This is a genomic window from Streptomyces sp. NBC_01261, from assembly GCF_036226385.1.
Taxonomy (GTDB): domain Bacteria; phylum Actinomycetota; class Actinomycetes; order Streptomycetales; family Streptomycetaceae; genus Streptomyces.
Window position 1 is genome coordinate 4809219 of sequence record NZ_CP108463.1, and the last position, 57671, is coordinate 4866889.

Consider the following 57671-nt stretch of genomic DNA (forward strand, 5'->3'; position numbering starts at 1 on the left):
CGTCGCCGGGATCGCCGCCGCCTCCGTGGGCACGCTGACCGGCGGCAGCGACACGACGGCCTCCGCCTCGGACGCGACCTCGGTCAAGCCGTCCGTCGCGAACAACAAGCTGGACGCCCAGATCAAGAGCCTGTCGGCCGGTGCCGACGACTTCGCCGACCGGGCCAGCCGTACGCAGGAACGCATCGATCTCAAGGCCCAGCAGGAGGCCGACAAGAAGAAGGCGGCGGCGGAGGCGGCCCGCAAGGAGCGGCTGCGCCCCAAGTACGTGCTGCCGGTCACGCAGCGGGGCCTCAGCGCCTACTTCGGCCAGGCCGGCGTCAACTGGATGTCCGTGCACACGGGCATCGACTTCCCGGTCTCGTACGGCACGACGGTGATGGCCGCGACCGACGGCGTCGTCTCCACGAAGTGGAACAGCGCCTACGGCAACATGCTGATCCTCACCGAGAAGGACGGCACGCAGACCTGGTACTGCCACCTCTCCAGCTACCGGGTCGCCTCCGGTACGACGGTGAAGGCCGGCGACCCGATCGCGTACTCCGGGAACTCGGGCAACTCCACCGGCCCGCACCTGCACTTCGAGGTGCGCCCGGCGGGCGGGGCGGCGATCGACCCGCTCCCGTGGCTCCGCAGCCACGGGCTCGACCCGACGTAAGCCGCCCCGGCGGCCCCAACTCCCTTACGGGCAGCCCCTTTAGGGGCAGCCTGGGGCAACTCCCTTACGGGCTACAGCTTTTCCACCGGCGCGTACCGCAGCAGCAGCCGCTTCGGCTTCGGTTCCCCGAAGTCGACCGTCGCCTCGGCGTTCGCCCCCGTGCCCTGCACGCCGACCACCGTGCCGAGCCCGAACTGGTCGTGCGTGACCCGGTCTCCGACGGCCAGCGCCACGACCGGCTTCTCCGAGGTCCTGCGGGTGGCGAAGCCCGAGGCACCCGACGCCGACGAGCGCGAGCGGGACGAGGACAGCGAGGCCGCGATGCCCGAGGCGGGACCCGTCGACGGCGGGGCCGCCAGCGCGCCGGTCCGCTTCCACTCCATGTGCGCCGCCGGGATCTCCTCCAGGAAACGGGAGGGCGGGTTGTACGACGGCTGCCCCCAGGCGCTGCGCAGCGACGACCGGGTCAGGTACAGGCGTTCACGCGCGCGCGTGATGCCCACGTACGCGAGGCGCCGCTCCTCCTCCAGCTCCTTGGCCTGGCCGAGGGCGCGCATGTGCGGGAAGACGCCGTCCTCCATGCCGGTGAGGAAGACGACCGGGAATTCGAGGCCCTTGGCGGTGTGGAGGGTCATCAGCGTGATGACTCCGGAGCCGTCCTCGTCCTCGTCGGGGATCTGGTCGGAGTCGGCGACGAGCGCCACCCGCTCCAGGAAGGCGGCGAGCCCGACCGGAGTCTCGCTCTCCCCCTCGCCCGAACTGTTCTCCTGCTCGAACTCCAGGGCTACGGCGGCGAGTTCCTGGAGGTTCTCGATGCGGGTCTCGTCCTGCGGGTCGGTGGAGGCCTGCAACTCGGCGAGGTAGCCGGTGCGTTCGAAGATCGCCTCCAGGACCGTCGCCGGGCCCGCGCCGGAGTCGACGATCGTACGGAGGTCCTCCATCAGCGTGTTGAACTTCTTGACCGCGTTCGTCGACCGGGCGGCCATGCCGTAGGCCTCGTCGACGCGCTGCAACGCCTGCGGGAAGCTGATCTTCTCGCGCTGCGAGAGGGCGTCGATCATGGCCTCGGCGCGCTCGCCGATGCCGCGCTTGGGGACGTTGAGGATGCGGCGCAGCGGGACCGCGTCCTCCGGGTTGGCCAGGACGCGGAGGTAGGCCAGGACGTCCCGGACCTCCTTGCGCTCGTAGAAGCGGACACCGCCGACGACCTTGTAGGGCAGGCCGACGCGGATGAAGATCTCCTCGAAGACACGGGACTGGGCGTTCGTCCGGTAGAAGACGGCGACGTCTCCGGCCTTCGCGTCACCCGCGTCGGTGAGACGGTCTATCTCCTCGGCGACGAACTGCGCCTCGTCGTGCTCCGTGTCCGCGACATAGCCGGTGATCTGCGCGCCCGCGCCCGCGTTGGTCCACAGGTTCTTGGGGCGGCGGGACTCGTTGCGCTCGATGACCGCGTTGGCCGCGCTCAGGATCGTCTGCGTGGAGCGGTAGTTCTGCTCCAGGAGGATCGTCGTCGCGTTCGGGTAGTCCTCCTCGAACTGGAGGATGTTGCGGATCGTCGCGCCCCGGAAGGCGTAGATCGACTGGTCGGCGTCACCCACGACGCACAACTCGGCGGGCGGCAGGTCGTGTTCGCCGGGCGGGACGTCGACCGGGTGCTCGGAGGTGCCGACCAGTTCGCGCACAAGGGCGTACTGGGCGTGGTTGGTGTCCTGGTACTCGTCGACCATGACGTGCCGGAAGCGGCGGCGGTAGTGCTCGGCGACGTCCGGGAAGGCGCGCAGCAGGTTGACCGTCGTCATGATCAGGTCGTCGAAGTCGAGGGCGTTGGCCTCGCGCAGCCGCGACTGGTACATCGCGTAGGCCTGGGCGACGGTCTTCTCGAAGCCGTCGGCGGCCTGGGCGGCGAAGTCCTCCTCGTCGATCAGCTCGTTCTTCAGGTTCGAGATCTTGGCGCTGAAGGACTTCGGGGGGAAGCGCTTCGGGTCGAGGTCCAGGTCGCGGCAGACCAGGGCCATGAGGCGCTTGGAGTCGGCGGCGTCGTAGATCGAGAACGAGGACGTGAAGCCGAGCTTCTTCGACTCGCGGCGCAGGATGCGGACGCACGCGCTGTGGAAGGTCATCACCCACATCGCGTTGGCGCGCGGGCCGACGAGTTGCTCGACGCGCTCCTTCATCTCGCCCGCGGCCTTGTTGGTGAAGGTGATCGCGAGGATCTGCCCGGGGTGCACGTTGCGCTCGCCGAGGAGGTAGGCGATGCGGTGGGTGAGCACGCGGGTCTTGCCTGAGCCGGCACCGGCCACGATGAGCAGCGGGGTGTCGGAGTGGACGACGGCCGCGCGCTGGTTCTCGTTCAGCCCGTCCAGGAGTGCGGCCGGGTCGACCACGGGGCGTGGGGCGCCGTCCCGGTAGTGGGCGTCTCTGCTCGCGGGCACGTCGAACCTCCCGCCGAACAGGTCGTCCGGAATCGGCTCCGGTCCGTGCTCGTCCTCGGGCGGGGGCGGGGGCTCTCCCTCGTGGGCCCGGGGGCCCTGGAGATCCGCCAGGAAGCTGTCGTCAAAGAGGCTGCTCATCGCCTTCCGAGTTTAGGGCGCCCCACTGACAACCGACTGCCACCCCGGGAACTCGGGGAAATTCACGGACCAGAACCGGTCCGTCACGATCAGCGATGACCGGCCTCGCGCATGGCCAAGGTCACGGCCGCATATCAGGCATATCGAACATCAACCTTCACACAAACCACACGAGTTGGTTAACGTTCGATCAGGCCGTACGACCCCACGGACCTGGGGCGCGTCGGTCCAACTCCCTTTCCGGGCACGGACCGTAGGCAACAACGGCCCGCAGGACAGCAACGGCCCCGTGGGGCACCCTCTGGAAGGAGTCGCCTCCCTTGGCGTCGTCGCACCGCAAGCCGCGTTCCGCGGGCTCGCGCATCGCAGGCATATGGGGCCCCGCCGACGACGGCGACCGGAGTCCCGGCGAGGTCGAGCGGAAGGTCGACGACCTCTACCGGCAGGCGGAGTCGGGGACCGAGACGTACAACGCCACCCGGGAGAGGGCGGCCAGGCAGCGCGGACGCGTCGACACCGGCCCGGAGGACGTGCCCAAGCTCGCGCGGAAGCTCAACTCCGCGCGGGAGCGGTTGGGTTCGTTCACCGCAGCGCAGTACCGCACCGGGGCCTCCGCCCCCGACGCCTCGGCGTTCCTGCTCCCGGACACCCCGCAGGACTACTTCGAGCAGGCCCAGCTGATGAGCCGGCTGACCAGCCGCCAGAAGAACGCGGTCCGGCACGAGACGACCGAGAACCTCCGGACCCCCGACGACACGCAGAGCGACCTCAGGACGGCCAAGGCCACCGTCCAGAAGAAGCTCTCCACCGCGCGCGAGTTGCTTGCGCGGCCGACCGCGCCGAACCAGCGGACCGAGGCGACGCGGAGCGCCTCTTCCGGCTCCTCGCCCGTCGACTCCTTCTACGCCACCAAGGCCGCCAAGGCCGTCGCCTTCGCCCGCGCCCAGGTCGGCAAGCCGTACGTCTGGGGCGCCGCCGGCCCCGGCTCGTACGACTGCTCGGGCCTCACCCAGGCCGCCTGGAAGGCCGCCGAAGTGACCCTCCCGCGTGTCATCACCGACCAGGCGAACGCCGGCACCACGGTCTCCCTGGCCGACGCGCAACCCGGTGACCTGGTCTTCTTCCACGACGACAGCAGCCACGTCGGTCTCTACGTAGGCGACGGCACGATGATCCACGCCCCGAAGCCCGGCGCCTACGTGCGCGAGGAATCGATCCACCACGATGACACGGCGCCCGTCCACAGCGTGGTGCGACCGGCGTGAGCGGAGTCCGTACGCGCGCGTGAGCGTGTTTTCGAGCGCCACGCACGCGTGCAGGTGTTTTTGACGTCCCCGCGCGCGTGGCCCGTCGTCGGCACCGGGGCCGCTCCCTAGCATCGGGCCATGCCCGATACAGCTGTCTCCCGCTTCCGCGCCTGGTGGGCCCAGCGTCCGCCGGCGGCCGGGGCCGTCGTGATGGCGACCGCGATCATGTCGGTCGGCCTGCATGTCACGGGGTACGAGGTGCTGTCCCGTATCGCCTTCGCGGTGGCCTGCGCCTTCTGGCTGGGGCTGGCCGCGGACTTCGCCGTACGACTGCTGTGGGACCGGCGGCGGTGGCTCACGGAGGCGGGGACGCCCGGCGCGCTGACCGCCACGGCCGCGACCGCCGTCCTGGGGACGCGGTTCTCGGCGGCGGGCTGGCAGACGGTGGCCGAGGCGCTGCTGGCGCCGGCCGCGGTGCTGTGGCCCTGGCTGCTCGTGCGGGTCGTCCGGAACTGGCAGGGGCGGATGCCCGGGACCGTGTTCCTCGGGTGTGTGGCCACGCAGTCGCTGGCCGTGCTGGGGGCGACGATCGCCGGGGCCGAGTCGGTGGCCTGGCTCGCGCACACGGCGCTGGTGCTGTTCTGGCTCGGGCTGATCCTGTACGGGTTCGCGCTGGCCCGTTTCGAGTGGCGGCAGGTGATCATCGGGGTCGGGGACCACTGGATCGTCGGCGGCGCGCTGGCCGTCTCGGCGCTGGCCGGGTCGAAGCTGATCGCCGCCGACAGCGCGCGCCTGTACCTGTGGAACTCCGACGACCGGGGCGTCCTGCGGGCCGTGACGGTGACGTTGCTGGTGCTCGACGTGGCCTGGTGTGTCGTCCTGCTGGGCGCCGAGATCGCCTGGCCGCGACCGCGCTTCGACGTACGGCGCTGGTCGACGGTGTTCCCGTTGGGGATGACGGCGGCGACCATGTTGTCCGTGGGGACCGCCGTGGGCGTCTCGTGGCTGCGGACGCCCGGTGAGGTGGTGCTGTGGATCGCGGTGGCGGCCTGGCTGGTGGTCGCCGCGGGGACGGTCCGGTTCTACCTCGCCGCCACGTCCGGGGTCACGTCCACAGGACCGCGATGAAGATGTTCGCCATGGTCAGCCCGCCCACCAGCGCGAACTGACTCTTGTCGACCGTCTCCTCGTCCCGCTTCACATAGACGAGGCCGAGGATCACGATCAGCAGCGCGAGCTTGATGCCGATCTTGATGTTGTTGACGTGCTGATCGTCGGCCTGGTTGAGGCCGACCAGGATCGCGCCGGTGACCAGCATGGTCAGCGCGCCGTGCAGCATGCCGGGGACGAAGCGGGCCGTGCCCTGGCCCATCGCCTTCATCTGGGTGAGGAAACCGCCGAGCAGCGCGGCGATGCCGATGATGTGCAGGCCGACGAAGAGATGGATGAGTACGTCCATGGGGCCGGAGCCTAATCAGGGGCTCCGGGACCGACCGACACCGCCCCTCTGTAGCGGCCTGCATGACCTTGCATATATGCGGCCCATAGCACCGCACCGTCCCGCCCCGCGTCGGAACCGCCGCTTCGGTCAGCGCTCCGCGTGAAGGCGGCGGCCCCGGACCGCGATCAACGTCACTTGCGGTCAATTGCCGATCACCTCATGTCAGTTGTGCACATGCGTTACCGGGCCGTCACCATCAGGTTTAGCGTCCTCCACCAGGTGACCGGCTCCCCAACGCCGCCCGGACCAGGGGCGGCAGTCGGCCACCACCGCCGAAGAATGTCCGGCGGCGGCCCGCTCCCCCTGTGCGGGCCGCCGCCGGACGCGCAATCGCCCGCTCCCCCGGCGGTCGTACGAAAGGACGTGCAGTCCACGTGGCAGCGCACCGCAAGCCCCGACAGCGCTCGCTCAGCGGCAACACAGCCCGGACGGCGGCGACGATCGCCCTCGCGGGCGCGGCGACGGCGACCGGCTTCGACGGGACCTCGCACGCCGAGCCACAGCTGACACCGACCCAGGTCAAGACCAAGGTGGACAAGCTGTACCAGGAGGCGGAGGTCGCGACCGAGAAGTACGACGGCGCGAAGGAGAAGGCGGACGCGGCCGAGAAGCAGCTGAACACCCTGCGGGACGAGGCGGCCCGCAGGACGGAGAAGCTCAACTCGGCCCGGGACTCGCTGGGTTACGTCGCCGCCGCCCAGTACCGCAGTGGGGGGATCGACCCCGCGGTGCAGCTCATGCTCTCCAGCAACCCCGAACGGTATCTAGCCGGCGCCGAGTTCGCCGACCGGGTGGGCCACCGGCAGACGACGGCCGTCGAACTCGTACGGCAACAGCTGCGGGAGATCGAGCAGTTGCGCGGCGCCGCGCACATCGAACTGACCTCGCTGAAGTCGCGGCAGGCGGAGCTGGGTAAGCAGAAGAAGACCATCAACGGCAAGCTGGACCAGGCACGCCGGCTGCTGTCCGGCCTGACCCCGCAGCAGCGGGCCCAGGTCGGGGACGGCACGACCGGCGGCACGGGCCGCGCGTCACGCTCCTCCACGACGGCCCGGGGCGCCCTGGCCGCGCCCCGCTCCTCCGCCGCTACGGCCGACGCCCCCAACTCCCGTGCCGCGGCGGCCGTTTCCTACGCCTACCAGAAGCTCGGCAGCCCCTACGTCTGGGGCGCGACCGGCCCCAACGCCTTCGACTGCTCGGGTCTCGTGCAGGCCGCGTACAGCTCCGCCGGGGTCTCCCTGCCCCGCACGACCTACGCCCAGATCAACGCCGGCCAGCGGGTCTCCCGGTCCGAACTGCGCCCCGGCGACCTGGTGTTCTTCTACTCGGGCATCAGTCACGTCGGCATCTACGTCGGCGACGGCCAGATGATCCACGCCCCGAACCCGACGGCTCCGGTGCGACTGGCGCCGATCGACGAGATGCCGTTCGCGGGGGCGACCCGGGTGGTGTGAAGCTCCCGGGGAATCCCCCAAAGGCCCGGGTGAACTCCCTTACGGGTCAGACCAGTCGGCGTGCCGTCGCCCACCGCGTCAGCTCGTGCCGGTTCGACAGCTGGAGCTTCCTCAGCACCGCCGAGACATGGGACTCGACCGTCTTCACCGAGATGAACAGCTGCTTGGCGATCTCCTTGTAGGCGTAGCCGCGCCCGATGAGGCGGAGCACCTCGCGCTCGCGCTGGGTGAGGCGGTCGAGGTCCTCGTCGACCGGCGGGGCGTCGGTCGACGCGAAGGCGTCGAGGACGAAGCCGGCCAGGCGGGGCGAGAAGACCGCGTCGCCCTCCTGGACCCGGAAGATGGAGTTGACGAGATCCGTGCCGGTGATCGTCTTGGTGACGTAGCCGCGCGCACCGCCGCGGATCACCCCGATCACGTCCTCCGCCGCGTCCGACACGGACAGGGCGAGGAAGCGGACGGGCTGCTCGGCGTCACTCATCAACGGGGCGCAGCGGCGCAGGACTTCGACCCCGCCGCCGCCCGGGAGGTGGACGTCGAGAAGGACCACCTCGGGGCGGGTCGCGGTGATGACCGTGACCGCCTGGTCGACGTCAGCGGCCTCGCCGACCACCTCGACTCCGGTCTCCTCGGTGCGGCCGATCTCGGCCTGTACCCCCGTACGGAACATGCGGTGGTCGTCGACGAGGACCACGCGCACGTGACGCCCGCCCGCGCTCCCGCCGGTCGGCTCCGCCGGTTCGTTCGTCTCGGTCGCGTCGCTCATGACGTCTTCTCCACCCTCTCCATCTCCAGCTCGACCTCGGTGCCGCCGTCCGGCACCGCGCGCAGTCGTGCCGTACCGCCGTGGCGCTCCATACGGCCGATGATCGATTCTCTGACACCCATGCGGTCGGCGGGTATCGAGTCCAGGTCGAAGCCCGGTCCGCGGTCACGGACGGACACGAAGACCGTCTTCCCCTCCACCTCGGCGTAGACCTGTACGGCGCCGCCCTCGCCACCGTACTTGGCCGCGTTCACCATCGCTTCGCGCGCGGCCTGCATCTGGGCGCCGATTCTCTCGTCGAGGGGGCAGTCGCCGACGATGACGACCTCGATGGGGACGCCGTGCTTGTCCTCGACCTCGGCCGCGCTGCGGCGCACCGCCTCGGCGAGGGTGTCGGGTTCGTCGGCCTCGTCCTTGCCGGTGCCCTCCGGTTTGTAGAGCCAGGCGCGCAGGTCGCGCTCCTGGGCGCGGGCCAGGCGGCGCACTTCGTTCGGGCTCTCCGCGTTGCGCTGGATCAGGGTCAGGGTGTGCAGCACGGAGTCGTGGACATGGGCGGCGACCTCGGCGCGCTCCTGGGCGCGGATGCGCATCAGGCGCTCCTCGGAGAGGTCCTGGGTCATCCGCACGAGGTACGGGCCGGCGAGCAGAGTGATGCCGACGAGGACCGCGAGGGCGGCCTGGAGGACCGAGCCGAGGTGGTCGGCGGAGCCCTGGAGCACGAAGATCGCGGTGGCACCGGCGGTGACGAGCAGGACGCCGCCGCCCGCGCGCAGCAGGCTGAGCGTACGGCGGCGGCTGCCGACCTCGGCCCAGCGGGCGCGGCGGGCGTTGTCCGCCTGGCGCCAGACGAGGGCGACGCCCGCGCCGACGAGGACGGTCGGGAAGAGATAGGCCTTGGCGCCGTTGCCCAGGTTCACATTGCCGACGAAGACCAGCGCGACGACGACCATGAGGAGGAGCGCGACGATCTGGCCCTTGTCCGGCTTGCGGGCGACGAGTCTGCGGCGGCCGTCCGGCGAGGTCTCGGTGGAGACGAGCGACGGGGGCCGCTGACCGGCGACGCCGCCGACGCCGAGCGGCACGAAGAACCAGAACGAGGCATACAGCAACGCGCCGAGTCCGTCCGCGAGGAACAGTCCCACGAACACCAGCCGCACCCAGATCACCGGCAGCCCGAGATGCCCGGCGAGCCCCCGCGCCACACCACCGAGCCAGCGTCCGTCGCTGCTGCGGTAGAGCTTGCGCGGCGGCCGCGGGTCCTCGGCGGGCAGTGCTGCGGCTTCCGGCATGCCACCGATGTTCACACGCCCCGCCGCCCGGGGCATCAGGGTCGACCCCCGAGACTCCCCTGATCTTCGAATCCAGCGCGCTCGGCCCGCGAAAACGGCGTGCGGCGGGGGTTCTGACGGGTCGCCGGGCCGGAGGGTGAGGCGAGCGTCCGTGATCGACGGGTCGACTGCGGCTGCGGCTGCGGCTGCGGCTGCGGGGGATCTGAGCGCAACTGGCACACGAGCCGGCCGCGATACCGGCCGCCGTCGCCCGGCAGCCCGACAGCCCGGCAGGCAACCGGCCGCCGCGGTCCGTGGTGTCGCTGGCGGTTGCGGAAGATCCGAGCGCCACCGGCACACGACCCGGCCGCGATGCCGGCCGCCATGGCACGTAAGCCCGGCAGACAACCCGCCGCCGCGATCCGTGGGCCGCTGACGGCTGCGGAAGATCCGAGCGCCACCGGCACACGACCCGGCCGCGATGCCGGCCGCCATGGCACGTAAGCCCGGCAGACAACCCGCCGCCGCGATCCGTGGGCCGCTGACGGCTGCGGAAGATCCGAGCGCCACCGGCACACGACCCGGCCGCGGAGCCGGCCGCCATGGCACGTAAACCCGGCAGACAACCCACCGCCGCAGTCCGTGAGCCGCTGGCTTCTCCGGGAGATCCGACCGGCACCGCCGCACGAGCCGGTCGCGGTGCCGGTCTCGATGTCAGTCGCCGTGGCGCGGGAAGCCCGGCGGGCGACCGGCCGCCCGCGACGACCGCGTCCGCCCGGCGAACAGCTCGCGGCACCGCCCACCCCCGCGCACCGCAGCCCCTCGAACACTCCCCCGGTCCGGGTCAGGGCGGATTTCAGGGTTCGGCCAGGGTCGTCCCGACTGCCATCGGCGGCTCGCGGCGGGCAGCATGGACGCATGACAGATCACGAGCGCGCCGCGACGGGTCAGGGACCCGGCTCCGGCCCACGTCCGCAAGCGGGCGGCGGGCCGCAGGACGCCGTGCCCGGCGCGGGTGCCGCCTCTGCGCCGGGTGCCGTGCCCGGCGGCGGCATCGCGGCCGCGGCTCCGCACCGGTTCCGGCGGGACCGGCGGTCCAAGGTGCTCGCGGGGGTGTGCGCGGGGCTCGGGCGGCAGTGCGACATGGACCCGGTGATCTTCCGGATCACGCTCGCCGTGCTCTCGGCGACGGGCGGCATCGGCCTCATCTTCTACGGCTTCGCATGGCTCTTCGTCCCGTACGACGACGAGGAGGAGAACGAGGTCCGCAAGCTCTTCACCGGCCGCGTGGACGGCCAGGCCCTGGCCGCCGTGCTGTTCGCGCTGGTCGGCTGCGGCGTGTTCCTGTCGATGCTGAACAACGCCAGTGTGTTGACCTTCGCCGTCGTCCTCTCCCTCCTGCTGGCGGGTGCGGGGTACTGGTCGCAGCAGCGCGGCGCCCCCGACCCCGACCCGCTCGCCGCTCAGGCCGTAGCCGACGCCCCGCCGGAGGCCCAGGCGCCGCCGGTGGCCACCGCCTACCCCTCCTGGTGGCGTGATCCGATCGTCAAGGACGGCACACACGTCGGTGGCACGGGTTATCTGTGGGGCCCCGGCGACTCCCGCGACCGCGACATCGCGGACGTGATCGACGTCAGGCTCGCCCCCTCCTACCCGCACTGGCCCGCGGATCAGCGGGCCCCGCGCCCACTGCCCCCGAAAACGCGCGGGCCGCGCTGGATCGGCGGCTGGGTGTTCCTCCTCGCCCTGCTCGCGGGGGGCCTCGGCACCGCCGCGAAATGGGACGACCAGGCGCTCGGCACCAGCCTCCAGGCGGGCCTGGCCTGTGCGCTCGTCGTCTTCGGGCTGGGGATCGCGATCAGCGCGTTCCTCGGGCGTACGGGGGCGGGCTCGGTGTTCCTCGCGATCGTCACGGCCGGCCTGCTCGCCGCCTCGGCGGCCCTGCCCAAGGACCTCACCACGCACTGGGAGCACCTCACCTGGCAGCCCGCGGCGGTGGCGGACGTACGGCAGAAGTACGACCTGGGGAACGGGGTGGGCACACTCGACCTGACCCGGCTGCGGCTGGCCAACGGGCAGACGGTCGCGACGGACGCCGAAGTGGGCGTCGGGCAGCTGAAGGTGATCGTGCCGCCGAACGTGACGGTGCGGCTGAGTGTGCACGTACGCGTCGGGGACATCCAGTTGCCCGGTGACGACAAGAAGGACGTGGACGTGGAGCCGGGCAAGCACAAGCAGGTCACCCTGACCCCGGCGACGGGCGTCAAGAGCATCGGCACGCTGGACCTGGACCTCCAGGTCGGCGTCGGACAGGCGGAGGTCAGCCGTGCTGCGTCATGAGTTCCAGCCCGGGAAGCTGGTCGCCGGTCTCTTCCTCGCCGCCGCGGGCGTGGTCTACGCCGGGGACGCGGGCGGGCTGTGGGTGACCGAGTGGTTCGCGGTGATCCCGCTGGTCACGGTCGGCCTGGTCCTGGCCGGTCTGGTGGCGGGCGTCAACGGCGCGGTCCGCAGACGCCAAGGGGCCGGCCGCGGGAACACGGCCGACCCCGGTCCGGACATATCCGGCTGAAGATCGTCTACGAACGGGACGGACAGCCCGCCCGGAAGGAGCCCGGCGGCTTCACCGCCGGCGGCTCCCTCCTCGGGAACTACCGGTAGCCGCCCGCCCGTTGCCTTCGCCTTCCGCGGATCACCGCGTCGAAGGAGAACATCGAAGCGCCGGCGAGGACGAGGGGCAGCCAGGCCATCAGGTAGGCGAGGTCGTTGCCGTAGTAGTACGGGTCGTTGGCCCAGCTGATGGTCAGCCACAGGCTGAGCGAGATCAGCGCGCCGCCGAGTGCGGCGAGGCGGGCCAGCAGGCCGATCAACGTGCCGATGCCGACGGCTAGTTCACCGAAGGCGATGGCGTAGCCGAAGCCGACGGGGTTCTTCAGGGCCAGGTCCACCAAGGCCGGGATCGCCGCCGAGTCGCGGACCGCGCGCATCGTCTCGCCGATCGAGCCGGCGCCGGAGGACTTCATGAAGGCACTGTCGGTGAGTTTGTCCAGGCCGGCGTAGATGAAGGTGACGCCGAGGAAGACGCGCAATGGCAGCAGGGCGTATCGGGTGGCGGTGTCCCGCCAGCCCCGGTCGCCGTCTAGGTATGGGGTTTGCGTATCCATTCGAGTGCCGTGAGTCATCGCCCGTGGCCGCCTCTCGCCTGCTGTGCCGTGACCCCTCAACAGACCATACGTACGAATAGGGGGACCCGCTCAATCATGCTTCAACGAATTTTCGCGACCTTGGCACGACGCCTGCGGTGGTCGGTCCGTCGAGGGGGTCAGTCCGTGACGTCGACGACGCAGGCGTTCGTCTCCACGCCCGCCGCGGTGACGACCTGTACCTCCACGCGTCCGGGCTCGACGTCGACCGGGACGGGGACGGTCAGGAGGGTGTCCGTCGGGTTGGAGAAGCCGCCGGTGACGGGGACCAGGGGGACATGGACGTTGACCGGGCCGATGCGGACGACCATCCGGGAGAGCCGGTCGGCGGTCTGGGCACCCGGGGGGACGAAGCCCGCGCCCCGGATCTCGATGTCGTCGCCCGTGCGGATGGGCGCGTCGAGGTCGCCCGCCTCGCGGGAGCGCACCACCGAGAGGATGACCGGGCGACCGCCCTCCGCGTACTTGCCGGCCAGGTATGTCGCGGCCGAGATCAGCACGACCACCGCCAACCCCCAGGGCAGGTCGGGCAGTTGGTCGGGGCGGCGGGCCAGGCGTACGGCGACGAAGACGAGGGCGACGGCACTGATCGCGACGTACTGGATGTCGGCGAAGGTGCCGCGGCCGGCGTCGTCGGTGAGGAGGTCGGCGGCGCGGGGGCGGTCGGCGGGGAGTTTCTGGAGGCGCTGGCCCAGCACGCGCAGGCCGACGACGCGGCGGACGAGGACGGCGATCGCGCAGACCACGGCGAGGACGGTCACCACCCCGGCGCCGCGGGCGAGTTCGAGGCCGGAGATGAGGGTGTCGCGTTCGGCGTGGTCGGAGGCGGCGGCGAGGCGGCCGGCCAGGACCAGCACCGCGTACGCCACGAACAGCACCCAGGACACGGCCACGGCACGGGAGGTCGACAGCCTGTTGTCCTCACCGATGACCGGGGCCAGCGCCCCACCGCGCGCCCGGTGGAACCAGGAGGCAGCCGTCAGCGCACCGGCGACCAAGAGCGCGGCCAGCAGTCCGGCCGTGCGGGCCGCCGTCCAGCCCGCGCCGATCGCGGTGAGCGCCTGCACCAGGAGCAGCACGACGAAGGCGCTCCACACCGCGAAGGCCGTGCGGTGCCAGAGGCGGGCCAGCCAGGCGCCGCCCTCGGCGCGTCCGCGTTCGGCGACGACGTCGGCGGACTGGGTCAGTTCGTCCGAGACCCATTGTCGGGAGGCGGACACCGAGTGCGCCACCGCCGCGGGCAAGCCCTCGCCAGCCGCGAAGCCGTCCCGCTTGACGAGGAACGCGGCGACCGCGCGCCGATGCCCCTCACGTGCTCCGTGCGGGCAGTCCCCGCAGGTGCAGCCGCCTCCGTGGACACCGACGTGCTCGCCGCCCTGTCTCGCCTCCTGCACCGCCACGCCCGACGCCTGCCTTCCCCATGCCCCTCGGCCCGCGACCCCGGACCCTCACGTTCGGCGGCCGGCTCCGAAGCCTTTGGCCACCGCCTTGCAACTCCCGTACGACAACAGCGGATTGTGCCCTACGGGACACGGCCCGCGTCCGGCAGGTCTGGTCAGCGCGGGTGAAGTGACGGCCGCCGTGTTGACCCGGCTGCGAGAATTTCCCTATGGCCGAGATCATCCAGCGCGACGGGACCTGGGCCTTCGACGGCACAACGGTCCGTATCACGCCGGGACTTCACCGCTCCGTGCCACTGTTCCGGCAGACGTACGGGGAGATCGCCGTGCCCCTCGAAGCCGTCGCGGGCGTGGTCTACGAACCCGAACGCAAGCGTGGCCGACTGCGGCTGAGGCTGCGCGAGGGTGCGGACCCGCTGCTCCAGGCGACCGGCGGCCGGTTGCCGGACGCGGCGGATCCGTACCGGCTGATCGTGGACATCGACCGGTCCGGGGTGGCCGAGTACGTGGCGGAGGAGATCCGGCACGGGCTGCTCCTCGACCAGATCCCCAAGGACCCCACCAAGGCGTATCTCCTGCCGGGCCCGCCGGTGCCGGTCTCGGTGCGTTCGTCCGACGGCACGGTGTCGTTCGACGGCGCCCAGGTGCGCATCGACTGGTCCGACACCTCGGAGCGCGTCAAGCGGGCCACCGGGCCGCGCATAGTCGCCGTGGGCGACCTGGTCCAGGTGGAGTGGCTGCCCAACTCCGGTTACGAGGACGGGTTCATGCGGTTCGTTACCCGCGAGACGGTGTTCTCCAAACTGCCGCCGGAGAAGGACCCGTACGCCCTCGATCTGTGGGGCAGCACCCGCCGGGACCTGCTCACGGCGCTGGTCGCGACGGCGGTGACCGCGCGGCTGCCGCATCCGTCGGCCCGCGAACACGAAGGCGACAACGGCGAGTTCGCGGACCGGCCCCGACGGGCGGCGGTCGTCCCGCCTCCGGCCGACCATCACGACGTACTCCTGCGCAGGCTGCGGGAGTTGGGCGAGCTGCACCGGGAAGGAGTGCTCACCGACGAGGAGTTCACGATGACCAAGGCGGCGGTGCTGCGGGGTTTCCGGTAGGGGCCTCAGCTGAGGAGGTCCGGTTCGCTGCGGCTGATGTCCTGCCACAGGGGCTGGTAGTTGATCCACGCGACGAGGTCGCCGCCGGTCTGTTCGCGGGTGGCGACGGCGAGTTTGTGGTCGATGAGGAGAGGGCGGCCGGCTGCTTTCGCGAGAAGCTGGACCTGGCAGGAGCGTTCCATGGACAGGAACCACCAGGCCGCCGCGTCCACCGAGTCGCCCACGGTCAGCAGTCCGTGGTTGCGCAGGACGAGCGCCTTGCGCGAGCCGAGGGCGGTGGCGATCCGCTTGCCCTCCTCGGCGTCGACGGAGACACCGCTGTAGGCGTCGTAGAGCGCGTGGTCCTCGTAGAACGCGCAGCTCTCCTGGCTGATCGGGTCGAGGAAGTCGCCGAGGGCGGAGAGCGCGCGGCCGTGCACGGAATGGCAGTGGGCGACCGCGACGACGTCCGGGCGGGCGGCGTGGACCTGCGAGTGCACGGTGAAGGCGGCCTGGTTGACGTGGTGGCGGCCCTGGAGCACCTGGCCGTCCGAGTTGGCCAGCACCAGATCGGTCACGGTGACGTGCCGGAAGGGCATCCCGAAGGGGTTGACCCAGAAGCAGTCGCTGAACTCGGGGTCGCGGGCGGTGATGTGCCCGGAGACCCCGTCCTCGAAGCCGTACCGGCCGAACAGGCGCAGGGCGCCCGCGAGCCGTTCCTTGCGGTGCCGGCGTTCGTCCTCGACCGACTCGTGCATCGGCGGCATGGCGAACCGCAGCCGGTCGGTGGGCAGGGGGGAGGGCGGTGTCGGCCCGTGCATCGGTCCTCCAGCACTGGGTTCCTGTTACCGGCGGAAGTTACCGTCGGTGAGGCGAAAAGGGCAGTGGTGTTCTGTAAAGATGCGGCACCAAGCGTGCCCGGGTGCCTTCCGAGTGCCTTCTGGGGCCGTGCCGAGTCCCGACCGAGTCCCTCCCGAGTCCGTCCTGAGTCCTTCGCGAATCCGGACAGTGGGTGTCGGGTATCGGCGGGACAGTGGTCGTATGACTGCGAACTGGGCGGTATTCGTCGCCGCGGAACCCGAACTCGCCGCGACCGTGGAGAAGCGCTTCGGGGTCTTCACCCATCACGTCCTCGCGACACTGCGCAAGGACGGGTCGCCTCGGACGAGCGGGATCGAAGTGCGGTTCCTGGACGGGGAGTTGTGGCTCGGGATGATGCCCGACTCGCTCAAGGCGCTGGATCTGCGGCGCGATCCGCGGTTCGCGCTCCAGGCCAATCCGGGGGCGGGTACGGAGATGGGCGGCGGGGACGTACGGGTCGGCGGGCGGGCGGTGGAGGTGACGGATGCCGGGGTGAAGGGGGCGTACAGGGAAGAGGTGGAACCGCCGGAGCCGTTCCACCTCTTCCGCACCGAGGTGACGGAGGTCGTGCGGACCTTCGTCGAGGACGAGACGTATCTCGTCACTCAGGTCTGGCACCCCGGCGAGCCGGTGCGCACGCTCAAGCGGACCTGAGCCTCAAGAAGGGCCTACTCCCACTCGATGGTGCCCGGCGGCTTCGACGTGATGTCGAGGACGACCCGGTTGACGTCGGCGACCTCGTTCGTGATGCGGGTGGAGATCTTCGCGAGGACGTCGTACGGCAGGCGGGACCAGTCGGCGGTCATCGCGTCCTCGGAGGAGACCGGGCGCAGGACGATCGGGTGGCCGTAGGTGCGGCCGTCGCCCTGGACGCCGACGCTGCGGACGTCCGCGAGGAGGACCACCGGGCACTGCCAGATGTCGCGGTCGAGGCCGGCCGCGGTCAGTTCCTCGCGGGCGATCGCGTCGGCCTCGCGGAGCAGGTCGAGACGGTCCTTGGTGACCTCGCCGACGATGCGGATGCCGAGGCCGGGGCCCGGGAAGGGCTGGCGCTGGACGATCTCGTCCGGCAGGCCCAGCTCCTGGCCGACCATCCGGACCTCGTCCTTGAACAGCTTGCGGAGCGGTTCGATGAGCTGGAATTCGAGGTCTTCGGGGAGGCCGCCCACGTTGTGGTGGGACTTGATGTTGGCCGTGCCGGTGCCGCCGCCGGACTCGACGACGTCCGGGTAGAGCGTGCCCTGCACCAGGAACGCGACCTCGGGGCCCTCGTCCGCGATGATCTCGGCCTGCGCCTGCTCGAAGACGCGGATGAACTCGCGGCCGATGATCTTCCGCTTCTGCTCCGGGTCGGAGACCCCGGCGAGCGCGGTGAGGAAGCGCTCCTCCGCGTCCACGACCTTCAGCTGTACGCCGGTCGCGGCCACGAAGTCCTTCTCGACCTGCTCGGTCTCGCCCTTGCGCATCAGACCGTGGTCGACGTAGACGCAGGTCAGCTGGGAGCCGATCGCCTTCTGGACGAGGGCGGCGGCCACGGCGGAGTCGACACCGCCGGACAGGCCGCAGATGGCGCGCTTGTCGCCGACCTGCTCGCGGATCGCGGCGACCTGCTCGTCGATGACGTTGCCGGTGGTCCAGTTCGGGGTGAGGCCCGCGCCGCGGTACAGGAAGTGCTCCAGGACCTGCTGGCCGTGCGTGGAGTGCATGACCTCGGGGTGGTACTGGACGCCGTAGAGCTTCTTCTCGTCGTTCTCGAAGGCGGCGACCGGGACGACGTCCGTGGACGCGCTGACCGTGAAGCCCTCGGGGGCGGCGGAGCAGGCGTCGCCGTGCGACATCCACACCGACTGCTCGTCCGGGGTGCCCTCGAAGAGGGTGGAGGACGACTTGGAGACGTGCAGTTCCGTACGGCCGTACTCGCGGGCGCCCGTGTTGTCGACGGTGCCGCCGAGGGTGGTGGCCATCAGCTGGAAGCCGTAGCACATGCCGAAGACGGGGACGCCGGCGTCGAAGAGCTCGCGGTCCAGGCGGGGGGCGCCCTCCGCGTACACCGACGAGGGGCCGCCGGAGAGGATGATCGCCGCCGGGTTCTTGGCGAGCATCTCGGCGACCGGCATGGTGCTCGGCACGATCTCGCTGTAGACCCGGGCCTCGCGGACGCGGCGGGCGATGAGCTGGGCGTACTGCGCGCCGAAGTCGACGACCAGGACGGTGTCGGGGGCGGGGGTCGCTGCTGACACGGGGGCCTTCCGGCGGTTGGGCGGGGTTCTGGTCATCGATTCTAACGGGGCTCGGGTGGGACACCTGGTCGTGCCTGTGTGACGGGGCTCGGGTGGGGCATCTGGTCGTCCCCGAGGGCTCCGCCCCCAGACTCCCGGGCCTGTGCCATACTCCCCCCATGCTCACGCACCCGACCTCCCTCTTTACCTATGGCAACCGGTCCGCCGGCTGCCATGGTCGAGCTGCTTGAGTTACTGACGAGCGACTTTCCAGGCGCCCCGGGCCGACAAGGCCCGGGGCGCCTGTCGTTTTCCGGGGGTTGTCGGTCGGGGGTGGCCGTTCCGCGACGAGGAGATCCTCATGACCACCAGCACGCCCGAGCAGACCATCGCCGATGCCCGGGAGCGCATCGACGCCCTGGACGACCGGATCATCGGTCTGATCCAGGAACGGGTCGCCGTGTCCGCCGTAGTCCAGGAGGCGCGGATCGCGTCGGGTGGGCGGCGGGTGAGCCTTACCCGGGAGAACGAGATCCTCAGCCACTACAGTGCCGCGCTCGGCAAGCCCGGCACCTCGCTGGCCATGACACTGCTCGAACTGTCCCGGGGTCGTATCTGAGTTCGGTGCCGCTCTCACCCGTACGGCGCGTGACCGCCTCGCGAACCGCTTCGTTGGGGGTGGTGTCCGCGCCAGCCAGGGGCGGGCCCGAAAGAACCACGCGTGGCTCGGCTGGGGCGATGAGACGTACGGATCGTGCCGTGCGTCGTGGGACCTCGCTCCAGGGTCGTGACCGGACGGCAGGGGACAGCAGCCCGGTCACCCAAGAGAACGGTCGGCTCCGGGGACGCCCGGGGCCGCCCGGCGGAAACTGCAAAAATGCACAAAACCGGATCGAACGGTTGCGAAGGCCGCGTCCATCCAGCACGATACGTAGAGGGCCCTGAGGCTTCCCCGAACCCCAAGTCCCCATGCAGACAACCGCATTGCAGTGCACTGTCCCTCTGCCGGACCCCCGCCAAAGGTCGAGACCAAGCGCGCGCCCCGTGTGCGCCGGGGCGCCGACCCAGGGCACTTGAGACAAGCGGCGCAACCCCCCGGCGCCGCTCCCAGGCACCGGCGCTGCCCTGACGTCGGTGCTGACGGAGAAGGGCCCCGCGGCTCCGTCCCGCGGGGCCCTTCGCTCGTCCTCAACGGCCCGTCAGCACACGGCCGTTCACCACACGGCCGATCAGCACACGGCCGTTCACCACACGGCCGGTCAGCTCACGGCCGTCAGGTGCGTGACACCGTCCCGCACGTCTCGTTCTCGCCCTCACCCTCACCGATCCCCTTGCTCCGGTCGTACGGGTCCGTCGTCGGGCCGGACGGCGCGGCTCCCGTGGGCTCCGACGAGGAGACCGACGAGAAGGCCGGGTGGAAGTAGCCGTCGTAGACGTCGCAGGCACTGTTGCCGAAGTCCGCGTTGTAGCTGACGACGCTGAGCCGGCCGGAGGTGACCTGGTAGCGGGTGGGGTCGAGGAGTTGGAGGTCGAGCACGCGGCGGACGATGGTGCGGGTGACCTCGGTGGAGCCGTCGGCGCGGACGACCGGGTAGACGAAGGTGTAGTCGGCGTGGATCGCGACGCCGGAGTGCTCGCCCTTCTTGAAGCTGATCCGGCCTCGGGTCTTCACGACGTCACCGACGAGCCGTACGTCCTTCGGGGCGAAGCGGCTGAACATCATCAGGGGGTCGTGGGCCCTGGTCGGGGTACTCAGGGACGTGTTCAACTCGGCGATCATGCCGGGTTGTTTCGGGTCCAGCACCGAGAGCGCGGCGGTCGGGCGGGCGCCGACGATCGTCTTCGGACTGAGGTTGGCGTCGACGAGGAACTTCTCGGCCTGCTTCAGGGCGAGTTGGACCTGCCCCTTCGAGAAGACACCCACCGCCTTCGCCGGCGGCAGGACGATGCCGGCCGCGCCGTCCGCCCAGTTCAGCGCGGGTGAACCGGCGAACGGCCGGTCCAGCGTGGGGGTTTCGGGGTCCACGGCGGAGGGCGCGGCGGTCGGGGCGGCGGTCTCCGGCGCGAGCGGGGAGGCGACCGCGTCCGGGCTGTCCTTGCCGCCCTCGCCGCCCTTGTGGAAGGGGTCGCCCGGGATGAGCGACGGCTTCATCGCGACCAGCGCGACGGCCAGGGCGAGCGGGATGCCGAGGACGGCCCACGCGCGGCGCTTGCGCCGGGCCCGCCCGTTCATCTCCTGCCAGGCGGGACCGGTCCGCCAGCCCTCGGGCTCCTGGCGCTCGGCCTTCCCCTTGCCCTTCCCCTTGCCCTTCCCTTTGCCCTTCCCCTTGCTCTCGGCCTTCTTCAGCCGCTCGGTCACCTCACGGGCGCGGGCGGACGGTTCCTTCGGGGCGGAGGCACGGATGTCGCGCTCCGTGTCGCGGGCGAACTGTTCCCAGACATCGTCGGGGATCTCCGGGGTCGAGGACGGTTCCTCGGCAGGCTTGTCAGACACGTCCCCAAGTTCTAGACGTTCCGAAAGCCTGTTCACAAGGAGAACTTGGGTGTGACACAGCCCACATAAGAATCCGGTGAGAGTGGGCACAACCGTTCACTGGTTTCCCGGGTCTCACCTGCATAACCAAGGGCCACACCCGCGCCCCACACGCGGAGCCCTCCGCCCAGCGTGCTGCGCTGCCGCAGTACACCGGACTTCCCGAGGACTTCATGAAGCTGCGCCGTGCCATGGCCGCGGCGGCCGCGACGGCCGTCATCGCTCCCCTCGCCCTGCTCTCCGCGCCCGCCGCGTTCGCGGAGGAGTCGACGTCGCCGACCCCGAGCGACAGTGCGAGCGAGTCCGTCTCCGCTTCGCCGTCCGACTCGGCCTCCCCGACGCCGTCCGACTCCAACTCCGCGTCGCCGTCCGGCAGCACCCTCCCGAGCGACTCGACCTCGCCCACGGCGAGCGACAGCGCCTCCACGTCGGCCACGCCCTCCACCTCGGCCGAGCCGAGCGAGGAGCCGACCGACCCGGACGTGCCGTTCTGCGAGGACCTGGACGAGGACTTCTCCGACGCCAAGGTGTCCGCGGACATCAAGGGCCTGCCGGGCAAGATCGTCGCGGGCGACGGCTTCCACGGCTTCAAGCTGACCGTCACCAACAAGTCGAAGACCACGGTCGACGGCGTCGCCTTCTACGCCGAGGTCGAGAACTACGAGCTCGACGAGTCGAAGTTCCTGAGCCCCTACGTGGACCTGGAGTTCAAGAACCCCGAGTCCGGCAAGTGGGACCGGATCGGCAACGACGAGTGGGCCGGCGACTACTTCTTCTACATCAACGCCCTGAAGTCCGGTAAGAGCGAGACCGTCGACCTGCGCGTCAGCATCAGCGCGAAGGCCCCGGCCGGCGACGCCTACTCCTTCGGCTCCGGCGCCTACCTCGACAACATCAAGGGCCAGGACTGCATCGCCGAGGGCTGGGCCCAGTACGACTTCGAGGTCCTGAAGGCCGGCTCCACCAACACCGACCCGGGCACCGCCACCCCGAGCACCGGTGACAAGGACACCTCGGTGAAGAAGCCGCAGGGCGAGGTCTCCGACCTCCCGACCGGCAACCTCGCCGAGACCGGCTCCAGTTCCGCGCTCCCGGTGATCGGCCTCGTCGGCGGCGCCGCCGTCGTCGCGGGTGCCGCCGCGGTGGTCATGGTGCGCCGGCGCAAGAGCGGGGCGAGCGCGTAACACGCGGCTCGCCGCACAAGGAAGGACCTGCGCTCGGAGGGGGGCGCAGGTCCTTCTGCTTGTGCCGACCGTTCGAGTACCCCTGATCGGCTACGACTTGGGCGGCACCGTCGGTATCCCGAGGAACGGCAGCCTCAGCGCGCCGAACGCGCCCTCGGGGACCACGGGTTGGTTCGGCTCCACCGGCGTCAGGCGTTCGTACGACAGCCCTTGCTCCGGGCGCGGGTCCGGCTCGCCCTTGTTGGGCCAGTACGACATCGCGCGCTCGGCCTGTGCCGTGATGGTGAGGGACGGGTTGACGCCGAGGTTCGCGGAGACCGCCGAGCCGTCGACGACCGAGATGCCGGCGTGGCCGTAGAGGCGGTGGTACGGGTCGATCACACCGGTCTCGCGGGAGGCGCCGATGGGGCAGCCGCCGAGGAAGTGGGCGGTGAGCGGGGTGCCCATCAACTCGCCGACGTTCGAGCCCGCGAAGCCGTTGATCTCGGCGGCGATCGCCGCCGCGCCCTCCGAAGCCGCCCTGATCTGCTTGGGGTTGGGGGCGCCGTGTCCCTGACGGGCCGTCAACAACCCTTTGCCCACACCGTCCGGTTTCAGGTACGTCGTCAGGGAGTTGTCCAGCGACTGCATCACCAGGCCGATGATGGTCCGCTCCGACCAACGCCGGTTGGAGAGCGAACGCAGGACCAGGAGAGGGTGCTTCGCCGCGTTCGCCAGCCAGCCCAGTGCCCTCGACGAGCCCTCCGCGTAAGGGACTTGGAGGATGGAGAGGCCGCCCATCGAGTTGGAGCCCCTGCCGTAGCGGACCGGTTCGATGTGGGTGTTCTCGTCGGGGTGGATCGAGGACGTGATCGCGACCCCGCGCGTGAAGTCGACCTGCCGGGTGCCGGTCGCCTTGCGGTAACGGCGGTTGTTCGTCTGGGCGCCGACCAGCGCCTCCGAGTTGGTGCGGGTCAGTTCGCCCAACTTCTCGGAGAGGTACGGCAGTTGCCCGCCCGCCTTCATGCGGTGCAGGAGGGTCTGGGTGCCGTAGGTGCCGGCGGCGAGGACGACTTGACGGGCCTTGAAGGTGCGGCCCTCCGATGTGCGGCGCGCGTCGGTCGGCAGGGTGGCGATCGCGTAGCCGCCCTGCGAGTCGTCCGTCACCGACACGACCGTGGTCATCGGGTGGACCTTCGCGCCCGCCTTCTCGGCGAGGTAGAGGTAGTTCTCGTTCAGGGTGTTCTTGGCGCCGTGCCGGCAGCCCGTCATGCACTCGCCGCACTCGGTGCAGGCCTTGCGGTCCGGGCCGGCGCCGCCGAAGTACGGGTCGGCGGCCCGTTCGCCGGGGCGTGCCTTCGCCGTTCCCTCGGCGTCCTTGCCGTCGCCGAAGAAGACGCCGACGGGGGCCATGTGGAAGGTGTCGCCCACGCCCATCCGCTGGGCCGCCGCCTTCAGGTGCACGTCCGACGGAGTCATCGTCGGGTTGAGGCGTACGCCGAGCATGCGGCGGGCCTGGTCGTAGTACGGGGTCAACTCCTCCTCCCAGTCGGTGATGTCGCGCCACTGGGGGTCCTCGAAGAACGGCTTCGGGGGGACGTAGAGGGTGTTGGCGTAGTTGAGGGAGCCGCCGCCCACGCCTGCGCCGGCCAGGACCATGACGTTGCCGAGCAGGTGGATGCGCTGGATGCCGTACATGTTGAGCTTGGGGGCCCAGAGGTAGTTCTTGAGGTCCCAGGAGTTCTTGGGGAGCGTGGTGGGGGTGAAGCGGCGGCCTGCCTCCAACACCCCCACCTTGTAGCCCTTTTCCGTGAGGCGCAGGGCGGTGACCGAGCCGCCGAAGCCTGATCCGACGACTATGACGTCGTAGTCGTAGGTGTCCTGGGGCACGGGGTCTCCTCTTTGAGTTTCGCGTGCGGGCCGTCTGTGGCTGGGCGCGCCCACGCGGCGGAGCCGCATATCGATACAGTCCCGCGCCCCTGAAAGCAAAGGCGCCTTACCTGAGCCGGAATGCCTTCATCGCCCGGAGACTGCGGCTCATGAACTGGGCGTAGCCCTCATCCGTCATTCCCAGCGAAGGCGCCATCGGCAACAACCGCTGCTGGGCGATGGTTTGGGCCTCTGTGTACTTGAGGATGCCCTCAGAGCCGTGGCGGCGGCCCAGGCCGGAGTCCTTCATGCCGCCCATCGGGGACTGGACGCTGCCGTAGGCGGAGGCGTAGCCCTCGTTGACGTTGACCGTGCCGGTGCTGAGGCGGGCGGCGATGGCGCGTCCGCGGCTGCCGCTCTTCGTCCAGACCGAGGAATTGAGGCCGTACGGCGTGGAGTTGGCCTCCGCCACCACCTCGTCCTCCGTCGAGAAGCGGTAGACGGAGACGACCGGGCCGAAGGTCTCCTCGGCGCAGACCGCCATGGGGGCCTCGACGCCGTCGAGGATGGTGGGCTCGAAGAAGTACGGGCCGATGTCCGGGCGGGCGACACCGCCGGCCAGCACCTTCGCGCCCTTGGCGACCGCCTCGTCCACGTGCCGGGTCACCGACTCCAACTGCCGTTCGCCCGCCAGCGATCCCATGTCCGCGCCGTACGCGAGGGACGTGCCGAGGCGCATCGCCTTCGTGCGGGCGGCGAAGCGCTCCAGGAAGGTGTCGGCGATCGACTCGTGGACGTACAACCGCTCGATGGAGACGCAGAGTTGGCCCGCGGAGGAGAAGCAGGCGCGGACCGCGCCCGCCGCCGCCTTCTCGATGTCGGCGTCCTCCAGGACCAACATGGCGTTCTTTCCGCCGAGTTCGAGGGAGACGCCGATCAGGCGGGCGGCGGCGGCCTGCGCGACCTCGCGGCCGGTGCGGGTGGAGCCGGTGAAGGAGACGTAGTCGGCGTGCTTGACGACCTCGGGGCCGACGACCGGGCCCTCGCCGAGGACGACCTGGAAGACGTCGGCGGGCAGGCCGGCCTCGATGAGGAGGTCACGGGCCCACAGCGCGGTCAGGCAGGTCTCGGTGTCCGGCTTCATCACGACCGCGTTGCCCGCGGCGAAGGCCGGGAGCGCGTCGCCGACGGAGAGTTCGAACGGGTAGTTCCAGGGGGCGATCTGCCCAACTACCCCGCGCGGGTGGCGGAGTTCGGTGACCTTGGTGAGGGTCGGGACGGCGCCGGTGTGCCGCTTCGGCTTGAGGTAGGCGGGGGCCCTGCGGCCGTAGTGGCGGGCCGCGACGGCGACGGCCTGCACCTCCTCGTGCGCGTGCAGCCGTGCTTTGCCGGTCTCCAGCTGGATCAGGTCGAGGACCTCGGCCTGGCGGGCGAGGACGAGATCGTGGAAGCGGAGCAGCACGGCCGCGCGCTGCCGTACCGGCGTCCGCGCCCACAGGGCCTGCGCGGCGCGGGCCGCGTCGTAGGCCTTCGCCACGTCCTCGGGGGTGGACTCGGGAAGATCGGCGAGCTTCTCACCGGTGAACGGCGAGTGGTTGGCGGTCCGGCCGGAGCCGACCACACCCTTCGTGAGCTGGGCGACCAGCTCCGGGGTCACCACGTCGGCGGCGGTACGGGCGCCTGTGGGGGCCGGCGCGAGGGGGTTCGTGCCGGTCGTCGTTTCCGTACCGGTCTTTTCCGGGGCCTGCGAGTCCGTCATGTGCGGCAGGGTATGCCGCGAGGGGAGGTTTGGGTACCCGTCGGTAATCGGGATTCACCTAGTACTCACATCACGCCAGCGATCACTGGCAACGAATGCCCTGATCAGGGCGTTGTGCGGGGATGATCACCTCCGCATCGCCACCGGCCCGCCGCCGGATCACTTTTCCGTGAGTGTGAGCCGGGCGCGGGCGCCCTTGAAGAGCGCGGTGCCCTTCTTCTCGTCCGGGGTGCCCTTGGGCATGTCCACGCGAAGTTCGTACATACGGCCGTCCGCGGTGCGGATGATCAGGGCCATGATGCGGGTGGGGATGCCGGACTGTTGGTAGGTGGTGTCGAGGAGGACGGCGTCCTTGTTCCCGCGGAAGCTGGTCCGGGTGTACTGGGGGCGGGACGTACCGACGCTCAGGGTCTTGGCCTCGTCGAGGGGTGAACCGGTGGCCCTGTCCCGTTCGGTGAGGCGGACACGAAGGGTGCCGGTGCCGTAGACGACGATCCGGCTGCCGGCCGCCGTCCGCGCGTCGAGCCGCTTGTAGTGCGGCGGGAGGGAGAGGACGGCGGACAACGCCGTCTCCCGGTGCGCGGTCCAGGAGCTGCCGGTGTCCATGAGGTTGTCGACGACCGTGCCGAAGACCAGGCCCGCCGCCAGGAGCACCCCGACGGCGATCAGAAGCGCCCGGCGAGGCCTGCGGCGCCGGGGGCGGGACGTGGGCTCCGGTTCCGGTACGGCGTCGGGAACGGACGCGGCACCCTCAGACACCTCTTCAGGCACATCCTCAGGCACCTCCTTGGGTACCGCCTCGGACTCGGCCTCGGGCACCGCGTCGCGCGGGACCGTGATGACCGTTGGCTCCGGTACGTCCTTCCCCTCGGCCACCGCGTCCAGTACCGCGCCGACCTCCTCCGCCCCCGGCCGTTCCTCCGGGTCCCGCGCCAACATCCGTACGACCAGCGGCCCGAGAGGTCCCGCGCGGGTCGGCTCGGGTGGTTCGCCGGCGAGGATCGCGCCGAGGGTGGACTCAACGGTCGTACGGCGGAAGGGAGATGCCCCTTCGACGGCCGCGTACAGCAGGACGCCCAGGGACCACAGGTCGGAGGCCGGTCCCGCACCGGTGCCCGACATGCGCTCGGGGGCGATGAATTCGAGCGAGCCCACGAACTCCCCGCTGGCGGTGAGGGATTCCTCGCCCTGGATGTGGGCGATGCCGAAGTCGGTGAGGACGACGCGGCCGTGCGGGCCGAGCAGGACGTTGGCGGGTTTCACGTCCCGGTGCACGATCCCCACGGCGTGCGCGGCGCACAGGGCGCCGAGGACGGCGCGGCCGATGCGGGCGGCGTCGGCGGGGGCGAGGGGGCCGCGGTTGAGCAGTTCGTGCAGGGACTCGCCGCGCACCAACTCCATGACGATCCAAGGGAGTTCGTCCTCGATGACGACATCGTGGATGGCGACGGCGGAGGGATGGTCGACCCGGGCGGCGGCGCGGGCCTCGCGGTAGAGCCGGTGGGCGGCGCGCTGGAACTCCTCGTCCTCCGGGTCACCGGGCAACCGCGGCTGTTTCACGGCGACTTCGCGGTCCACGAGTTCGTCGAAGGCCCGCCATACGGTGCCCATGCCGCCGGAGCCGATCCGTTCGAGCAGCCGGTAGCGACCGCCGACCAGACGTCCGTCGCGCACCTGTTCGCCGACTTCGCTCATGCCCCATCAGTACCGCGCCCGGTACGGCCTTGTCGACGCGCGTCCTACTTCCCGAGCACCAGCGTGTCGCCCACCCGCCGCACCTCCGCGACACCGGTACCGCCGAAGTGCGCCGGAATCACCAACTCCCGCTCATCCGCAGCCCGTTCGAGCACACGCCGACGGCTGTCCGCGGCCTGCCGGGGATCGAGGCAGAAGCAGCTGCTGCACTCCGGATGCGGAATCTGGACGGGACTGTGCAGCAAGTCCCCGACGAACACGGCCCGTTCACCGCCGGAGGCGACCCGGAGCACGGACGACCCGGGTGTGTGTCCCGGCGCGGACTCCAACGTCAGCTGCTCGTCGACGCGGTGCGTGCCCTCCCACAGGGTCGCCAGCCCGGCGCGGTGCACGGGCGCGACGCTGTCCTCGTAGGTCAGGCGGTCGTCGGGCCGTACCGCACCGCCGTAGTTGTTCTCGGGCCCGAAGTGGAAGTCGTCGGCGGCAGGGAGGAGATATCGCGCGTTGGGGAACAGCGGCTCCCAACTCCCCTCCACGTCATGGGTGTTCCAGCCGACGTGGTCCCCGTGGATGTGTGTGTTGACGACGACGTCGACGTCCTCCGGCCGTACGCCGGCCCGCGCCAGCCGCCCCGGCAGGTCGCCCTGGCTCATGTGGAACAGCGGATTGCCGGGCCGTTCCCGCCCGTTGCCGACCCCGGTGTCCACGAGCACGGTCCGCCCGGCGCTGCGCACCACCCAGGTCTGGAGCGCCACGACGGCACGGTCGGTCTCCGGGTCCCAGTGATCGGGGGCGAGCGTCTCGCGGTGCTCCTGCCAGACGCCGGGCGGCAGGTCGGGGACGAGGGTGCGGGCGGGGGCGTAGGGCCGCGCCCACTCGACGACTCGGACGACTTCGACGTCGCCGATGGTGAAGGTCTGTGCGGTGTTCATCTGGGTCTGCGCGTTGTCCTCGGTCATGGAAATGAGCTTAGGGAGGTGGCATGAGTGTCTCAATGCGTGAATGACTCACTCTGATACGCATATACCTCACCACTGCTATCCCTGGCGTAACCTGGCCGCATGGACGTGGTGAGCGACGCGATCTCCGCCGTACGGACCGGGCGGCCCTCCTCCAACCGCCTTCGTGTGGGCGGCAGTTGGTGCACGCGGCTCGCGCCGTACGAGGGTGCCGGGTTCCATGTCGTGCTGGCGGGCGGCTGTTGGCTGGTGCCCGACACGGGCGGTGAGCCGGTGACGCTGGGCGCGGGGGACGTCGTACTGCTGCCGCACGGTGCGGGCCACGTACTGGCGGACTCGCCCGGGGACACGGCGCGCGCGGTGCCGTTCGAGGAGATGCGGCGGCCGGACGGTGGCGGCGGGGACGGGCGTGAGGTCGAGTTGCTGTGCGGGAAGTACCGGCTGGACCGGAGCCGGACACATCCGCTGATGGCGGAGCTGCCGGAGGTGGTCCACCTGCCGAACCGGGTCGGCCGTCACCCCGAGCTCCGGTCCGCGGTGGACCTGTTGGCGAACGAACTGGACGAACGGCGGCCGGGGGCCTGCCTGGCGCTGCCCAGTCTGCTCGACCTGCTGCTCATCTACATGGTGCGGGCGTGGATGTCCCAGGCGGAGACGGGCAGTTGGCCGTCCGTGCTGAACGACCCGGTCACCACGGCCGCGCTACGGGCCCTGCACTCCGACCCCGCCGCCCTCTGGACCAACGACCGCCTGGCCGCCGCGGCGGGGGTGTCCCGGGCGACGCTGGCCCGCCGGTTCACCGCGCTGGTGGGGCGGGCGCCGATGGCGTATCTGACGTGGTGGCGGCTGACGTTGGCGGCGACCCGACTGCGCGACACGGACGCCTCGTTGGCGGCGGTGGCGCGGGAGGCGGGGTACGGCAGCCCGTACGCCCTGTCGCACGCGTTCAGCCGGGAGTTCGGGGTGACGCCGGGCAGGTACCGGGTATCGGCGGGGGGTTCGGAGGGACGACGCCCCTAGTTAGTCGCCCTCGCGATCCGGATCGAGGTCAGGATCGTCGTCGTACTCCTCCGCGAGCCGCAGCCCGAGATCGGACTCCCACTCCAGGGCCCACCGCCGCAGTTCCGCGATCTCCACCGCGTCGAGCCCGTGCGCAGCGAACTCCTCGTCGCTCACCCAGACGACGCTCTCCAGGCGGTCGCGCAGACCGAAGAGGTCGAAGTCCGTGCCGTCGGCCCGGAGGCCCAACTGCTCCAGTTCGACGGCGGAGTAGTGGCGACGGGCCGCGTACACGTCGACCACATCGGCCGGCAGACCGCGGTCGCCCAGCGCGCGCACGCTCAGGACCGCGAGGTCGGCATCCGCATCACCGCTCACAGCGTGTCGACGTCCAGGTTCGCGATCGCCGCCTTCGCCACCTCGCGGCCACGGGCCGTGAAGTCGCCGTCGCCCGGGTAGCCGATCGTGAGGCGGTACATGTTGCCGGAGGTGGTCTTGTAGTAGAAGATCTGGACCTCGCGGGGCCGGGAGTCCAGGCTGTCGTCGGTGTCGTAGACGATCGTGTTCATGGCGGCGGCCTTACCGTGGTAGGAGTCGGTCGGCTTCGTGGCCGTCTTCGGGTTCTCCGGCATGTCGAGGCTGGAGCTGCCGCTCTGCTTGAAGTCGCCGTTGTCGTCGTACATTTGGGCCGCGGCGGAGTCCTTGATCTCGCCGAGGGTGTCCTCGGACTTCTTGACGAGGGCCAGGCCGATCGAGATGCTCCCGCTCGGGTCGGTGTACGTGATCCAGTGCCCCTTGTCCGTCTTGCGGTCGGGGGCGCCGCGCTTGTATTTGGCGGGGGTCGCGAGCGTCGCCGCCACGTCCTGCACGTGGTGCTTCTTCCAGCCCTGCGGGAGTGTCCGCGATCCGGCGAACGGGTTCGCGATCAGCAGGTACGCCGTCACCGCCGCCGCGACGACCACCGCGCCGAGGCCGGACCACGTCTTGCGGCCGGGGCGGAATCCTCTTCCGGTTCCGGGGCGTTCGACGTACCGCACCTCCTGGGTGGGCACCGGTGCCGGCGGGTTGGCCACCGATTCCAGTGCGGCGCGTACCCGGGCCGCGTTCGGGCGGTTCGCCGCGTCCTTGGCGAGGAGGGCGGTGATGAGGTCGGCGAGCGGGCCCGGGGCCGAAGTCGGGGGCGCGGGGGCGGAGTTGAGGACCGACTGGAGGGTGGCGGGGGTGTTGCTGCGGCGGAACGGGGAGACGCCCTCCGTCGCCGCGTACAGGACCACGCCGAGGGACCACAGGTCGGAGGCGGGACCGGGGCGCTGGCCCAACACCCGTTCCGGCGCGATGTATTCGGGTGAGCCGACGAAACCGCCGGTGTCGGTCAGGTTCGTCTCGCCCTCGATCTGCGCGATGCCGAAGTCGGTCAGGACGACCCGGTCGTGGCGGCCCAGCAGGACGTTGTCCGGCTTGACGTCGCGGTGCAGGATGCCCGCCGCGTGTGCCGCCTCCAGCGCGCCCAGGACCTGGAGGCCGATCCGGGCCGCGTCCCGCGCGTCGAGGGTGCCCTCCTGCAACGCGTCGCCCAGCGAGCGGCCGGTGACCAGCTCCATCACGATCCACGGCTGACCGTCGACCACGGCCACGTCATGCACGTTCACGACAGCCGGGTGGTCGAGCCGTGCCGCCGCGCGGGCCTCGCGGCGCATCCGCTCGAAGGCGTTGGCACGTTCGCGTTCGGGAAGGTGGTCCGGGACACGTGGTTCTTTTACGGCCACCTCGCGGTCCACCGTCTCGTCCTTGGCCCGCCACACCGTGCCCATACCGCCGTGCCCGAGCTTGCCGAGCAGCCGGTACCGCCCCGCTATGAGCCGTCCGGTGCCGGGGTCCGGCGCCGGCTCGGGCGATGAACTCGGCGTCGCGTACGGGTTGTTCGGGTGCGGCACCTGCGCCGGCACGGCCATACGCGGGTTCGGCGGTTGCAGGGCGAAACTCGTCGGCTCGTCGGCTCCGTGTCTGGCTCCCCCGTTGCTGCTCATGCGTCCATCCATATCGCGCCAACCGCCGCCGTATCCACCTCTGGTGCTTTCCGGTCACAGACCCGTGACCGAGGGCGCGGCTTATCTCCCGTTACGTGCCTACGGGTTCACGCGCGGGTGAAGGTGTCCAGCGCGACGTCGAAGTACTCCTTCGCCTCCCGCACCTTCCCGACCGGCGCCGACACCCAGACGTCGTACATCCGGCCGTTCTCCTCCCAGCACATGTCGTACGTGTGCCGGGGTCCCTCCGCCGTGCTGAAGCCGTTCCAGCTGAACTCCCAGAGTGCGGCGGGGTGTCCGTAGTGCGTGGTGTCGGTGACCTTGCCGTCGTGGTAACCGGGGTTCGTGGCCGCCCCGTTGGCCGCCGCGCCCTTCATCACCGCGAGCGGGCCGCCCTGTTCGGGGTCGGACATCCTGATGCCGAGCCGAAAGGTCTCCCCCGGCGACATGTAGAAGATGCGCTCACCCTGCGGCACCCGCACGAAGTCCTCCGGTACGGCGAGGGAGAAGCCGTCGGGGTCATGAGCGATGCGGTAACCGGACGGCGCGGTAGGGGTGTTGGGCGTCTCGGCACTTGCCGAGGGGGTGGGCGACGGTGACCGCGTACCGGCACTCGTGGAGGTCAACGGCGCCGAGGTGGCCGGCAGGGCACCCCCCGCACCCCCGTCCCCGTCGTCCCCCCGTATCAACAGCGCCGCCCCCGACACCCCGGCCCCCGCCATCGCCGCGACCAGCAGCGCGGTGACGAGCACACCGCGTGTGGTGCGCCGGGGCGACTGCTCCGCCCTGGCGGAAGGCGCGGGGGCGGAGGGCGCGGGGGCGGGCGGCGGGATGCTCAACCGCCCTCTCGGAACGTCACGTTGGGTCGGTGTGTAGCCCGGCGTCGGATGTGCCGTACGGCCGGGCGGCGCGGCGCGCGGTGTCCGCCCGGTGTCCAGAAAGGCTCGCAGCATCCGCTCGGCCTCCGCCGCCTCCAGCCGCCGTTCCGGATCACGTTCGAGCAGTCCCCGTACGACGGGCAGCAGCGGCCGGGCCTGCTCCGGCGGGCGGATCTCGTCGATGACGACCGCGTGCAGGATGCCGCCCAACGAGTCGCGGCGGAACGGCGATTCACCGCTCAGCACCGTGCACAGCAGCGCGCCGAGCGACCACAGGTCGGACGCGGGACCGGTCCGCACGCCCGACATCCGTTCCGGCGCGGTGTACTCGGGCGAGCCGACGAACGCGCCGCTCTCGGTGAGGGTCGTAGCGCCCGCGACCTGCGCGATACCGAAGTCGGTGAGCACGACCCGCTCGGAGTCGTCCTCGTCGGCGGCGGTCTGCAGCAGGACGTTGGCCGGTTTGATGTCCCGGTGCAGGACACCCGCCGCGTGAGCCGTGCGCAGCGCGCCGAGGAGGGCGATCCCGATCCGCGCGGCCTCGGCGGCGTCGACCGGGCCGTGGCCGGAGATCCGCTCGGCGAGCGAGCCGCCGTCGATCAACTCCATGACGATGTACGGGCGTTCGTCCTGCTCGACGACGTCGTGCACGACGATGATGTGGGGGTGGCGCAGTTGCGCGACCGCCCGTGCCTCGCGCAGGGTGCGGTCGCGCTGCTGGCGGGCCTCCTCCTCGGAGAGGGAGTCGTCCTGGGCGATCTCCTTCACCGCGACCTGGCGGCCCAGGAGTTGGTCGGTCGCCCGCCACACGACGCCCATGCCACCGCGTCCGAGCCGCTTCTCCAGTCGGTAACGCCCGGCGATCACCCGGGCGTTGTCCCCCTCGGTCCCCATGCGCACCATCATGACGCAACCGGAAGCGGTCAGCCCGAGTCGGGACTCCAGCTCTGCAGGACCGACTTGAACTGGGCGCTGGTCGTCGCCCAGTCCGCGGCCGGCGCGGACATGTAGATCGCGTACTCGACGCCGTCGCGGGACATGTACGTCTCCTCGATGGCGCGCCGCGGCCCCGGGTAGGGCGTGTCCTTCGCCTGCGCGGTCCAGGTGTAGTCCCACAGGGAGCCCGGACGGTCCCGGTAGGTGTTCGCCTCCAGGGTCACCCGGTTGTAGTCGACCAGCCGCTGGAGCTGCACTTCCAGGTCGAGTTGGTGGGCGTTCGCGGTGGGGAAGTCCGGGGAGGTGTCGATGGCTATGCGGACGAAGTGCTTGCCGTTGTCGGGCGTGTAGTCGACCTGCTTGATGCCGCCGGAGTCGCCGTAGACCTTCCGCGCCCAGCCCTTGGGGAGGGATATGTCGAAGCCCCAAGCATCGTGGTAGACCTGCCAGTTGGCGGGACCCGAACTGTGCGGGGTCGGCGTGGCGCTCTGTGAGGCCGATGCGCCCGGAGTGCCGCCCTGGTCCTGGTCCCGGTCCTGATGCCACTTCTGCAGCCCCAGTGCCGTACCGCCGCCGACGAGCGCGGCGACGACGACCACGAGGACCACCGAGCGCAGCCGGCGGCGCTTCGGCGGAGCGACCGCCACGGGGGGCGCGAGGGAGACGGGCGGTGTGTGCTGGTAGGTGGCCCCGGTCGCCGACGCGTACGGCGCCGCACCCCCGGTCGCCGACGGATACGGCGTCGCGCCCGAGCCCGAACCGAAGTTCTCCGCCAACCCGCCCTGCCGGGAGCCCACTTGCTGGGTCGGCAGCCACTCCTCCGCCGCCCGCGGGCGGCGCCCCTCGGCCGCCTCCGCGAGCATCTGCTCGGTCTGGTCCGCGTCGGGCCGTAGCGCGGGGTCCTTGTTCAGCAGCGCGGCGATGACGGGCGCGAGCGCGCCGGCGTACCGCGGTTCGCCGGCGTCCTCCTCGACGACGGCCTGCATGGTGGACAGCGGCGACGTGCGGCGGAACGGCGAACGGCCCTCGACCGCCGTGAAGAGCGTGGCGCCCAGCGCCCACAGGTCGGAGGACGGCCCGGGGTCGGCGCCGCGGACGCGCTCGGGGGCGAGGTAGTCGACGGAGCCAACGACCTCTCCCGTGCGCGTGATGGTGCTGTCGCCCTCGATCTGCGCGATGCCGAAGTCGGTGAGCAGCACCCGCCCGTCCTGCCCGAGCAGCACGTTGCCGGGCTTGACGTCACGGTGCAGGACGCCGGCGGCGTGCGCGGCACGCAGCGCGCGCAGCACCCATATGCCGATGCGCGCGGCCTCGGCCGGCTCGATCCGGCCCTGCTCCTTGACCTCGTCGGCAAGGGAGTTGCCCTCGACCAGCTCCATGACGATCCATGGGCGGCCGTCGTGTTCGAGGACGTCGTGCACCGTGACGACGGCGGAGTGGTTGATCCGCGCGGCGGCGCGCGCCTCGGCGCGGGTGCGCGCCAGCAGCCTCGGCTGGTCGCTCTCGGACACATAGAGCGCGGCCGTCAACTCCTTGATGGCGACAGTCCGGTGCAACACCTCGTCGTGCGCCCGCCACACCCGGCCCATACCGCCGCTGCCGATCGATTCGGCCAGCCGATAGCGCCCCGCGAGGAGCAGGCCCTGCATCTGATTCACGTTTCCCCGCAATGCTCTTGACAGGCTCAGCGTAAGGACAGGGCCTCGTCCAGGGAACCGGCGGGGTACCACGGAGACCGCACTGTGACGGTTGTCGCTTCTGCGCCCGAACGGGAACCGCGGGACCTCGGCGCGCCGCCTCCGCAGGTCACCCGGTGTACTGATAGGTGGACGACGCCTGCTCGTACAGCCGTGTCACTTCGTCCCGTTGAGCCTCCGGGCCGCGCACCTGCACGATGTGGTACCGCCCGTTGATGAGGTACGCCATGTTGCGGACGAACAGGGCGCCCCCCTGACTGTCCGTCCAGGTGAACTGCCCCTCGGCCATGGTCTTTCCGCCCACCGTGATGGTCCGCAGCCCGGTCGCGGTGGCCCAGCTGGACGCACGGTAGGGCGCCAACTCGGCCTCCTTGTCCCGCTGGTAGACCATCGGGTCGCTGCCGTCCGCCGTGGCACTGTCCCGCCCCGCCACGACGATCAGCTCGAAGTCGCCGTGGGAGTAGACGATTTGACCGCTCCCGTTCTTCGGCGTGCGGGTCCACCCCTTGGCCACGGCGATCTTGAACCCGGCGGGGTCCTTGCGCAGTACGAACCCGTCGGCGACGTTCGGGTCCGTCTGCGTCTCGGTCGAACTGGCGGAGTTCGAGGGGCTGTTGTGGGCACTGGGCGAGGTCTGATCGGGCTGCGGCTGACTGCTGGCCCCGGCCGAGGACTCAGTGGGCGCGGTGCTGACTTCCCCCGCGGCCCCGGTCCGATCCCCTTGCCCCGCCCCGGTGTTCTCCCCGGACCTGGGCATGAAGAGCATGGCGTACGCGACCGCGCCGGCCAGCAGCAGGAAGATGAGGATCAACAGGGTCCGGCCAAGTCGGCGCGGCGACCCGCCGACCTCCTCCTTGGCCCGCTTGTGCCGCCCGTGCGGACTGGTCGCGGGCAGCCCGGCCCGCCGCCTGCGCACCAACTCGCCGCGCCGGCGCACGATCGGCAGCCGCCGGGGGTCGGTCGGCGGGGTGGCGACGACATACGTACCGGCCTCGGGCTCGGGCGCCGAACGCACCAACGACCGCAGCCAGCCCCGCAGTTCCTCGAAGTCGAGCCGCTCGGTGGGGTCCTGCCGCAACAGCGACTCCACGACCGGCCTGAGCGGCCCGCACTCCTCGGCGAAGGCGGGCGGCTCCGCGCACACCAGCTGCACCAGCTCGGCGGTCGCCTCTTCGGGATACGGCGCATGCCCCTGCACGGCCCGGAAGAGCAACGCCCCGAGCGCCCACAGGTCGGTGGCGGGCCCGATCGGCGCGGCCAACTGCCAGTTCTCATGCACCGGTACGGCCTGCTCGGGCGCCCACCGCTCGGTGACCGGCCCCACCACCGTCATCCGCACCTGCCGCGCGCGCTCGGCGGCGAGCGCGGTGGCGGGGCCACGGTGGGTGGGTGCTCCCGCGGAGGCCAGCTCGTCCCAACGGGCGGGAGAGCGAGGGGAGTTGCCGGGAGCGGCTGCGACGGCCTGCCCTGGTGGGACGGGGCGGTCCAGGCCGGGGGTGCGGGGAGTTCCGGTGGAGGGCGCGGTGGGGTGACCGGTGGCGGGGGTTAGGGCGCCGTAGGTGGAGGGGTCGGCGCTCTGGGCCCCGGTGTTCGCGTTGTAGGGACGGGGGTCGCCGCCACGGGCCGGGGCGTTCGCACCGTAGGAACGGGTGTCCCCGCCGTAGGGCGGGGCCTCCGGCCCGTAGGCCGACGCGTCCGCACCGTAGGGACGAGCGTCGCGGCCGTGGGCCGAAGGGTCCGCACCGTAAGGGCGAGTGCCGGAGGCCGGGACGTCCGGGCCGTACGCCGAGGCGCCCTGGCCATAGGGGCGGGCCTCTCCGTCGCGGGCCGGGGCATCCGCGCCGGGGAACGTGCCTGTTCCGCCCGGGGACGGTGCACCGGCGCCGCCCTGCTGCGGAGGAGACTGCCGGTCGCCCTGCGCGGCCGGGACCGTACCGCTGGCGCCGGGGCGCGGTGTCGCGCCGTGCCAGGCGGTGTTGCGGACGCCGTAGGGGTCGGCTATCTGGCCCGGGGGTGTGGTGTTGGGCGGGTGCTGTTCCACGCCGTTGCCGCCGGAGTACGGCAGTTGGGCCGAACCATTGGCCTGGGCGGTGCCGCGTTCGCCCTCGGCCGGGGACCGGGCACCGGGGAGTGCCGGTTGCTGGGTCTCCTGGACCCGGGCGGCGGCTCGCGCGCCCGCCCGGTACGCGGCGATCGCACCGGCACGCGCGGCCCGCACGTCACCACCGACTTCCGCTTCCCTGCGGGCCAGCGCGGCGGAAGGCCCGCTCCCGCCACCGCCCTCCGCACCGGCTGCGGGCAGCCCTCCGGCGGCCCGCGCCTCGATCGCGGCCCGCCGGGCGGCCTCGGGGTCCACAGCGCCGGGGCCCACGGCCGCCGCGTCCGCGCCGGTTCCGCCACCCGCGCCGCCGAAGCCGATCGCGCCGCTGCCGCGGGAGTTACCGGGGAGCGCGGGGACCGTAGAGCCGCCGGGAGCCCTGGGACCGGGCGGAGTCGTCGAGCCCGAGGATGACAAGGAACCGCGCGGGGCCGTGGAACCCGCACGCGGTACAGCACCGCCGCCCTGCGCCCGGAAACTCGCGGGTACCGCTGCCCCGCCGCCGTGCTGCCCCTGCTCCCCGCGTCCGTCCTCGTCGCCGTCCTGGGGCGGCACCGGGTCGTAGCCGCACAGTGCCTCCTCCGCCGCGCCGACCGCGAGGCCGGTCAGCATCACGCGGCCGTCGTCGCAGACGAGCACCGTGCGGGCGGTGATGTTCCGGTGGACCCAGCCGTGCGCGTGCAGGACCCGCAGCGCCATCAGCACGTCGGCGGCGACCTCGGCCGCCCGGTACGGCGACAACGGTTTCTCGACGAGCAGCGTGGCAAGCGTCTGGGCGGACACCAGTTCGCTCACTATCCACAGCGAACCGCCCTCGGCGAACACGTCGAAGACCTGGTCCAGCCGGGGATGGTCGGGGATCCGCGCCGCGGCCTGCGCGGCCTCGACCGCGCGCCGTACCGCCGGATCGGAGGGCCGCCGCGTCGCGGTCCGCGCCGCGGCCGGCCGCGGCGCCCCGCGATCACGCGCCGTGAACCCGTCGGGCAGCCCGTCCTCGCCGAGCACCTCCGCCTCGACGACCTCAGGCAACGGCACCTGCCGTACCAGGACTTCCTGCCCGCTGTAGGTGTCGAAGGCCCGGGTCTCGGTGAGTTCGTACTCGTCGGAGGGCGGCAGCGGCAGGCGGTAGCGGTCGGCGAGCACCCGACCCGCATAGTCGTCCACGTTGCCTCCCCCGGCCGCCCGGTTGGTCAATTCCGTTCGCCTTGCGCGCCGTTCCGCCCACATTCCTGGATGCGTACGGTCCGCGACAACTCACGATACGTGCCGGAGGCAACCCGCAAAGAGGGGTTGACGGATCTGGCGCGCCAAACCAGGACCCACCCGTCTCAGGACTTCGGTTCGAACGTCTTCGTCAGGGTCGTCCAGGTGTCCTTACGAAGCTCAGTACCCCAATTGGCCGCCTTCGCGGTGTACATGAGCGCATATCCGAGATGGTCGTTGACGACGAACCCGCGGTCGATGGTGCGGTACTGCGTCCCGCCGTCCTCATAGGTGAACTCCCAGTCGGCCGTGTTCCAGCTCCGGTAGTCCACCTTCTCTATTCGGATCCGGTGGTACCCGGAGCGCGTCATGTACTGCTCCTGGTTCTTCCAGTCCGCCACCGCATCGCCCTTCGGCGTACTGGTCCAGGCGATCAGCAGCTTCTGCCCGTCGGGCCCGGTCAGCCGGACCCCGGCGGAGTCGGTCGACTGGTACGACCACCCGGCGGGCAGACCTATCGAGAAGCCCTGGCTCCCCTTGTACGTCTTCACGACCGCGGCGCCGCCCGAGGAACCGTCCGTCTCGTCACCGCTCCCGCCCGACGCGTTCGTACCCGAACTCGCCGTACCCCCCGAGGCCGTTGCCGTCGCCTTGGAGTCGCTCTTCGAACCGCCCGTGCTCCCGGTGTCGCCGTCGTCCTTCTTGCTGTCGGTGCTCGAACTCGCGCTCGCGCTGACACTGCTGTCCGCCTTGGCACCGCCGGTGTGCTTCGACCCCTTGGAGTCGTCGTCATCGCCACCGAGCGTGAACGCCAGCACGACACCGATCACGGCGAGCGCGATGACGACGGCGATGATCACCAACGTCCGCTTCGGCACCACATCGGTGAGCGGCGCCCTCGGTACCGGCCGCGGCGGCAGGTCCGGCGGCGTCATCACGGGCCACCCAGAACTCCGCGCACCCGAAACGGAGTCGGCCGACCGAGTACTCGACTCGCGCGTCGCGCCCAGGTCCCGGGGAGCGGAGTCCCCCAGTCCCGTCTCCCGCAGCCCGGACGCCTGCACACCCGGATCACGCGTACCGGGGTCACGTGCACCCGCCGAGTCACGCGTACCCGAGTCCGCCGCACCGGCCTTCGCCGCCGAGCCACCCGCAGCACCGGAACCGGCCGCAGTCCCGGAACCGGCAGAAGCGCCGGCGCCGGCCGCAGTTCCCGCACCGGCCGACGTCCCGGAACGGGTCGCCGAACCAGAAGCACCCGCCGACCGAGCCGAAGGCACCCCGGGCGTCCGAGGCCCGGCAGCAGACCCTGAACTCCCGCCGCCAGCAGCGTCCTTCGCGCCACCGGAACCAGCGGTCCCAGCAGCACCGGAGCCACTCCTGCCCGATGCACCAGCCACGCCGGCCGAACCGGTCCCGGCCGCAGCCGCGCCGGCCCCAGTACCCGCACCCGAGCCACCCGGCTTACCGGCAGCGGGAGTTGAAGCCCCGCCAGAACCGGAACCCGTGGCCGGACCCGCAGCCGCACCGGGGCTCGTGGCAGAACCCGCAGCAGCCGAAGCCGCGGCAGCCCCGGCCCCCGCCGAACCGCCCGCAGCCTTCCGCATGGACCGCAACGCCCCACGCAACCGCTCGGCCCCCGCGGAAGGACCCGAACTCCCGCTACCGCCACCGCTCTTCTTGCCGCCGGACTCCGCGGGCCCCGGCTGCGCGGGCAACGGAACCACCCTCGTCGCGTCCGCCGCCGGCTCCGGCTCGGCCGCCTTCGGCTCGCGCGCGTGGATCACCGCGTTGAGCATCGCCCGGGCACCCGTGTCGTCGAGACGCTGGGCCGGGTCCTTGTTCAGCAGGCCGTAGATGACGTCCTTCAACGGCCCGGCGTTCTTCGGCTCCTCCAACGGCTCCGTCATCACCGCGGTGAGCGTGGCGATCGCGGAACCCTTGTCGTACGGCGGTGCGCCCTCGACCGCCGCGTACAGCAACCCGCCGAGCGACCACAGGTCGGCCGCCGGACCCGGCTTGTGCCCGCGGGCCCGCTCCGGGGATATGTAGGAGGGCGCGCCGACGAGCATGCCGGTGGACGTGATCGACGGGTCGCCCTCGACCTGCGCGATACCGAAGTCGGTGAGCACGACCCGGCCGTCCTCGGCGATCAGCACGTTCGACGGCTTCACGTCGCGGTGCAGGATGCCCTCGCGGTGCGCGGACCGCAGGACGTCGAGGATCGCGAGCCCGACCTCCGCGGCGCGCCGCGGCTCCAGCAGGCCGTCCTCCCGGATGGCCTCGGCGAGCGACTTGCCCTCGACCAACTCCATGACGATCCACGGCCGGTCGTCCTCGTCGACGACGTCGTAGACCGTCACCGCGCTGGTGTTGCGGATCCGCGCGATGGCCTTGGCCTCGCGCAACGTCCGCGTGATCAGCCGACGTTTCTCGTCCTCGTCGATGCTGGTCGGGAACCGCAGTTCCTTGACGGCGACCGTCCGGCCCAAGGTCTCGTCCTCGGCACGCCACACCGTGCCCATGCCTCCGCGGCCGAGCACTGCTCCCAACCGGTACCGCCCGGCGAGGAGACGTTCGCTCTTGTCCTGACGGGATGTCCCCGCCCGCTCCGCCTCCGACATGCGTCCCCTCATGCAACCCGCCCTGACAGAGCCTCCATTGTCCCCCACCGAACAAGTGCCCAACGCCCAGGGGGCCTCTCCCCGCGCACCGACGGCACATCCGGTCCCGTATCCACCGCAGGTCACACAGCCAAGCCGGGCAGGATGACCGGTGAGAACGGAGGATCACGATGCCCACACCTCGGACACTGCTCGCCCTTCCGGTGTCCCTGGCCCTCCTCTGCCTGTCCGCGGCCGCCTCCCAGGCCCACCCCGCACCGGACACGAACGCCCTGGTCAGACTGCTGGTCGCCCGAGGCAGGGCCCCCGCCGCGGCCCTACTGGCCCACGACAGCACGGGCTCCGGCAGCACACCGAGCGGGACCGGTGACGCGCGGGCCGGGACGGACAGCGCCCGGTCCGGATCGGACTACGCACTCGGTACGACGAAATACGCACAGGCCGGAAAAGGCATCAGCCGCGCCGACCACTTCCGCGCCGGCAGCATCACGAAGACCTTCATCGCGACCGTGATCCTCCAACTCGCCGCCGAACACCGGCTGTCCCTGTCCGACACGGTGGAGCGACACCTGCCCGGTCTGGTACACGGAGCGGGAAACGACGGGCGCGCGCTGACCCTCCGTTCCCTGCTCACCCACACCAGCGGTCTGTACGACTTCACCGCGGTCACCGGGGGCACGGTCCCCGTCTCCCCAACTCAGGCCGTCCGTACAGCAGTCACCCACCCTCCGGCCGATCGCGGCCGCTTCTCCTACTCGAACACCAACTACGTGCTGCTCGGCCTGGTGATCGAGAAGGTCACCGGCAACTCGTACGCCACCGAGGCCGAGCGCCGCATCATCGCTCCGCTGCGTCTGACGGGCACCTCCTTCCCGGGCTCCCGCACCACTCTTCCCTCGCCGCACGGCCGCGCCTACGCGACCGACGGCTCCGACGTCACCGACCTCGACCCGCGGGTGGCCGGCGCCGCGGGCGAGCTGGTGACCACACTCGCCGACCTGGACCGCTTCTACTCGGCCCTGCTCGGCGGCGAACTCCTGCCCCCGCACTGGCTGCGCGAGATGCTCGACACCCGTACCGCACACGGCTCGTACGGCATGGGCCTGTTCCCCGTGAAGCTCCCGTGCGGCACCACGGTGTGGGGGCACAACGGCCGGATCTCCGGCAGCTACGTGCGCACCGCGGCCACCGTCGACGGTCGTCGTGTCCTCACCTTCCGGGTGAACACGAGCGAGATGGCCGACCCCGGTCTCGAACCGGCCCTGCTCGCCGCCGAGTTCTGCCCCCGCACCTCGTAGAACGGCCGGGTTCCAGACAAAGATCCCAGTTCGCGACACTCGTTCGAGTGAAGCGGGCGGGGGCTGGGGCGGACTTCGGGCGAAGCCGGCTCCGGGCGAAGCCGACCGCGCCCGGGGTCGCTACAGCGGCGCGATGTCCGGCGCCCCCAACCGCGCCGCGTCCGCCGTCAGGTCGTCGGGCTGGCGTTGCGACTCCCGCTCGGCCTCCACCCGCTTCTCGTAGTGCTCGACCTCGCGCTCGATCTGGTCCTTGTCCCAGCCGAGCACCGGTGCCATCAGCTCGGCCGCCTCACGGGCGCTGCGCGTGCCCCGGTCGAAGGTCTCGATCGAGATGCGGGTGCGGCGGGTGAGGACGTCGTCGAGATGCCGTGCGCCCTCGTGCGAGGCGGCGTAGACGACCTCGGCGCGCAGATAGTCGTCGGCGAACTGGAGGGGTTCGCCGAGCGCGGGGTCCTTGGCGATGAGGTCGAGGACCTCCTCGGCCATCGAACCGAAACGGTTCAGCAGGTGCTCCACGCGCACCACGTGGATGCCGGTCTTCGAGGCGATGCGTGCCCGCGCGTTCCACAGCGCCCGGTACCCCTCCGCGCCGAGCAGTGGCACGTCCTCGGTGACGCACTCGGCGACCCGCATGTCGAGCCCGTGCACCGCCTCGTCCACGGCGTCCTTGGCCATCACCCGGTACGTCGTGTACTTGCCGCCCGCCACGACGACGAGCCCCGGCACCGGATGCGCGACGGTGTGCTCGCGCGACAGCTTGCTGGTGGCGTCGGACTCGCCGGCCAGCAGGGGCCGCAGTCCCGCGTACACGCCCTGGACGTCGTCTCTGGTCAGCGGTACCGCGAGCACCGAGTTCACGTGCTCCAGCAGGTAGTCGATGTCGGCGCTGGACGCGGCCGGGTGGGCCTTGTCGAGGTCCCAGTCGGTGTCGGTGGTGCCGACGATCCAGTGCCGGCCCCAGGGGATGACGAACAGCACGGACTTCTCGGTGCGCAGGATCAGCCCGCTGGTGGAGTTGATGCGGTCCTTGGGGACGACCAGGTGGATGCCCTTGGAGGCCCGGACGTGGAACTGGCCGCGCTCCCCGACCATCGCCTGGGTGTCATCGGTCCACACGCCCGTGGCGTTCACGATCTGCTTGGCGCGGATCTCGTACTCGCCGCCCGCCTCGACGTCCTGCACCCGGGCGCCGACCACGCGCTCGCCCTCGCGCAGGAACCCGGTCACCCGCGCGCGGTTGGCGACCTTCGCGCCGTAGGAGGAAGCCGTGCGCACCAGGGTGGCCACATAGCGGGCGTCGTCCATCTGCGCGTCGTAGTACTGCAGGGCGCCGACCAGGGCGTCCTTCTTCAACGCGGGTGCCACGCGCAGGGCGTGACTGCGGCTCAGGTGGCGGTGGGTGGGCAGGCCCCGGCCGTGGGCGCGGGCCATGGACATCGCGTCGTAGAGCGCGACGCCCGAGCCGGCATAGAGGCGCTCCCAGCCCTTGTGCTGGAGCGGGTACAGGAACGGCACCGGCTTCACCAGGTGCGGGGCGAGCCGCTCCAGGAGCAGTCCGCGTTCCTTGAGGGCCTCGCGGACGAGGGCGAAGTCGAGCATCTCCAGATAGCGCAGACCTCCGTGGATGAGCTTGCTCGACCTGCTCGATGTGCCGGACGCCCAGTCGCGCGCCTCGACCAGTCCCGTGGACAGACCGCGCGTCACCGCGTCGAGAGCGGTGCCCGCGCCGACCACACCTCCGCCCACCACGAGCACATCCAGTTCGCGCTCGGCCATTCCCGCCAGTGCCTCGGCTCGCTGCGCCGGACCCAGTGTCGCTGTCCTCACCGCTGCCTCCCGCTATCGGTAGCGCCGGCCGCACCCGTTCGGCGAAGCCCGGTTCGTATCCCTCCTGCCCAAATTCTGACCGGGTTGCCCGACTTCAGCCACCACTCGCCCCCAGCCTGTGGACAACAATCACAGGACTGCCGAAAAACACAGCCGTCCAATCCCGCATAACGGTCATATTTACTCCTAGTCTGACATTGCGCTCGCTCGTTCTGTCCACAGGGCTTGCGCACCTGTCCCACTTCGGTTATCTGTCCCGCTTCGGTTATTGGGAAGGACGGCCCACGCCATGCCCGCAGATCTCGCCGTCATCGGACTCGGTCCTCTCGGCCTGCCCCTGGCCCAGGCCGCTGTCGCCGCCGGTATCGCCACGGTCGGCTTCAAGACCGGTCCTGAGGCCGGCTCCCTCAGCCCCGCCGAACTGCGCCGGATGCTCTCGGGGGGCTTCCGGCCGGCCACCAACCCCGCCGAGCTCGGCCGCGTACGCACCGCCGTGATCTGCGCGCCGACCCCCCGGGACGCCGACGGCGGCCTCGACCTCAGCCAGGTGGAGACGGCCGCCCGCGCCCTCGCGGCCCACCTGCGCCCGCACACCACGGTGATCCTGGAGTCACCGGTGCACCCCGGCACCACCGAAACCTTCCTGCGCCCGCTCCTCGAAGAGGGCTCCGGCCTCCGCGCGGGCCGCGACTTCCACCTCGCCTACTCCCCCAGCCGTATCGACCCCGGCAACCGCGACTTCACCCCGGCCAACACCCCCAAGGTGATCGGCGGCCTCACCCCGGCCTGCACCGAGTCGGCCGCCGCCTTCTACGGCCGCCTCACCGACAAGGTGGTACGCGCGCGTGGCCTGCGCGAAGCGGAGACCGTGCAGCTGCTGGAGACCAACTTCCGGCACGTCAACATCGCCCTCGTCAACGAAATGGCCGTCCTGTGCCACGACTTGGGCGTCGACCTCTGGGACGTCATCCGCTGCGCCGAGACCAAACCGTTCGGCTACCAGGCCTTCCGCCCCGGCCCCGGCGTCGGCGGCCACGCCGTCCCCCAGGACCTGACCGGCCACGGCCCCCGCCCCCTGCGCATGGTCGAACTCGCCCAGCAGGTCAACAACCAGATGCCCCGCTACGTCATCCAGCGCGCCGCCACGCTCCTCAACGAACACGGCAAGTCCGCGCGCGGGGCCCGCGTCCTGCTCCTCGGCGTCACCTACAAGGCCGACCTCGCCGACCAACAGGGCACCCCCGCCCAGGAGATCGCGATCCGCCTGATGGAACTCGGCGCCTCCGTCAGCTACCACGACCCGCACATCCCGTCCTGGAGCGTCCTGGACCGCCCGGTCCCCCGCGCGGACTCCCTCTACGAGGCGGCGGCCGACGCCGACCTGACGATCCTGCTCCAGCAGCACCGGACGTACGACCTCCAGGGCCTGTCCGTGAAGGCTCAGTTGCTGCTGGACACGCGCGGGGCCACACCGACGGGCGCGGCACACCGGCTCTGAGCACCAAGGCACACCGGCTCTGAGCACGAAAACGACTGGTCACAGGGGCACATCGACCTGCTAATCTCCCCCCACTCGTCGCACAGCTGTCGCATATCCGCGCGCACGCGACTCCGCTTCACCTTTCCTGTCTTCACATCCCGTGGGGGGATTTCTGTCATGAGCCAGTCAGCCACGCCACCGCAGCAGCCACAGCCACAGCCCGGGGCCCAGCCGCAGGCACCCGCGCAGCCGCAGCCGGTCGACGGCAACCCGTACGCCCAGCAGCCCGGCGCCGTACCGCCGCCGCCCCCGGCCCCGTACGCCTCGCCCGCTCCCCAGCGGAACACCATGGTGCTCGGCCTGCTGACCGCCGTCGCCGCGGCCCTGGTCGCCGCCGGCATCTACGGCGTCGTCATCGGCACCACCAAGCACGAGATCGGCTGGGCGGCGGTCGGCGTCGGCTTCGTGATCGGCCTGGCTGCGGGCAAGCTCGGCGGGCGCAACCCCGTCCTTCCCGTGTTCAGCGCGGTCCTGGCCCTGGGTGCGGTCTATCTCGGCCAGCTGATCGGCGAGGCGATGATCGGCGCGGACGAACTCGGCGTGAACTTCAGCAAGGTGTTCTTCGACCACTTCGACGTGGTCCAGGACGCCTGGAAGGCCGACGCCGACCCGCTCACCTTCGTCTTCTTCGCCATCGCCGCGTTCGCCGCGTTCTCCGGCGCCAAGAAAGCGGCGCTCTGACCCCGGCGCGCGGGTTGTGCAGGGGGGCGCTTGAGGCGGGGTGTGCGTCGGGGGCTGGTGGCGTGTGACTCGCGGCGCCGGTACCGTACGGAAGCAGGTGGAGTCGACCGCAGCGGGCACTGCGGCAGGCTCGTGGAGGATTACGGAGTGTTCGCCCCTGGTTCTTGCAGGGACGGCCGCTCACCTTCCGCCGACGAGGTGGAGCCCACCGCAGGGCCTACTGCGGTGAGCTCCTGAAAGTGAACGGAGTGTCCACCCCTAGTCTTTATAGGGGTGGCCGCTCACTTTCCTCCATAGATCCACAAGATGCACCTCCTCCGGAACTTCACCAGCCGAAGCCACGTTCGGTCCCATCGGGTGGGCTTGCGGTGACGACCCATGGGTGCGCCCCCTTCCGCGACGCCACCCATTGGCCCGGTAGGCGGCTCGTCGGAACTCGGGCCGGGCCCCGAGAGCCCGGGTCCGGAACCATGTCCCTGGAAGGGGGCGACCCAGAGAACTGGGGCGCCGATCAAGGACACCAGCCGCCCGACACGGCCAAACGGCTCACCATCACCCCGAACGCAACCGTGCGCCCCCCAATCCCAATACGCGCCCCACCAGCCCCACTTGGGCACGCGAAAGGGCCCGGACCACCCAGGCCCGGGCCCCTCGAAGCGTCGTAGAACCGCCTACCGCCTACCGCTTGTGCTGCGAGTCGGCCACCGTGACCTCGACCCGCTGGAACTCCTTCAGCTCGCTGTACCCGGTCGTCGCCATCGCCCGCCGCAGCGCCCCGAAGATGTTCATCGAGCCGTCGGGGATGTGGGACGGGCCGGCGAGGATCTCCTCGATCGTGCCGACCGTGCCGAGGTCGACCTTCTTGCCGCGCGGGAGTTCCTCGTTGACCGCCTCCATGCCCCAGTGGTGGCCCTTGCCCGGTGCGTCGGTCGCGCGGGCGAGCGGGGAGCCCATCATGACCGCGTCCGCGCCGCAGGCGATCGCCTTGGGGAGGTCGCCGGACCAGCCGACACCGCCGTCGGCGATGACGTGCACGTACCGGCCGCCGGACTCGTCCATGTAGTCGCGGCGGGCGGCGGCGACATCGGCCACCGCCGTGGCCATCGGGACCTGGATGCCCAGCACGTTGCGCGTGGTGTGCGCCGCGCCGCCGCCGAAACCGACGAGGACGCCCGCCGCGCCGGTGCGCATCAGGTGCAGGGCCGCGGTGTACGTGGCGCAGCCGCCGACGATCACCGGGACGTCCAGCTCGTAGATGAACTGCTTCAGGTTCAGCGGCTCGTGCGAACCCGACACGTGCTCCGCCGAGACCGTCGTACCGCGGATGACGAAGATGTCCACGCCCGCGTCGACGACGGCCTTGGAGAACTGGGCCGTGCGCTGCGGGGAGAGCGCGGCGGCGGTGACCACGCCCGAGTCGCGCACCTCCTTGATGCGCTGCCCGATCAGCTCCTCCTTGATGGGAGCGGCGTAGATCTCCTGGAGGCGGCGGGTCGCGGTGTCCACGTCGAGACCGGTGATCTCGTCGAGGAGCGGCTGCGGGTCCTCGTAGCGTGTCCAGAGGCCTTCGAGGTTCAGCACGCCGAGGCCGCCGAGCTCGCCGATGCGGATCGCGGTGGCCGGGGAGACGACCGAGTCCATGGGGGCGGCCAGGAAGGGCAGCTCGAAGCGGTAGGCGTCGATCTGCCAGGCGATCGAGACCTCCTTCGGGTCCCGCGTACGGCGGCTGGGGACGACGGCGATGTCGTCGAAGGCGTACGCCCGGCGGCCGCGCTTGCCGCGCCCGATCTCGATCTCAGTCACGTCTGTGGCCTTTCCTCTGCGTTTCAGCGTCTTCCAGTATCGCCGACGGGTACGACAAGGGCGGCCCCGGTGTGTCCGGAGCCGCCCTTGAGGAAGCCTGCCGACTACTTGCTGCGGCTGTAGTTCGGTGCCTCGACCGTCATCTGGATGTCGTGCGGGTGGCTCTCCTTGAGGCCCGCCGAGGTGATCCGGACGAAGCGGCCCTTGGTCTCCATCTCCTCGATGGTGGCCGCGCCCACGTAACCCATGGTCTGGCGCAGCCCGCCGACGAGCTGGTGCAGCACGTTGGCCAGCGGGCCGCGGTAGGGCACCTGGCCCTCGATGCCCTCGGGCACGAGCTTGTCGTCGGAGGCGACCTCGGCCTGGAAGTAGCGGTCCTTCGAGTACGACCGGCCCTGGCCGCGGGACTGCATCGCGCCGAGCGAGCCCATGCCGCGGTACGACTTGAACTGCTTGCCGTTGATGAACTGCAGCTCGCCCGGGGACTCCTCGCAGCCCGCGAGGAGGCTGCCGAGCATCACCGTGTCGGCGCCGGCGGCCAGCGCCTTGCCGATGTCGCCGGAGTACTGCAGGCCGCCGTCGCCGATGAGCGGGACGCCGGCCGCGCGGGCCGCGAGGGACGCTTCGTAGATCGCGGTGACCTGCGGGACGCCGATACCGGCGACGACACGGGTCGTACAGATCGAGCCGGGCCCGACGCCGACCTTGATGCCGTCGACACCGGCGTCGACCAGGGCCTGGGCGCCGTCGCGGGTGGCGACGTTGCCGCCGATCACGTCGACGTTCACACTCGACTTGATCTTCGCCATCCAGTTGAGGGCGTTGCTGTTGTGGCCGTGCGAGGTGTCGACGACCAGGAAGTCCACACCGGCCTCGGCGAGCGCCTGGGCGCGCTCAAGGGCCTCGGGGCTGGCGCCCACGGCGGCGCCGACGATGAGGCGGCCCTCGGCGTCCTTGGCGGCGTTCGGGTACTGCTCGGCCTTGACGAAGTCCTTGACCGTGATGAGGCCCTTGAGGATGCCGGCCTCGTCGACGAGGGGCAGCTTCTCGATCTTGTGGCGGCGCAGCAGCTGCATGGCGTCGGCGCCGGTGATACCGACCTTGCCGGTGACCAGGGGCATCGGGGTCATGACCTCGCGCACCTGACGGGAGCGGTCGGTCTCGAAGGCCATGTCTCGGTTGGTGACGATGCCCAGCAGCTTGCCGTTGCCGTCGGTCACCGGGACGCCGCTGATGCGGAACTTGGCGCACAGCGCGTCGGCCTCGCCGAGCGTGGCGTCCGGGTGCACGGTGATCGGGTCGGTGACCATGCCGGACTCGGAACGCTTCACGAGGTCGACCTGGTTGACCTGGTCCTCGACCGAGAGGTTGCGGTGCAGGACACCGACACCGCCCTGGCGGGCCATCGCGATCGCCATCCGGGACTCGGTCACCTTGTCCATCGCCGCGGACAGCAGCGGGATGTTGACACGGACGTTGCGCGAGATGCGGGACGAGGTGTCGACCGCGTTCGGGAGCACGTCGGACGCGCCCGGCAGCAGCAGCACGTCGTCGTAGGTCAGCCCTAGTGTCGCGAATTTGGCGGGCACTCCGTCGACGTTGGCAGTCATGACACCTTCCCCAAATGGCCTTGATCGGTGCGGATGTCCATGCTAACGGGAAGCGCGGTCACCTCATTCCACGATTCCACGGCTACGACCCGCTCCGGGCTTCGTATGTTCGTACGTACGCCGTCGCCCGGCTGTTCACGAAAGGCGTCGCGGCTCAGGGCTCAGCCGTCGAGGGCAGTGCACGTACCGGAGTTACTGCTCGGCCAGTGCCCGCAGTCGGCTCAGCGCGCGGTGCTGGGCGACCCGGACCGCGCCGGGTGACATTCCCAACATCTGGCCGGTCTCCTCGGCGGTGAGGCCTACGGCGATGCGCAGCAGGAGCAGTTCGCGCTGGTTCTCCGGGAGGTTGGCCAGGAGTTTCTTGGCCCATTCGGCGTCGCTGCTGAGCAGGGCGCGCTCCTCGGGGCCGAGGGAGTCGTCCGGGCGCTCCGGCATCTCGTCGGAGGGGACGGCCGTAGAACCGGGGTGGCGCATCGCGGCGCGCTGGAGGTCGGCGACCTTGTGGGCGGCGATGGCGAAGACGAAGGCCTCGAAGGGGCGGCCGGTGTCCTTGTAGCGGGGCAGTGCGAGGAGGACGGCGACGCAGACCTCCTGGGCGAGGTCCTCCACGAAGTGCCGTGCGTCGCCCGGGAGTCGGGACAGCCGGGTGCGGCAGTAGCGCAGGGCCAGTGGGTGGACGTGGGCGAGCAGATCGTGGGTCGCCTGCTCGTCTCCGTCGACCGCGCGAAGGACGAGTCCACCAATCGCCCCTGGGGCTCTGGCCGCCTCGTCGTCACGCATCGGTCCATGGTGCCTTGCGGCCGAAGGGTCCGTGGCACCGCGTCCGTTGTTGTGCACCGAAGCGTTATGAGCAGGTGCGCCGGAAGTCATCTCCTGCGCCCTCCCCTCCCGCTCGACCGACTCGTCCCCGAGGAACTCCACACCTCAAGGATGCGGCATCCGCGGCGAAACGAGCAGCGGGTGCCCGGCGGGCCCCTTCACCGTCCCCGCCCACCCGGTGGCGGGCGGGGATTCTCGTATCCCCGCTACGACCCACTGACCTGGTCCTAACGGACCAGACCCCACCGGAAACCGAGCGCCACGGCGTGTGCCCGGTCGGAGGCGCCGAGTTTCTTGAAGAGGCGCCGTGCGTGTGTTTTGACGGTGTCCTCGGAGAGGAACAGCTCACGGCCGATCTCCGCGTTGGAGCGGCCGTGGCTCATCCCTTCGAGGACCTGGATCTCGCGCGCGGTGAGCGTCGGTGCGGCGCCCATCTCGGCGGACCGCAGCCGGCGCGGGGCCAGTCGCCAGGTCGGGTCGGCGAGGGCCTGGGTGACCGTGGCCCGCAGTTCGGCGCGCGAGGCGTCCTTGTGCAGATAGCCGCGGGCGCCGGCCGCGACCGCGAGGGCCACGCCGTCCAGGTCTTCGGCGACGGTGAGCATGATGATGCGTGCGCCCGGGTCGGCGGACAGCAGCCGCCGCACGGTCTCGACACCGCCGAGTCCGGGCATGCGTACGTCCATCAGGATGAGGTCCGAACGGTCGGCACCCCAGCGGCGGAGGACTTCCTCGCCGTTGGCCGCCGTCGTCACGCGCTCGACACCGGGCACGGTCGCGACCGCGCGGCGGAGCGCCTCTCGGGCAAGCGGGGAGTCGTCACAGACGAGGACGGATGTCATGGCCGCCCTCCGCAACTGATGCGCGTCACCTTGAGCCTCCAGGCTGGTACGAAATCGTCACCTGTGCGGTCGACCGACTCGGACGCCTGCCCGAGCACTTGTTGTTTTCAACCGCCTCGCACTCTCAACGACGGTCACTCGAAAGAGTTACGGGGCCGTGTGCCATCTTCGGCACTCTACGTGAGGGTGCGGACACGGTGGAGACGTGCGCGGCCGACCCACAAGCTTTCATCACAACCGGTGCCCCATTCAGCCCTATTTCTTCCCTTTTGCTGGTGTCTGAGGCTAGATTCGCAATGAGTCATATTTTCATCTCCTTAGATCGTAGTTGTACGGTCGTGGACACCGTATCCGCCCATAACGGCTACAAGGGGTCACGCAATGGCAGATTTCTCCCGCCTTCCCGGACCGAACGCGGACCTGTGGGACTGGCAGCTCCTGGCTGCCTGCCGAGGGGTCGACAGCTCGCTCTTCTTTCATCCCGAGGGCGAGCGCGGTGCGGCACGAAGCGCTCGTGAGAACTCGGCCAAAGAGGTCTGCATGAGGTGCCCGGTCCGCGCACAGTGCGCGGCGCACGCGCTGGCGGTGCGCGAGCCGTACGGCGTCTGGGGCGGCCTGACCGAGGACGAGCGCGAAGAGCTCATGGGGCGTGCCCGCAACCGGCTGGTGTCGGCTTCGGCCGCCGGGGACATGGCTTCGAACAACTGAAGGAACGTTTCTCCAACTAGCCCTCAGCCAAGGGCACACGCAGCTCTCCACCAGGGGTACGCGCACGCGTGCCCCGCTATTTTTCGCGGGCCTGCTGGTCGCGGGCCCGTTTGTCGCGGGCCTGTTTGTCGCGGGCCGCCCGCGCCAACTGGTCGAGGGTCGCCGCCACCGCCGGTACCCGCGCCAGGTCGGGCAGGGTCAGCGCGACGATCTCCCGTCGCACCGCCGGTTCCAGCCTCACCGTCCGCGCACCCCGGGGCCGTACGGACTCGATGGCGAGCTGGGGCAGGACGGCGACGCCCAGCCCCGCGCTCACCAGGCCGACGACCGCCGGATAGTCGTCGGTCGCGAAGTCGATGCGCGGGGTGAAGCCGGCGGCCTCGCACACCTCGACCAACTGGCCCCTGCAGCGCGGACAGCCGGCGATCCAGGGATCGTCGGCGAGTTCGCCGATGGCGACCGACCGCACACGCGCGTGCCGGTGTTTTTCCGGGACCAGGGCGACCAGGCGGTCGCTGAGCAACGGTCGCACCACCAGGTCGGACCAGTCCTCCGCGCCGGCCGCCGCCTCGTAGCGGAAGGCGAGGGCGATGTCGCAGTCGCCCTCCCGGAGGAGGTCGACGGAGTTCGGCGGCTCGGCCTCCTCCAGGGAGACGCGGGTGCCGGGGTGGGCGGCGCGCAGGGCGGCCAGTGCGGTGGGGACGAGCGTCGAGCTGCCGCTGGGGAAGGAGACCAGGCGGACCCGGCCGGCGCGCAGGCCGGCGATCGCGGCGACCTCCTCCTCGGCCGCCGTCAGACCGGCGAGGATGCCGGCGCCGTGCCGGACCAGGGCCTCGCCCGCCTGCGTCAGGCGCATCTCGCGGCCGGTGCGGATCAGCAGCGGGGTGCCGACCGAGGTCTCCAGGGCCTTCATCTGCTGACTGACGGCGGGCTGGGTGCAGCCCAGTTCACGCCCGGCCGCCGAGAAGGAGCCGGTGGCGGCGACGGCGCGCAGCACACGGAGATGTCGGGCCTCGATCACGCCCCGAGCATAAGTGCTTCTTTGCTACGGCGACGAATAATGCGCCGCACCTTTGGGGTGCTCTCGTCTACCGTGCCGTCATGAAGCTTCTCTCGCTGAATCTGGGCCGGGCCACGGCCGTGCCGTACACGGACCAGCCCGACGGCGTGACGGGCATCGACAAGCGGCCGACCGACGCGCCGGTGCGGGTGAGCGCGCCCGGGCCCAAGGGCGTCGCCGGGAGCGGTCTGGCCGGGGACGCGGTGTGTCACCGGCGCCACCACGGGGGCGACGACCAGGCGGTGTACGCGGTCGCGCGCGAGGATCTCGACGACTGGGAGCGGGAGTTGGGGCGCCCGCTGGCCAGCGGTTCCTTCGGGGAGAACCTGACGACCCTGGGGCTCGACGTGTCCGGGGCGCGGATCGGTGAGCGCTGGCGGATCGGTCCCGAGGTGGTCCTTGAGGTCACCTGCGGGCGGATCCCGTGCCGTACCTTCCAGGACCATCTGGGCGAACGCGGGTGGGTGAAACGGTTCACCGTGAAGGGTGCGCCTGGGGCCTATCTGCGGGTGATCGAACCCGGTGAGATCCGCGCGGGCGATCCGATCGAGATCGTGCACCGGCCCGACCACGACGTGACGGTGGCCCTGCAGTTCCGGGCGGTGACGACCGAGCGGGAGCTGCTGCCGCGGCTGCTTCCGGCGGGCGAGGCGCTGCATCCCGAGTTCCTAGCGCAGGCCCGGAAATATGCCGCGGAGTACCAGGGCTGACCAGCCGTCACAGCCTGTTCGACATGTTGTTCGACACGTGTTCGTCACGGATCGGGAGGGCCTGTGCAGAGATCGGACCGGCTTGCTCAGGGTCACTAATCTTGCGCCATGACAACGGCATTGATTACGGGATCGACCGCGGGGATCGGTGCCGCGTTCGCGCGGCGGCTCGCGGCGGACGGACACAACCTCGTGCTGGTGGCGCGGAACACCGCGCGGCTCGGGGAGCAGGCGACCGAACTGCACGACCGGCACGGCATCGAGGCGGAGGTGCTGACCGCCGACCTCGCCACGGACAAGGGCATCGACACGGTGGCCGCCCGCCTCGCCGACCGCAAGAACCCCGTCGACCTGCTGGTCAACAACGCGGGCTTCGGCAACAAGGGCCACTACCTCGACGTACCCATGGCCGACGAGCTGAAGATGCTCAAGGTGCACTGCGAGGCGGTGCTGCGGCTGACCAGCGCGGCGACCGAGGCGATGCGGGAGCGTGGCCGCGGCGGGGTCGTCAACGTGGCGTCGGTGGCGGCCTTCGTACCGCGCGGGACGTACGGCGCGTCGAAGGCCTGGGTCGTGCAGTTCACGCAGGGCGCGGCCAAGGACCTGGCGGGTACGGGCGTACGGCTGATGGCGCTGGCGCCCGGCTTCGTGCGGACCGAGTTCCACGAGCGGGCCGGGATGGGCACGGACAACATCCCGAACTGGATGTGGCTGGACGCGGACAAGCTGGTCGCGGCGGCGCTCGCGGATCTGGCGCGCGGCAAGTCGCTGTCGATCCCGGACCCGCGCTACAAGGCGCTGATGGGTCTGGTGAAGGTCACTCCGCAGGCGGTGCTGGGCGGAATCACCTCGAAGACCGGGCGGAAGTACGGGCCGCGGTGACGGCGACCGCCCCCGCGGGGGCGGGCTCGGTGACGAGGATTCCGGTGGAACGCGAAGGCCCGGCGCCCCCTGAGGGGTGCCGGGCCTTCGACGTACACGTCCTACGGGTTCACCGACTCGCGTCAGTGGGAGTGGCCGTGGCTGTGACCACCGGCGGCCGGCTCCTCCTCTTCCTTCTTCTCGACGACCAGGGTCTCGGTCGTGAGGAGCAGGGAGGCGATGGAGGCGGCGTTCTCCAGGGCGGAGCGGGTGACCTTGACCGGGTCGATGACGCCGGCCTTGACCAGGTCGCCGTACTCGCCGGTCGCGGCGTTGAAGCCCTGACCGGGCTCCAGGTCGGCGACCTTGGCGGTGATGACGTAGCCCTCAAGGCCCGCGTTCTCGGCGATCCAGCGCAGCGGCTCGACGACCGCGCGGCGGACGACCGCGACACCGGTGGCCTCGTCGCCGGTCTTGTCGAGGTTGCCCTCAAGGACCTTGGCGGCGTGCACCAGAGCGGAGCCACCACCGGAGACGATGCCCTCCTCGACCGCGGCGCGGGTCGCGGAGATGGCGTCCTCCAGGCGGTGCTTCTTCTCCTTCAGCTCCACCTCGGTGGCGGCGCCGACCTTGATCACGCACACGCCGCCGGCCAGCTTCGCGAGGCGCTCCTGGAGCTTCTCGCGGTCCCAGTCGGAGTCCGTGTTCTCGATCTCGGCCTTGATCTGGTTGACGCGGCCCGCGACCTCGGAGGAGTCGCCGGCACCGTCGACGACGGTCGTGTCGTCCTTGGTGACCGTCACGCGGCGGGCGGAGCCCAGCACGTCCAGGCCGACCTGGTCGAGCTTGAGGCCGACCTCCTCGGCGATGACCTGGGCACCGGTGAGGGTGGCGAGGTCGCCGAGCATCGCCTTGCGGCGGTCGCCGAAGCCGGGGGCCTTGACCGCGACCGCGTTGAACGTGCCGCGGATCTTGTTCACGACCAGGGTCGACAGGGCCTCGCCCTCGACGTCCTCGGCGATGATCAGCAGCGGCTTGGAGGCGTTGGCCTGGATGACCTTCTCCAGCAGCGGCAGCAGGTCCTGGATGGAGCTGATCTTGCCCTGGTGGATCAGGATGTACGGGTCTTCGAGGACCGCTTCCATGCGCTCCTGGTCCGTCACGAAGTACGGCGACAGGTAGCCCTTGTCGAAGGCCATGCCCTCGGTGAAGTCCAGCTCCAGACCGAAGGTGTTGGACTCCTCGACGGTGATGACACCGTCCTTGCCGACCTTGTCCATCGCCTCGGCGATGAGCTCGCCGACCTGGCTGTCCTGCGCGGACAGACCGGCCACGGCGGCGATGTCGGCCTTGTCTTCGATCGGCCGCGCGGTGGCGAGCAGCTCGTCGGAGACGGCCTTGACGGCGGCGTCGATGCCCTTCTTCAGGGCGGCCGGGGAGGCACCCGCGGCGACGTTGCGCAGGCCCTCGCGGACGAGCGCCTGGGCGAGCACGGTGGCGGTGGTGGTGCCGTCACCCGCGATGTCGTTGGTCTTGGTCGCCACCTCCTTCACCAGCTGGGCACCGAGGTTCTCGTACGGGTCGTCGAGCTCGACCTCGCGGGCGATGGTGACGCCGTCGTTGGTGATGGTGGGGGCGCCGAACTTCTTGTCGATGACGACGTTGCGGCCCTTGGGGCCGATCGTCACCTTGACCGTGTCGGCAAGCTTGTTGACGCCGCGCTCGAGGGCGCGACGGGCGTCCTCGTCGAACTTCAGGATCTTCGCCATGGGAGCGGTTCAGCCCTCTCGGAAAACGTGGGTGAAACGAACTACGCCCCTGACGCCCGGCTTCATAAGGTCGCGGGGGCCAGGGGCGCAGCTCACTGCAAAACTGGGTGAATTACTTCTCGATGATCGCGAGCACGTCGCGAGCCGAGAGGACGAGGTATTCCTCGCCGCTGTACTTCACTTCGGTGCCGCCGTACTTGCTGTACAGCACGATGTCGCCGGTCTTCACGTCGAGCGGAAGACGCTCGCCGTTCTCGAAGCGGCCCGGGCCAACGGCCAGGACGACGCCCTCCTGGGGCTTCTCCTTGGCCGTGTCCGGGATGACCAGGCCAGAGGCCGTGGTCTGCTCGGCGTCGAGCGGCTGGACCACAATGCGGTCCTCAAGCGGCTTGATGGCAACCTTGGAGCTGGTGGTCGTCACGATCCGACCTCCCCCTTCGGAGATCTCACGGGGTTAACTGTCTGAGGTGGCGACCAGGTGGATCCGTCGTCGCGGGTGCCGGACCTGCCCGTCGCTATTGGCACTCTCCAGGGGGGAGTGCCAGGTCTGAGACTATGACTGCGATTAGCACTCGGTCAAGCGGAGTGCCAATGCCCGCGGCGCTTGAGCGGAATTTCTCCGTCGCCCTGAGCTGTCCGGCGGGCCTGTGCCGGTGCTGCCGTCTTGGGGGCTGTGCCCCCGAACCCCCCTGCCGGCCTTCGGCCTCGTCCTCAAACGCCGGACTGGCTGGATCGGCCGGCCCTCACTCCATCGCCTCAGAGGTAGTCCTCCAGCCGCCCCACCGTCAGCCCCCGCCCCTGGATGCCCCGCAGCAGCCTGGCCGTGCTGTCGGCCGGGCCCACGCGGACGATGTCGCCGGGGGCGAGGTGATGGTCCCCGCGGGCGTAGGTCAGGGTTCCGGTCGTCGTGGAGGCGCGCCAGAGGACCAGGGCGGAGACTCCGCAGTCGGCCGCGGCACGGCGGGTCGTCGTGTCGTACGTGCCGTAGGGGGGCCGGAGCAGCCGGGAGTCGGGCCGGGGCCGGTGGCCGCAGATCTCGCTGCGCTGGGTGGCGTAGGGCTGGCCGGCGAAGTGGCCGTGTCGCGGTGAGGTGGGGAACACCGTGACGGGGAGCCGCAGTTCGCGGACCAGGTCGGCGAACCTCGGGTCCCGTCGCGTGTCCGCGCCCGTGCCCTGGGCGTCGTAGGTCAGGAAGACGACCCTGTCGTGGGTGCGGACGTGGTCCACGACGGGTGGGAGGCCCGGGCCCGCCGAGCGGGCGGCGGGCCGGAGGGAGGGCTTGGGGGCGGGGGCCAGCGGGGCCGTCAAACCCCAGTGGCGGTACGGCTGTTCACGGGACGGGCCGTGCGGGTGGACGCGTTGGGCGGCCTTCTTGCCGAGCCGTTCGATGGGGTCGACGGACTGGGCGCAACCGGTGAGGAACAGCAGAGCGGCCGCCGACGCGACGGCCACCGGTACCCGCAGACGGCCC

45 protein-coding genes (2 of these 45 cut by a window edge) are annotated in these 57671 nt (G+C 70.9%); 17 read left to right on the top strand and 28 right to left on the bottom strand.

The annotated features are described in order from the left end of the window. On the top strand, positions 1-658 hold the 3' end of the coding sequence (locus tag OG226_RS20910) for a peptidoglycan DD-metalloendopeptidase family protein (protein WP_329353461.1). It extends 860 nt beyond the left edge of the window; only the last 658 of its 1518 coding nucleotides appear in the window; its start codon lies beyond the left edge, outside the window; its stop codon occupies positions 656-658. Between the two features lie 71 nt (positions 659-729). Here OG226_RS20910 and pcrA read toward each other — a convergent pair whose 3' ends face one another. After that, on the bottom strand, positions 730-3231 hold the full coding sequence (gene pcrA / locus OG226_RS20915) for a DNA helicase PcrA (protein ID WP_328679956.1): 2502 nt from the start codon (positions 3229-3231) through the stop codon (positions 730-732). A 320-nt stretch (positions 3232-3551) separates the two neighbouring features. On the opposite strand from pcrA, the gene OG226_RS20920 reads away from it, so the two are divergent. Then, positions 3552-4496, top strand: coding sequence for a C40 family peptidase (locus OG226_RS20920; RefSeq protein ID WP_329349703.1), 945 nt, complete (start codon positions 3552-3554; stop codon positions 4494-4496). Positions 4497-4616: 120 nt separating this feature from the next. Continuing rightward, positions 4617-5606, top strand: coding sequence for a tellurite resistance/C4-dicarboxylate transporter family protein (locus tag OG226_RS20925; protein ID WP_329349704.1), 990 nt, complete (start codon positions 4617-4619; stop codon positions 5604-5606). Here OG226_RS20925 and OG226_RS20930 read toward each other — a convergent pair. Next, positions 5584-5937 carry a hypothetical protein gene (locus tag OG226_RS20930; RefSeq protein ID WP_329349705.1) on the bottom strand — a complete coding sequence of 118 codons (354 nt, stop codon included), beginning with the start codon at positions 5935-5937 and terminating at the stop codon, positions 5584-5586. The two genes, OG226_RS20925 and OG226_RS20930, sit on opposite strands and share 23 nt — an antisense overlap. 416 nt (positions 5938-6353) lie before the next feature. Here OG226_RS20930 and OG226_RS20935 point away from each other — a divergent pair, with 416 nt between their 5' ends. After that, positions 6354-7433: a C40 family peptidase gene (locus tag OG226_RS20935; protein WP_329349706.1), complete on the top strand. Its 1080-nt coding sequence runs from the start codon at positions 6354-6356 to the stop codon at positions 7431-7433. Positions 7434-7479: 46 nt separating this feature from the next. Here the strand turns inward: OG226_RS20935 and OG226_RS20940 are convergent, their stop codons facing one another. Together OG226_RS20940 and OG226_RS20945 are read right to left on the bottom strand one after the other, a co-directional pair. Beyond that, entirely contained in the window at positions 7480-8199 is a 720-nt protein-coding gene (locus OG226_RS20940; RefSeq protein ID WP_329349707.1) for a response regulator transcription factor, read from the bottom strand. Continuing rightward, positions 8196-9524: an ATP-binding protein gene (locus OG226_RS20945; RefSeq protein ID WP_329349708.1), complete on the bottom strand. Its 1329-nt coding sequence runs from the start codon at positions 9522-9524 to the stop codon at positions 8196-8198. Before OG226_RS20945 ends, OG226_RS20940 begins: the two co-directional genes overlap by 4 nt. Before the next feature lie 861 nt (positions 9525-10385). Here OG226_RS20945 and OG226_RS20950 point away from each other — a divergent pair. Both OG226_RS20950 and OG226_RS20955 read left to right on the top strand, forming a co-directional pair. After that, positions 10386-11807 carry a PspC domain-containing protein gene (locus OG226_RS20950; protein WP_329349709.1) on the top strand — a complete coding sequence of 474 codons (1422 nt, stop codon included), beginning with the start codon at positions 10386-10388 and terminating at the stop codon, positions 11805-11807. Continuing rightward, positions 11794-12036 carry a hypothetical protein gene (locus tag OG226_RS20955; RefSeq protein WP_328679969.1) on the top strand — a complete coding sequence of 81 codons (243 nt, stop codon included), beginning with the start codon at positions 11794-11796 and terminating at the stop codon, positions 12034-12036. The genes OG226_RS20950 and OG226_RS20955 overlap by 14 nt, the downstream gene beginning before the upstream one ends. 79 nt (positions 12037-12115) lie before the next feature. Here the strand turns inward: OG226_RS20955 and OG226_RS20960 are convergent, their stop codons facing one another. Together OG226_RS20960 and OG226_RS20965 are read right to left on the bottom strand one after the other, a co-directional pair. Beyond that, positions 12116-12646 carry a DoxX family protein gene (locus OG226_RS20960; protein ID WP_328679972.1) on the bottom strand — a complete coding sequence of 177 codons (531 nt, stop codon included), beginning with the start codon at positions 12644-12646 and terminating at the stop codon, positions 12116-12118. 140 nt (positions 12647-12786) lie between these two features. After that, on the bottom strand, positions 12787-14067 hold the full coding sequence (locus OG226_RS20965; protein WP_329349710.1) for a hypothetical protein: 1281 nt from the start codon (positions 14065-14067) through the stop codon (positions 12787-12789). 209 nt (positions 14068-14276) lie between these two features. Here OG226_RS20965 and OG226_RS20970 point away from each other — a divergent pair, with 209 nt between their 5' ends. Further along, complete coding sequence (locus OG226_RS20970) at positions 14277-15176, top strand: DUF4429 domain-containing protein (protein ID WP_329349711.1); 900 nt, start codon at positions 14277-14279, stop codon at positions 15174-15176. 5 nt (positions 15177-15181) lie between these two features. Here the strand turns inward: OG226_RS20970 and OG226_RS20975 are convergent, their stop codons facing one another. Continuing rightward, positions 15182-15976 (bottom strand): class II aldolase/adducin family protein, encoded by a 795-nt coding sequence (locus OG226_RS20975; protein WP_328679976.1) that lies wholly within the window; start codon positions 15974-15976, stop codon positions 15182-15184. Positions 15977-16196: 220 nt separating this feature from the next. Between OG226_RS20975 and OG226_RS20980 the strand changes: the two genes are divergently transcribed. Beyond that, entirely contained in the window at positions 16197-16670 is a 474-nt protein-coding gene (locus OG226_RS20980) for a pyridoxamine 5'-phosphate oxidase family protein (RefSeq protein WP_328679978.1), read from the top strand. Positions 16671-16684: 14 nt separating this feature from the next. Here OG226_RS20980 and guaA read toward each other — a convergent pair whose 3' ends face one another. After that, the gene (gene guaA / locus OG226_RS20985; protein ID WP_327401854.1) at positions 16685-18256 is read right to left on the bottom strand and encodes a glutamine-hydrolyzing GMP synthase; all 1572 of its coding nucleotides are present in this window, start codon (positions 18254-18256) and stop codon (positions 16685-16687) included. 340 nt (positions 18257-18596) lie between these two features. On the opposite strand from guaA, the gene OG226_RS20990 reads away from it, so the two are divergent. Then, positions 18597-18854: a chorismate mutase gene (locus tag OG226_RS20990; protein WP_328679981.1), complete on the top strand. Its 258-nt coding sequence runs from the start codon at positions 18597-18599 to the stop codon at positions 18852-18854. Positions 18855-19508: 654 nt separating this feature from the next. On the opposite strand, the gene OG226_RS20995 is transcribed toward OG226_RS20990, so the two are convergent. Next, on the bottom strand, positions 19509-20729 hold the full coding sequence (locus OG226_RS20995; RefSeq protein ID WP_328679983.1) for a hypothetical protein: 1221 nt from the start codon (positions 20727-20729) through the stop codon (positions 19509-19511). Positions 20730-20941: 212 nt separating this feature from the next. On the opposite strand from OG226_RS20995, the gene OG226_RS21000 reads away from it, so the two are divergent. Next, positions 20942-21952: an LAETG motif-containing sortase-dependent surface protein gene (locus OG226_RS21000; RefSeq protein ID WP_329349712.1), complete on the top strand. Its 1011-nt coding sequence runs from the start codon at positions 20942-20944 to the stop codon at positions 21950-21952. A 90-nt stretch (positions 21953-22042) separates the two neighbouring features. Here the strand turns inward: OG226_RS21000 and OG226_RS21005 are convergent, their stop codons facing one another. The 4 genes from OG226_RS21005 to OG226_RS21020 form a co-directional block, all read right to left on the bottom strand. Continuing rightward, positions 22043-23821, bottom strand: coding sequence for a GMC family oxidoreductase (locus OG226_RS21005; protein ID WP_328679986.1), 1779 nt, complete (start codon positions 23819-23821; stop codon positions 22043-22045). A gap of 106 nt (positions 23822-23927) precedes the next feature. Beyond that, a complete protein-coding gene (locus OG226_RS21010; protein ID WP_328679988.1) occupies positions 23928-25559 on the bottom strand; it encodes a succinic semialdehyde dehydrogenase in 1632 nt (543 codons plus the stop codon). A 159-nt stretch (positions 25560-25718) separates the two neighbouring features. Beyond that, entirely contained in the window at positions 25719-27254 is a 1536-nt protein-coding gene (locus OG226_RS21015; RefSeq protein WP_329349713.1) for a serine/threonine-protein kinase, read from the bottom strand. 44 nt (positions 27255-27298) lie between these two features. Continuing rightward, positions 27299-28213 carry an MBL fold metallo-hydrolase gene (locus OG226_RS21020; protein ID WP_329349714.1) on the bottom strand — a complete coding sequence of 305 codons (915 nt, stop codon included), beginning with the start codon at positions 28211-28213 and terminating at the stop codon, positions 27299-27301. 102 nt (positions 28214-28315) lie between these two features. Between OG226_RS21020 and OG226_RS21025 the strand changes: the two genes are divergently transcribed. Beyond that, entirely contained in the window at positions 28316-29233 is a 918-nt protein-coding gene (locus OG226_RS21025) for an AraC family transcriptional regulator (RefSeq protein ID WP_329349715.1), read from the top strand. On the opposite strand, the gene OG226_RS21030 is transcribed toward OG226_RS21025, so the two are convergent. The 6 genes from OG226_RS21030 to OG226_RS21055 form a co-directional block, all read right to left on the bottom strand. Next, positions 29234-29590 carry a hypothetical protein gene (locus tag OG226_RS21030; protein ID WP_328679997.1) on the bottom strand — a complete coding sequence of 119 codons (357 nt, stop codon included), beginning with the start codon at positions 29588-29590 and terminating at the stop codon, positions 29234-29236. It lies immediately after the preceding gene. After that, positions 29587-31239 (bottom strand): serine/threonine-protein kinase, encoded by a 1653-nt coding sequence (locus OG226_RS21035; RefSeq protein WP_329349716.1) that lies wholly within the window; start codon positions 31237-31239, stop codon positions 29587-29589. Before OG226_RS21035 ends, OG226_RS21030 begins: the two co-directional genes overlap by 4 nt. A 107-nt stretch (positions 31240-31346) precedes the next feature. After that, positions 31347-33011 carry a serine/threonine-protein kinase gene (locus OG226_RS21040; RefSeq protein ID WP_328680001.1) on the bottom strand — a complete coding sequence of 555 codons (1665 nt, stop codon included), beginning with the start codon at positions 33009-33011 and terminating at the stop codon, positions 31347-31349. A 29-nt stretch (positions 33012-33040) separates the two neighbouring features. Then, positions 33041-34702 (bottom strand): serine/threonine-protein kinase, encoded by a 1662-nt coding sequence (locus OG226_RS21045; protein ID WP_328686383.1) that lies wholly within the window; start codon positions 34700-34702, stop codon positions 33041-33043. A gap of 157 nt (positions 34703-34859) precedes the next feature. Beyond that, positions 34860-38012 (bottom strand): protein kinase, encoded by a 3153-nt coding sequence (locus OG226_RS21050; RefSeq protein WP_329349717.1) that lies wholly within the window; start codon positions 38010-38012, stop codon positions 34860-34862. A 164-nt stretch (positions 38013-38176) separates the two neighbouring features. Then, a complete protein-coding gene (locus OG226_RS21055; protein ID WP_329353463.1) occupies positions 38177-40675 on the bottom strand; it encodes a serine/threonine-protein kinase in 2499 nt (832 codons plus the stop codon). Between the two features lie 170 nt (positions 40676-40845). Between OG226_RS21055 and OG226_RS21060 the strand changes: the two genes are divergently transcribed. Continuing rightward, the gene (locus OG226_RS21060) at positions 40846-41973 is read left to right on the top strand and encodes a serine hydrolase domain-containing protein (protein WP_328680004.1); all 1128 of its coding nucleotides are present in this window, start codon (positions 40846-40848) and stop codon (positions 41971-41973) included. Positions 41974-42093: 120 nt separating this feature from the next. On the opposite strand, the gene OG226_RS21065 is transcribed toward OG226_RS21060, so the two are convergent. Continuing rightward, on the bottom strand, positions 42094-43800 hold the full coding sequence (locus OG226_RS21065) for a glycerol-3-phosphate dehydrogenase/oxidase (protein WP_328680006.1): 1707 nt from the start codon (positions 43798-43800) through the stop codon (positions 42094-42096). Positions 43801-44089: 289 nt separating this feature from the next. Between OG226_RS21065 and OG226_RS21070 the strand changes: the two genes are divergently transcribed. Beyond that, the gene (locus tag OG226_RS21070) at positions 44090-45298 is read left to right on the top strand and encodes a nucleotide sugar dehydrogenase (protein ID WP_328680008.1); all 1209 of its coding nucleotides are present in this window, start codon (positions 44090-44092) and stop codon (positions 45296-45298) included. 159 nt (positions 45299-45457) lie between these two features. Further along, positions 45458-46021 (top strand): hypothetical protein, encoded by a 564-nt coding sequence (locus tag OG226_RS21075; RefSeq protein ID WP_329349718.1) that lies wholly within the window; start codon positions 45458-45460, stop codon positions 46019-46021. A 678-nt stretch (positions 46022-46699) separates the two neighbouring features. Here the strand turns inward: OG226_RS21075 and OG226_RS21080 are convergent. From OG226_RS21080 to OG226_RS21095, 4 genes are all read right to left on the bottom strand, one after another. Next, positions 46700-47824, bottom strand: coding sequence for a GuaB3 family IMP dehydrogenase-related protein (locus OG226_RS21080; protein WP_327401872.1), 1125 nt, complete (start codon positions 47822-47824; stop codon positions 46700-46702). 104 nt (positions 47825-47928) lie between these two features. Continuing rightward, on the bottom strand, positions 47929-49434 hold the full coding sequence (gene guaB / locus OG226_RS21085) for an IMP dehydrogenase (RefSeq protein ID WP_328680013.1): 1506 nt from the start codon (positions 49432-49434) through the stop codon (positions 47929-47931). Positions 49435-49626: 192 nt separating this feature from the next. Beyond that, positions 49627-50214, bottom strand: a complete 588-nt coding sequence (locus OG226_RS21090) for a sigma-70 family RNA polymerase sigma factor (protein WP_328680015.1) — start codon at positions 50212-50214, stop codon at positions 49627-49629. 266 nt (positions 50215-50480) lie between these two features. After that, on the bottom strand, positions 50481-51092 hold the full coding sequence (locus tag OG226_RS21095) for a response regulator transcription factor (RefSeq protein ID WP_003948568.1): 612 nt from the start codon (positions 51090-51092) through the stop codon (positions 50481-50483). A 381-nt stretch (positions 51093-51473) separates the two neighbouring features. On the opposite strand from OG226_RS21095, the gene OG226_RS21100 reads away from it, so the two are divergent. Beyond that, complete coding sequence (locus tag OG226_RS21100; RefSeq protein ID WP_019055584.1) at positions 51474-51800, top strand: WhiB family transcriptional regulator; 327 nt, start codon at positions 51474-51476, stop codon at positions 51798-51800. Between the two features lie 76 nt (positions 51801-51876). Here OG226_RS21100 and OG226_RS21105 read toward each other — a convergent pair whose 3' ends face one another. Continuing rightward, positions 51877-52821, bottom strand: a complete 945-nt coding sequence (locus OG226_RS21105) for a LysR family transcriptional regulator (protein ID WP_329349719.1) — start codon at positions 52819-52821, stop codon at positions 51877-51879. 80 nt (positions 52822-52901) lie between these two features. On the opposite strand from OG226_RS21105, the gene OG226_RS21110 reads away from it, so the two are divergent. Both OG226_RS21110 and OG226_RS21115 read left to right on the top strand, forming a co-directional pair. Further along, entirely contained in the window at positions 52902-53570 is a 669-nt protein-coding gene (locus OG226_RS21110) for an MOSC domain-containing protein (RefSeq protein ID WP_329349720.1), read from the top strand. 108 nt (positions 53571-53678) lie between these two features. Continuing rightward, positions 53679-54452: an SDR family NAD(P)-dependent oxidoreductase gene (locus tag OG226_RS21115; RefSeq protein WP_328680021.1), complete on the top strand. Its 774-nt coding sequence runs from the start codon at positions 53679-53681 to the stop codon at positions 54450-54452. Positions 54453-54574: 122 nt separating this feature from the next. Here OG226_RS21115 and groL read toward each other — a convergent pair whose 3' ends face one another. The 3 genes from groL to OG226_RS21130 form a co-directional block, all read right to left on the bottom strand. Further along, a complete protein-coding gene (gene groL / locus OG226_RS21120) occupies positions 54575-56200 on the bottom strand; it encodes a chaperonin GroEL (RefSeq protein ID WP_328680023.1) in 1626 nt (541 codons plus the stop codon). A gap of 112 nt (positions 56201-56312) precedes the next feature. Then, positions 56313-56621: a co-chaperone GroES gene (gene groES / locus OG226_RS21125; RefSeq protein WP_019066754.1), complete on the bottom strand. Its 309-nt coding sequence runs from the start codon at positions 56619-56621 to the stop codon at positions 56313-56315. A 335-nt stretch (positions 56622-56956) separates the two neighbouring features. Beyond that, on the bottom strand, positions 56957-57671 hold the 3' portion of the coding sequence (locus OG226_RS21130; RefSeq protein ID WP_328680029.1) for a hypothetical protein. The gene runs 11 nt beyond the window's last position; the window shows 715 of its 726 coding nt (coding positions 12-726); its start codon lies beyond the right edge, outside the window; the stop codon is at positions 56957-56959.

Coding starts and splice junctions, on each gene's coding strand:
- pcrA (WP_328679956.1), bottom strand. CDS start 3,231: ATGAGCAGCCTCTTTGACGACAGCTTCCTGGCGGATCTCCAGGGCCCC.
- OG226_RS20925 (WP_329349704.1), top strand. CDS start 4,617: ATGCCCGATACAGCTGTCTCCCGCTTCCGCGCCTGGTGGGCCCAGCGT.
- OG226_RS20930 (WP_329349705.1), bottom strand. CDS start 5,937: ATGGACGTACTCATCCATCTCTTCGTCGGCCTGCACATCATCGGCATC.
- OG226_RS20940 (WP_329349707.1), bottom strand. CDS start 8,199: ATGAGCGACGCGACCGAGACGAACGAACCGGCGGAGCCGACCGGCGGG.
- OG226_RS20945 (WP_329349708.1), bottom strand. CDS start 9,524: ATGCCCCGGGCGGCGGGGCGTGTGAACATCGGTGGCATGCCGGAAGCC.
- OG226_RS20950 (WP_329349709.1), top strand. CDS start 10,386: ATGACAGATCACGAGCGCGCCGCGACGGGTCAGGGACCCGGCTCCGGC.
- OG226_RS20960 (WP_328679972.1), bottom strand. CDS start 12,646: ATGACTCACGGCACTCGAATGGATACGCAAACCCCATACCTAGACGGC.
- OG226_RS20970 (WP_329349711.1), top strand. CDS start 14,277: ATGGCCGAGATCATCCAGCGCGACGGGACCTGGGCCTTCGACGGCACA.
- OG226_RS20975 (WP_328679976.1), bottom strand. CDS start 15,976: ATGCACGGGCCGACACCGCCCTCCCCCCTGCCCACCGACCGGCTGCGG.
- OG226_RS20980 (WP_328679978.1), top strand. CDS start 16,197: ATGACTGCGAACTGGGCGGTATTCGTCGCCGCGGAACCCGAACTCGCC.
- OG226_RS20990 (WP_328679981.1), top strand. CDS start 18,597: ATGACCACCAGCACGCCCGAGCAGACCATCGCCGATGCCCGGGAGCGC.
- OG226_RS21000 (WP_329349712.1), top strand. CDS start 20,942: ATGAAGCTGCGCCGTGCCATGGCCGCGGCGGCCGCGACGGCCGTCATC.
- OG226_RS21010 (WP_328679988.1), bottom strand. CDS start 25,559: ATGACGGACTCGCAGGCCCCGGAAAAGACCGGTACGGAAACGACGACC.
- OG226_RS21015 (WP_329349713.1), bottom strand. CDS start 27,254: ATGAGCGAAGTCGGCGAACAGGTGCGCGACGGACGTCTGGTCGGCGGT.
- OG226_RS21020 (WP_329349714.1), bottom strand. CDS start 28,213: ATGACCGAGGACAACGCGCAGACCCAGATGAACACCGCACAGACCTTC.
- OG226_RS21025 (WP_329349715.1), top strand. CDS start 28,316: ATGGACGTGGTGAGCGACGCGATCTCCGCCGTACGGACCGGGCGGCCC.
- OG226_RS21035 (WP_329349716.1), bottom strand. CDS start 31,239: ATGAGCAGCAACGGGGGAGCCAGACACGGAGCCGACGAGCCGACGAGT.
- OG226_RS21040 (WP_328680001.1), bottom strand. CDS start 33,011: ATGGGGACCGAGGGGGACAACGCCCGGGTGATCGCCGGGCGTTACCGA.
- OG226_RS21045 (WP_328686383.1), bottom strand. CDS start 34,702: ATGCAGGGCCTGCTCCTCGCGGGGCGCTATCGGCTGGCCGAATCGATC.
- OG226_RS21055 (WP_329353463.1), bottom strand. CDS start 40,675: ATGTCGGAGGCGGAGCGGGCGGGGACATCCCGTCAGGACAAGAGCGAA.
- OG226_RS21060 (WP_328680004.1), top strand. CDS start 40,846: ATGCCCACACCTCGGACACTGCTCGCCCTTCCGGTGTCCCTGGCCCTC.
- OG226_RS21070 (WP_328680008.1), top strand. CDS start 44,090: ATGCCCGCAGATCTCGCCGTCATCGGACTCGGTCCTCTCGGCCTGCCC.
- OG226_RS21075 (WP_329349718.1), top strand. CDS start 45,458: ATGAGCCAGTCAGCCACGCCACCGCAGCAGCCACAGCCACAGCCCGGG.
- guaB (WP_328680013.1), bottom strand. CDS start 49,434: ATGACTGCCAACGTCGACGGAGTGCCCGCCAAATTCGCGACACTAGGG.
- OG226_RS21090 (WP_328680015.1), bottom strand. CDS start 50,214: ATGCGTGACGACGAGGCGGCCAGAGCCCCAGGGGCGATTGGTGGACTC.
- OG226_RS21095 (WP_003948568.1), bottom strand. CDS start 51,092: ATGACATCCGTCCTCGTCTGTGACGACTCCCCGCTTGCCCGAGAGGCG.
- OG226_RS21100 (WP_019055584.1), top strand. CDS start 51,474: ATGGCAGATTTCTCCCGCCTTCCCGGACCGAACGCGGACCTGTGGGAC.
- OG226_RS21110 (WP_329349720.1), top strand. CDS start 52,902: ATGAAGCTTCTCTCGCTGAATCTGGGCCGGGCCACGGCCGTGCCGTAC.
- OG226_RS21115 (WP_328680021.1), top strand. CDS start 53,679: ATGACAACGGCATTGATTACGGGATCGACCGCGGGGATCGGTGCCGCG.
- groL (WP_328680023.1), bottom strand. CDS start 56,200: ATGGCGAAGATCCTGAAGTTCGACGAGGACGCCCGTCGCGCCCTCGAG.